At 42.4% G+C, this 57,671-nt stretch carries 56 protein-coding genes, 2 tRNA genes and 1 rRNA gene (1 of these 59 running past the window's edge); 15 read left to right on the plus strand and 44 right to left on the minus strand.

Translation table 11 applies throughout. The features are described 5' to 3' along the window. Window position 1: 1 nt before the first annotated feature. The 13 genes from OS173_RS01470 to OS173_RS01530 form a co-directional block, all read right to left on the minus strand. Window positions 2-78: transfer RNA gene (locus OS173_RS01470), tRNA-Ile, on the minus strand. A 218-nt stretch (window positions 79-296) separates the two neighbouring features. Beyond that, window positions 297-372: transfer RNA gene (locus tag OS173_RS01475), tRNA-Ala, on the minus strand. A 67-nt stretch (window positions 373-439) separates the two neighbouring features. Continuing rightward, window positions 440-1,984, minus strand: a 16S ribosomal RNA gene (locus OS173_RS01480). Window positions 1,985-2,641: 657 nt separating this feature from the next. Beyond that, window positions 2,642-3,142, minus strand: coding sequence for a c-type cytochrome (locus tag OS173_RS01485; protein WP_267182500.1), 501 nt, complete (start codon window positions 3,140-3,142; stop codon window positions 2,642-2,644). A gap of 221 nt (window positions 3,143-3,363) precedes the next feature. Beyond that, window positions 3,364-3,741, minus strand: a complete 378-nt coding sequence (gene panD / locus OS173_RS01490; protein ID WP_267182501.1) for an aspartate 1-decarboxylase — start codon at window positions 3,739-3,741, stop codon at window positions 3,364-3,366. A gap of 3 nt (window positions 3,742-3,744) precedes the next feature. Beyond that, window positions 3,745-4,521 carry a type III pantothenate kinase gene (locus OS173_RS01495; RefSeq protein ID WP_267182502.1) on the minus strand — a complete coding sequence of 259 codons (777 nt, stop codon included), beginning with the start codon at window positions 4,519-4,521 and terminating at the stop codon, window positions 3,745-3,747. Then, complete coding sequence (locus OS173_RS01500; protein ID WP_267182503.1) at window positions 4,518-5,183, minus strand: phosphopantothenoylcysteine decarboxylase domain-containing protein; 666 nt, start codon at window positions 5,181-5,183, stop codon at window positions 4,518-4,520. The genes OS173_RS01495 and OS173_RS01500 overlap by 4 nt, the downstream gene beginning before the upstream one ends. After that, window positions 5,180-5,710, minus strand: coding sequence for a flavoprotein (locus tag OS173_RS01505; protein ID WP_267182504.1), 531 nt, complete (start codon window positions 5,708-5,710; stop codon window positions 5,180-5,182). The genes OS173_RS01500 and OS173_RS01505 overlap by 4 nt, the downstream gene beginning before the upstream one ends. After that, window positions 5,707-6,471: a pantoate--beta-alanine ligase gene (gene panC / locus OS173_RS01510; RefSeq protein WP_267182505.1), complete on the minus strand. Its 765-nt coding sequence runs from the start codon at window positions 6,469-6,471 to the stop codon at window positions 5,707-5,709. The genes OS173_RS01505 and panC overlap by 4 nt, the downstream gene beginning before the upstream one ends. Beyond that, complete coding sequence (gene panB / locus OS173_RS01515) at window positions 6,468-7,256, minus strand: 3-methyl-2-oxobutanoate hydroxymethyltransferase (protein WP_267182506.1); 789 nt, start codon at window positions 7,254-7,256, stop codon at window positions 6,468-6,470. The genes panC and panB overlap by 4 nt, the downstream gene beginning before the upstream one ends. Further along, the gene (locus tag OS173_RS01520) at window positions 7,253-7,987 is read right to left on the minus strand and encodes a DUF2520 domain-containing protein (protein WP_267182507.1); all 735 of its coding nucleotides are present in this window, start codon (window positions 7,985-7,987) and stop codon (window positions 7,253-7,255) included. Before OS173_RS01520 ends, panB begins: the two co-directional genes overlap by 4 nt. A 134-nt stretch (window positions 7,988-8,121) precedes the next feature. Then, on the minus strand, window positions 8,122-8,706 hold the full coding sequence (locus OS173_RS01525) for a YhgN family NAAT transporter (RefSeq protein WP_267182508.1): 585 nt from the start codon (window positions 8,704-8,706) through the stop codon (window positions 8,122-8,124). Between the two features lie 23 nt (window positions 8,707-8,729). Continuing rightward, window positions 8,730-9,566 (minus strand): outer membrane protein assembly factor BamD, encoded by an 837-nt coding sequence (locus OS173_RS01530; RefSeq protein WP_267182509.1) that lies wholly within the window; start codon window positions 9,564-9,566, stop codon window positions 8,730-8,732. 34 nt (window positions 9,567-9,600) lie between these two features. On the opposite strand from OS173_RS01530, the gene rluD reads away from it, so the two are divergent. Both rluD and pgeF read left to right on the plus strand, forming a co-directional pair. Continuing rightward, complete coding sequence (gene rluD / locus OS173_RS01535; protein WP_267182510.1) at window positions 9,601-10,602, plus strand: 23S rRNA pseudouridine(1911/1915/1917) synthase RluD; 1,002 nt, start codon at window positions 9,601-9,603, stop codon at window positions 10,600-10,602. Between the two features lie 150 nt (window positions 10,603-10,752). Next, entirely contained in the window at window positions 10,753-11,469 is a 717-nt protein-coding gene (pgeF, locus tag OS173_RS01540) for a peptidoglycan editing factor PgeF (RefSeq protein WP_267182511.1), read from the plus strand. 13 nt (window positions 11,470-11,482) lie between these two features. Here the strand turns inward: pgeF and OS173_RS01545 are convergent, their stop codons facing one another. From OS173_RS01545 to OS173_RS01575, 7 genes are all read right to left on the minus strand, one after another. Next, window positions 11,483-12,397: a hydrogen peroxide-inducible genes activator gene (locus OS173_RS01545; protein ID WP_267182512.1), complete on the minus strand. Its 915-nt coding sequence runs from the start codon at window positions 12,395-12,397 to the stop codon at window positions 11,483-11,485. Further along, window positions 12,397-15,033 carry an aminopeptidase N gene (pepN, locus tag OS173_RS01550; RefSeq protein WP_267182513.1) on the minus strand — a complete coding sequence of 879 codons (2,637 nt, stop codon included), beginning with the start codon at window positions 15,031-15,033 and terminating at the stop codon, window positions 12,397-12,399. Before pepN ends, OS173_RS01545 begins: the two co-directional genes overlap by 1 nt. Window positions 15,034-15,102: 69 nt before the next feature. Beyond that, entirely contained in the window at window positions 15,103-15,849 is a 747-nt protein-coding gene (tatC, locus tag OS173_RS01555; protein WP_267182514.1) for a twin-arginine translocase subunit TatC, read from the minus strand. Next, window positions 15,842-16,141 (minus strand): Sec-independent protein translocase protein TatB, encoded by a 300-nt coding sequence (tatB, locus tag OS173_RS01560; RefSeq protein ID WP_267182515.1) that lies wholly within the window; start codon window positions 16,139-16,141, stop codon window positions 15,842-15,844. The genes tatC and tatB overlap by 8 nt, the downstream gene beginning before the upstream one ends. A 3-nt stretch (window positions 16,142-16,144) precedes the next feature. Further along, window positions 16,145-16,345: a Sec-independent protein translocase subunit TatA gene (locus OS173_RS01565; protein ID WP_456085694.1), complete on the minus strand. Its 201-nt coding sequence runs from the start codon at window positions 16,343-16,345 to the stop codon at window positions 16,145-16,147. Between the two features lie 125 nt (window positions 16,346-16,470). Beyond that, window positions 16,471-17,325 carry an NHL repeat-containing protein gene (locus OS173_RS01570; protein WP_267182517.1) on the minus strand — a complete coding sequence of 285 codons (855 nt, stop codon included), beginning with the start codon at window positions 17,323-17,325 and terminating at the stop codon, window positions 16,471-16,473. Window positions 17,326-17,436: 111 nt separating this feature from the next. Continuing rightward, window positions 17,437-18,072 (minus strand): TetR/AcrR family transcriptional regulator, encoded by a 636-nt coding sequence (locus OS173_RS01575; RefSeq protein ID WP_267182518.1) that lies wholly within the window; start codon window positions 18,070-18,072, stop codon window positions 17,437-17,439. A 127-nt stretch (window positions 18,073-18,199) separates the two neighbouring features. Here OS173_RS01575 and OS173_RS01580 point away from each other — a divergent pair, with 127 nt between their 5' ends. Further along, window positions 18,200-20,671 carry an acyl-CoA dehydrogenase gene (locus tag OS173_RS01580; RefSeq protein ID WP_267182519.1) on the plus strand — a complete coding sequence of 824 codons (2,472 nt, stop codon included), beginning with the start codon at window positions 18,200-18,202 and terminating at the stop codon, window positions 20,669-20,671. Window positions 20,672-20,722: 51 nt separating this feature from the next. Here the strand turns inward: OS173_RS01580 and glnE are convergent, their stop codons facing one another. Together glnE and OS173_RS01590 are read right to left on the minus strand one after the other, a co-directional pair. After that, complete coding sequence (gene glnE, locus OS173_RS01585) at window positions 20,723-23,275, minus strand: bifunctional [glutamate--ammonia ligase]-adenylyl-L-tyrosine phosphorylase/[glutamate--ammonia-ligase] adenylyltransferase (RefSeq protein WP_267182520.1); 2,553 nt, start codon at window positions 23,273-23,275, stop codon at window positions 20,723-20,725. 9 nt (window positions 23,276-23,284) lie between these two features. Then, entirely contained in the window at window positions 23,285-23,737 is a 453-nt protein-coding gene (locus tag OS173_RS01590; protein WP_267182521.1) for a DUF4124 domain-containing protein, read from the minus strand. Between the two features lie 110 nt (window positions 23,738-23,847). Here OS173_RS01590 and pssA point away from each other — a divergent pair, with 110 nt between their 5' ends. The 11 genes from pssA to OS173_RS01645 all read left to right on the plus strand — a co-directional run bounded on the left by pssA (window position 23,848) and on the right by OS173_RS01645 (window position 35,886). Further along, complete coding sequence (gene pssA, locus OS173_RS01595; protein WP_267182522.1) at window positions 23,848-24,651, plus strand: CDP-diacylglycerol--serine O-phosphatidyltransferase; 804 nt, start codon at window positions 23,848-23,850, stop codon at window positions 24,649-24,651. 3 nt (window positions 24,652-24,654) lie between these two features. Beyond that, window positions 24,655-26,361 carry a SpoIIE family protein phosphatase gene (locus OS173_RS01600; protein ID WP_267182523.1) on the plus strand — a complete coding sequence of 569 codons (1,707 nt, stop codon included), beginning with the start codon at window positions 24,655-24,657 and terminating at the stop codon, window positions 26,359-26,361. 59 nt (window positions 26,362-26,420) lie between these two features. Next, a complete protein-coding gene (locus OS173_RS01605; RefSeq protein ID WP_267182524.1) occupies window positions 26,421-28,397 on the plus strand; it encodes an alpha/beta hydrolase family protein in 1,977 nt (658 codons plus the stop codon). 76 nt (window positions 28,398-28,473) lie between these two features. Further along, complete coding sequence (metG, locus tag OS173_RS01610) at window positions 28,474-30,513, plus strand: methionine--tRNA ligase (RefSeq protein ID WP_267182525.1); 2,040 nt, start codon at window positions 28,474-28,476, stop codon at window positions 30,511-30,513. Between the two features lie 22 nt (window positions 30,514-30,535). Then, window positions 30,536-31,117 carry an electron transport complex subunit RsxA gene (rsxA, locus tag OS173_RS01615; RefSeq protein WP_267182526.1) on the plus strand — a complete coding sequence of 194 codons (582 nt, stop codon included), beginning with the start codon at window positions 30,536-30,538 and terminating at the stop codon, window positions 31,115-31,117. Further along, on the plus strand, window positions 31,114-31,695 hold the full coding sequence (rsxB, locus tag OS173_RS01620; RefSeq protein WP_267182527.1) for an electron transport complex subunit RsxB: 582 nt from the start codon (window positions 31,114-31,116) through the stop codon (window positions 31,693-31,695). The genes rsxA and rsxB overlap by 4 nt, the downstream gene beginning before the upstream one ends. Continuing rightward, window positions 31,683-33,215 carry an electron transport complex subunit RsxC gene (rsxC, locus tag OS173_RS01625; protein WP_267182528.1) on the plus strand — a complete coding sequence of 511 codons (1,533 nt, stop codon included), beginning with the start codon at window positions 31,683-31,685 and terminating at the stop codon, window positions 33,213-33,215. Before rsxB ends, rsxC begins: the two co-directional genes overlap by 13 nt. Further along, the gene (locus tag OS173_RS01630; protein WP_267182529.1) at window positions 33,212-34,267 is read left to right on the plus strand and encodes an RnfABCDGE type electron transport complex subunit D; all 1,056 of its coding nucleotides are present in this window, start codon (window positions 33,212-33,214) and stop codon (window positions 34,265-34,267) included. Before rsxC ends, OS173_RS01630 begins: the two co-directional genes overlap by 4 nt. Beyond that, entirely contained in the window at window positions 34,264-34,914 is a 651-nt protein-coding gene (rsxG, locus tag OS173_RS01635; RefSeq protein WP_267182530.1) for an electron transport complex subunit RsxG, read from the plus strand. The genes OS173_RS01630 and rsxG overlap by 4 nt, the downstream gene beginning before the upstream one ends. After that, window positions 34,907-35,584 carry an electron transport complex subunit E gene (locus OS173_RS01640; RefSeq protein WP_267182531.1) on the plus strand — a complete coding sequence of 226 codons (678 nt, stop codon included), beginning with the start codon at window positions 34,907-34,909 and terminating at the stop codon, window positions 35,582-35,584. The genes rsxG and OS173_RS01640 overlap by 8 nt, the downstream gene beginning before the upstream one ends. Further along, window positions 35,581-35,886: a GIY-YIG nuclease family protein gene (locus OS173_RS01645; protein ID WP_267182532.1), complete on the plus strand. Its 306-nt coding sequence runs from the start codon at window positions 35,581-35,583 to the stop codon at window positions 35,884-35,886. Before OS173_RS01640 ends, OS173_RS01645 begins: the two co-directional genes overlap by 4 nt. Here OS173_RS01645 and OS173_RS01650 read toward each other — a convergent pair. Genes OS173_RS01650 through OS173_RS01660 form a run of 3 tightly spaced genes read right to left on the minus strand, consistent with a single transcriptional unit; the run spans window position 35,883 to window position 38,607 of the window. Further along, window positions 35,883-36,458: a BON domain-containing protein gene (locus tag OS173_RS01650; protein ID WP_267182533.1), complete on the minus strand. Its 576-nt coding sequence runs from the start codon at window positions 36,456-36,458 to the stop codon at window positions 35,883-35,885. The genes OS173_RS01645 and OS173_RS01650 overlap by 4 nt on opposite strands. Before the next feature lie 17 nt (window positions 36,459-36,475). Beyond that, on the minus strand, window positions 36,476-36,892 hold the full coding sequence (locus OS173_RS01655) for a YraN family protein (RefSeq protein WP_267182534.1): 417 nt from the start codon (window positions 36,890-36,892) through the stop codon (window positions 36,476-36,478). Beyond that, window positions 36,850-38,607: a penicillin-binding protein activator gene (locus tag OS173_RS01660; protein ID WP_267182535.1), complete on the minus strand. Its 1,758-nt coding sequence runs from the start codon at window positions 38,605-38,607 to the stop codon at window positions 36,850-36,852. The genes OS173_RS01655 and OS173_RS01660 overlap by 43 nt, the downstream gene beginning before the upstream one ends. 40 nt (window positions 38,608-38,647) lie before the next feature. Here OS173_RS01660 and rsmI point away from each other — a divergent pair, with 40 nt between their 5' ends. Next, window positions 38,648-39,508, plus strand: a complete 861-nt coding sequence (gene rsmI, locus OS173_RS01665; protein ID WP_267182536.1) for a 16S rRNA (cytidine(1402)-2'-O)-methyltransferase — start codon at window positions 38,648-38,650, stop codon at window positions 39,506-39,508. Here the strand turns inward: rsmI and OS173_RS01670 are convergent. From OS173_RS01670 to gspG, 19 genes are all read right to left on the minus strand, one after another. After that, entirely contained in the window at window positions 39,489-40,325 is an 837-nt protein-coding gene (locus OS173_RS01670) for a glycosyltransferase (RefSeq protein WP_267182537.1), read from the minus strand. The two genes, rsmI and OS173_RS01670, sit on opposite strands and share 20 nt — an antisense overlap. After that, the gene (locus OS173_RS01675) at window positions 40,276-42,078 is read right to left on the minus strand and encodes a hypothetical protein (protein ID WP_267182538.1); all 1,803 of its coding nucleotides are present in this window, start codon (window positions 42,076-42,078) and stop codon (window positions 40,276-40,278) included. The genes OS173_RS01670 and OS173_RS01675 overlap by 50 nt, the downstream gene beginning before the upstream one ends. A 3-nt stretch (window positions 42,079-42,081) precedes the next feature. Further along, entirely contained in the window at window positions 42,082-42,957 is an 876-nt protein-coding gene (locus tag OS173_RS01680; protein WP_267182539.1) for a class I SAM-dependent methyltransferase, read from the minus strand. 18 nt (window positions 42,958-42,975) lie between these two features. Next, the gene (locus OS173_RS01685; protein ID WP_267182540.1) at window positions 42,976-43,794 is read right to left on the minus strand and encodes a glycosyltransferase family 2 protein; all 819 of its coding nucleotides are present in this window, start codon (window positions 43,792-43,794) and stop codon (window positions 42,976-42,978) included. Then, window positions 43,791-44,957: an ABC transporter ATP-binding protein gene (locus OS173_RS01690; protein ID WP_267182541.1), complete on the minus strand. Its 1,167-nt coding sequence runs from the start codon at window positions 44,955-44,957 to the stop codon at window positions 43,791-43,793. Before OS173_RS01690 ends, OS173_RS01685 begins: the two co-directional genes overlap by 4 nt. Beyond that, window positions 44,957-45,697 (minus strand): ABC transporter permease, encoded by a 741-nt coding sequence (locus OS173_RS01695; RefSeq protein ID WP_267182542.1) that lies wholly within the window; start codon window positions 45,695-45,697, stop codon window positions 44,957-44,959. Before OS173_RS01695 ends, OS173_RS01690 begins: the two co-directional genes overlap by 1 nt. 21 nt (window positions 45,698-45,718) lie before the next feature. Continuing rightward, window positions 45,719-46,657, minus strand: coding sequence for a peptidylprolyl isomerase (locus OS173_RS01700; protein ID WP_267182543.1), 939 nt, complete (start codon window positions 46,655-46,657; stop codon window positions 45,719-45,721). A gap of 11 nt (window positions 46,658-46,668) precedes the next feature. After that, window positions 46,669-48,024, minus strand: a complete 1,356-nt coding sequence (locus OS173_RS01705) for a hypothetical protein (RefSeq protein WP_267182544.1) — start codon at window positions 48,022-48,024, stop codon at window positions 46,669-46,671. A 121-nt stretch (window positions 48,025-48,145) separates the two neighbouring features. After that, on the minus strand, window positions 48,146-49,639 hold the full coding sequence (locus tag OS173_RS01710) for a hypothetical protein (RefSeq protein ID WP_267182545.1): 1,494 nt from the start codon (window positions 49,637-49,639) through the stop codon (window positions 48,146-48,148). Between the two features lie 215 nt (window positions 49,640-49,854). Beyond that, on the minus strand, window positions 49,855-50,271 hold the full coding sequence (locus tag OS173_RS01715; RefSeq protein ID WP_267182546.1) for a hypothetical protein: 417 nt from the start codon (window positions 50,269-50,271) through the stop codon (window positions 49,855-49,857). Then, window positions 50,268-52,436: a type II secretion system secretin GspD gene (gene gspD / locus OS173_RS01720; RefSeq protein ID WP_267182547.1), complete on the minus strand. Its 2,169-nt coding sequence runs from the start codon at window positions 52,434-52,436 to the stop codon at window positions 50,268-50,270. Before gspD ends, OS173_RS01715 begins: the two co-directional genes overlap by 4 nt. After that, window positions 52,433-53,152 (minus strand): hypothetical protein, encoded by a 720-nt coding sequence (locus tag OS173_RS01725; protein WP_267182548.1) that lies wholly within the window; start codon window positions 53,150-53,152, stop codon window positions 52,433-52,435. Before OS173_RS01725 ends, gspD begins: the two co-directional genes overlap by 4 nt. Beyond that, window positions 53,142-53,753: a type II secretion system protein GspM gene (gene gspM, locus OS173_RS01730; RefSeq protein ID WP_267182549.1), complete on the minus strand. Its 612-nt coding sequence runs from the start codon at window positions 53,751-53,753 to the stop codon at window positions 53,142-53,144. The genes OS173_RS01725 and gspM overlap by 11 nt, the downstream gene beginning before the upstream one ends. Then, complete coding sequence (locus OS173_RS01735; RefSeq protein WP_267182550.1) at window positions 53,743-54,888, minus strand: PilN domain-containing protein; 1,146 nt, start codon at window positions 54,886-54,888, stop codon at window positions 53,743-53,745. The genes gspM and OS173_RS01735 overlap by 11 nt, the downstream gene beginning before the upstream one ends. After that, entirely contained in the window at window positions 54,885-55,784 is a 900-nt protein-coding gene (locus OS173_RS01740; protein WP_267182551.1) for a type II secretion system minor pseudopilin, read from the minus strand. Before OS173_RS01740 ends, OS173_RS01735 begins: the two co-directional genes overlap by 4 nt. After that, a complete protein-coding gene (locus OS173_RS01745; protein ID WP_267182552.1) occupies window positions 55,784-56,476 on the minus strand; it encodes a prepilin-type N-terminal cleavage/methylation domain-containing protein in 693 nt (230 codons plus the stop codon). Before OS173_RS01745 ends, OS173_RS01740 begins: the two co-directional genes overlap by 1 nt. Then, entirely contained in the window at window positions 56,476-56,901 is a 426-nt protein-coding gene (locus tag OS173_RS01750) for a type IV pilus modification PilV family protein (RefSeq protein ID WP_267182553.1), read from the minus strand. The genes OS173_RS01745 and OS173_RS01750 overlap by 1 nt, the downstream gene beginning before the upstream one ends. Beyond that, on the minus strand, window positions 56,891-57,472 hold the full coding sequence (locus tag OS173_RS01755; protein WP_267182554.1) for a GspH/FimT family pseudopilin: 582 nt from the start codon (window positions 57,470-57,472) through the stop codon (window positions 56,891-56,893). The genes OS173_RS01750 and OS173_RS01755 overlap by 11 nt, the downstream gene beginning before the upstream one ends. 14 nt (window positions 57,473-57,486) lie before the next feature. Further along, a protein-coding gene (gene gspG, locus OS173_RS01760) for a type II secretion system major pseudopilin GspG (protein WP_267182555.1) crosses the window boundary here: on the minus strand, window positions 57,487-57,671 show its end. The gene runs 226 nt beyond the window's last position; the window shows 185 of its 411 coding nt (coding positions 227-411); its start codon lies off the right edge, out of view; the stop codon is at window positions 57,487-57,489.

Below are 57,671 nucleotides of genomic sequence, written 5' to 3' on the forward strand. Positions count from 1 at the left end.
TTGGTGGGTCTGGCTGGAGTTGAACCAGCGACCTCACCCTTATCAGGGGTGCGCTCTAACCAACTGAGCTACAGACCCATTTACTTGGTCTTTTGCCTGTTTACTGCGTTGCGCTTGTCGTTCGGTTGGTCACATACAGTCGTATGCTCCCGCCCTCTCTCCGGCGCGCGCCTTGTTAACAAACAAAATACCGGCGTAAATGCTCATCCGTTTATCGTCTTGGCTTCGCTGTCGCTTGCCTAACATTTACACGCAAATGGTAAAACACATAGCAAACGCCATCTGTTTTTTTAAACTGGTGGAGCTATGCGGGATCGAACCGCAGACCTCTTGAATGCAAATCAAGTGCTCTCCCAGCTGAGCTATAGCCCCGTCTGTTTTTACTTTATACTTTAGATAACTTGTGTGGACACCCGAGAATCAATCTCAAGGTCATCTTTTAGGAGGTGATCCAGCCACTGGTTCCCCAACGGCTACCTTGTTACGACTTCACCCCAGTCATGAACCACTCCGTGGTGACCGTCTTCCTCGAAAGGTTAGACTAGCCACTTCTGGAGCAACCCACTCCCATGGTGTGACGGGCGGTGTGTACAAGGCCCGGGAACGTATTCACCGCGACATTGCTGATTCGCGATTACTAGCGATTCCGACTTCACGCAGTCGAGTTGCAGACTGCGATCCGGACTAAGATGTACTTTCTGGGATTAGCTCCCCCTCGCGGGTTGGCAACCCTCTGTATACACCATTGTAGCACGTGTGTAGCCCATCCCGTAAGGGCCATGATGACTTGACGTCGTCCCCACCTTCCTCCGGCTTATCACCGGCAGTCTCCTTAGAGTTCTCAACTAAATGTTAGCAACTAAGGATAGGGGTTGCGCTCGTTGCGGGACTTAACCCAACATCTCACGACACGAGCTGACGACAGCCGTGCAGCACCTGTCACTCGGTTCCCGAAGGCACGGGTCCACTACGGACCTTTCCGAGGATGTCAAGGGATGGTAAGGTTCTTCGCGTTGCATCGAATTAAACCACATGCTCCACCGCTTGTGCGGGCCCCCGTCAATTCCTTTGAGTTTTACCGTTGCCGGCGTACTCCCCAGGCGGAGAACTTAACGCGTTAGCTTCGCTACCAATGCGTCTATAGCACTGACAGCCAGTCCTCATCGTTTAGGGCGTGGACTACCAGGGTATCTAATCCTGTTCGCTCCCCACGCTTTCGTACCTCAGCGTCAGTGTAGTGCCAGTAAGTCGCCTTCGCCACTGATGTTCCTCAAGACCTCTACGCATTTCACCGCTACGCCTTGAATTCCACTTACCTCTCACTCACTCTAGCCAAACAGTTTCAAATGCAGTTCCCAGGTTAAGCCCGGGGATTTCACATCTGACTTATTAAGCCGCCTACGTACCCTTTACGCCCAGTAATTCCGATTAACGCTCGCACCCTCCGTATTACCGCGGCTGCTGGCACGGAGTTAGCCGGTGCTTATTCCTATGGTACCGTCAATGCCATGCGCTATTAACACACAACACTTCTTCCCATATAAAAGTGCTTTACAACCCGAAGGCCTTCTTCACACACGCGGNATTGCTGGATCAGGCTTGCGCCCATTGTCCAATATTCCCCACTGCTGCCTCCCGTAGGAGTCTGGGCCGTGTCTCAGTCCCAATGTGGCTGATCATCCTCTCAAACCAGCTATAGATCGCAGTCTTGGTAGGCCTTTACCCCACCAACTAACTAATCTAACGCGGGCTCATCCAATAGCAAGTGCTTTCAAGAAGAGGCACCCTTTCATCCGTAGATATTATTCGGTTTTAATCCGGATTTCTCCGGGCTATCCCCAACTACTGGGTAGATTCCCACGCGTTACTCACCCGTCCGCCACTCGTCAGCAAAGAAGCAAGCTTCTCTCTGTTACCGTTCGACTTGCATGTGTTAGGCATACCGCCAGCGTTCAATCTGAGCCAGGATCAAACTCTTCAATTAATTTACAATGCTGTCATTTTAATAAATTAAAACTTCAACACCTTATTCATTGTGAGAAATCTTTGACAATNTCTCGGTTTGACCTAACTTATATAATTTTAAGAAATTACGTGATAGTTATGGTCACTTTTTGTCGTTGTACCTTTATTAACATCAACTCAAGTGCCCACACAAGTTATCTATTTGAGTTTTTAAATTACTCTTTTGAATCTCAAGTCTTAACGACTTTTAACCCAAAAATACTCCCGGCATTTCGCTCGGGAAAGGTGCGATATTATCGCTGATTTTTTTCCTTTTGCAAGCTTTTTTAGAACTATTTTTAATTCGTCCCAACTCGTTAATGAAAACACATTAACTTACTCGCTCAAGGGCTGCGTATTATCACCCAAAATTTTTGCTTTGCAAGCTTTTTTAATAACTAAATTTTATAAAAAAACAATTACCCTAAAACCATTTAAACGCCGGTTTAAAAAACCATTGTTGCAAAGCAAGATGCGCATTATAGACATTCAGCTTTGTTTGTAAAGGGCTATTTTTAAATAAATCAGCGCCACACCCATGAAGGTCTGTATACAGTGATTCTCAGTTAAATTTTAGGCAAAAAAAACCGCCGGCATATAAAATACCGGCGGTTCTAAGAAATATATTTTTCCCGACTTACTGGATGTGACTAACAATATAGTCGACCGCTGCCTGAACCTGCTCATCCGTTAAATCCGTCCGACCACCTTTGGCAGGCATTAAACCGGCACTGCCTGTGTAGCCTTCAATGGCATGTTTATAGAGAGTCTCTATGCCTTGTTCCATTCTGCTGTCCCATTGCGATTTAACAAGCGTTGGCGACCCGCCCGCTCCGGTGGTATGACAAGCCATACAAACGTTGTCATAAATAAGTTGGCCGTCAACAGAACCATCAAAAGGTGCCTCTGCACCACCAGCAACGACAGGCGCTGCAGCAACAGCATTAGGGTCGGTATTGACCGTGGCGACTGGTTGGATGTTGCTTTGCACAACACTGCGGTCAACTTGGTCACTATGATCACCAACAGAACTGTAATGAACAGATCGACCAATTAATATCAGGATAATTGCCAGTACAGTTAATACGGCAGAAAATATGGTGAAGTTTCTGAAAAACACCGAATCTCGATCACTCATGAAAATACCTGTTTGATTAGCTATTATTATTGAAGACGCATTATAGATGACTGACGCGGGTTTGCCAATTATAAATGTGTCTTCTAAGCGCATCACTCATCTGCTCGAAAGCTGATATACAAACAGGCAGGAATACCAAAAGGATCGATATATTCATGTACCTCTTTGATAATATACTTATGCTCATAACAGAATTTATAACGATTGGCTTAGTTACACCATCAAGAAATTGTATTGGCTTGCTCAGCTTCCTTGACTGTTTTAATGCGATTTTCTGTATCCACAAAAACCAACTTGGGCTGATGACTTTTGGCTTCTTCAAGACACATACTGGCATAACTGGCCAAAATAACTAAATCACCGGGCTGAGCGTGCCTGGCAGCGGCACCATTGAGGCAAATTTGCCCCTGAGAACCTTTAATAACGTAAGTTGTCAAGCGAGCACCATTGTTACAATTCAACACATCAATTTTTTGATTAATATGCAAACCGGCGGCATCAATTAATGTCGGGCAAATTGAGATGGAACCTTCATAATTAAGATTCGCTTCGGTGACAGTGGCTCGATGTATTTTGCAGTAGAGTAATTCTATATTCATAATTTAAAGTTTTTGATTCATTGTATAAGCCAGATATAAGCCTTTTAAGACCAAGTCAGGCACAATATCATGATAAATATGACCGGACTTAAAAAGTGCGGCAAAACCACCGGTACCAATGACCATCGGTGGCTGTTTTTTAAATAATTCGTGACTGAGTTTTGTAACTATATTTTTTAACGCACCTTCAGTTCCATAATACAATCCAGATTGAATGCTGTTAATGGTATTTCTGCCCAATGTTTGTGGTGGCGCTGAAATTTCGACCGTACCTAGCTTCGACGCCCCGCCGGCCAATGCCTGCATGGCCATTTTCAAACCCGGCATGATAACGCCGCCAAGATATTTTTGCTCAGCTGAAACTGCACAGAAAGTAATCGCGGTACCTAAATCAATTATTATTAAATTTTTTCCGGGGAAAAGATGGCTCGCAGCTATGGCACCGGCAATACGATCAGCGCCAACCTCTTGCGGGTTTTGATAGCCAACTTTAAGTCCGGTTTTGACCCCGGCTTGTAGCACAAAGGGCTCAATGGCAAAGTACTTTTGACAAGCGGATTTAATTGAATAGAGCACTTCAGGCACCACTGTACACAGTGAGATGGCTGTAATGGAAGCGGGGTCAAGGCCATTTTCACGTAAGACGCCGCGCAGAAATAAGCCATATTCATCTGATGAAGCGCCACTTTTTGAGGCCATTCTAAATTGTAATTTTAAAACTTGATCAGCAAAAACCCCTCCGTGCATATGGCTGTTACCAATGTCTAAACACAAAATCATACCGACATCTCCCACAATGTCATGAGCACACTGACCACAGACTGAATATCAGAACACTCAAAAGCATCACGGCCAGCAACATGTAAAGTAAACGGGTGCCGGTCATCATTGAAGGCATGTAAATCATTATGTGCCACCGCATAAATACCGGGTTGCATCAGCAATTTATTTACAGCAATTCGATGTTGTTTCGGATCTTCCGTATTGGTTAATTTAAAGCCAATCACTTTCAGCTCTTTGTTCTCAGACCAATGAAGTAAGTGATTGATTATTTTTGGTTGTTTAATCAATGTCAGCTGCAGAATTTCAGCTTTGGAATCGATTTTTAACTGCTGATTGACCGCTAACTCAACACCTTCTGCCTGTACCTTTGAGAGTTTATAGTCACTGACTGCTGCAGCATGAAATACTGCATCAAAATGGTGCTCAGAAAGCAATGACTTTAACGTATTTGACAAATCATCATAATCCACAAAATTATGCTGTTGTTGTACAGACTTTGGTCTGATTGCCGAATCCGCACCCAACCAAACCACAGTATGCCCTCTTGCGGACAAGTCATCTGCCAATATTGCACCGGTTTTTCCACTACTGATGTTCCCCAAATAACGAACGCCATCGATGAACTCTTTAGTGCCACCGGCAGTAACTAACATCTTCATAACAATGCCTCTATGCGAGCAACTAAGGTATCAACTTCAGGCAAACGGCCGACACCTGTTTCACCACAAGCCAAAATACCCGCTTCCGGCTCAATCAGATGAACGCCCCAGGTTTTTAACTTATTCACCGATTCCAGTGTCGCCGGATATTGCCACATCAGATAATTCATCGCCGGTATGACAATCATAGGTTTATCCAAACCATATGCAGCCATCCACGTTGTTGTCACCATATCATCGGCGATACCGGCAGCCATCTTATTGATAAGATTGGCCGTAGCAGGACAGACAATAACGGCGTCTGCCCAGCGACTGATACTAATATGCGCCATCATGTCCCCGTGAGCAAATGTATTAGTCAGCACCTGATGTCCACTTAAGCCTTCCAAAGTGGCACAACCTACAAAATGCTGTACTGAATCAGTGATAGCCACTTTTACCTGATGTCCGTCTTTAACCCAAGCTGAAATCAACCCTGTGGCTTTAGCGCAAGCAATTGAGCCGCTCATTAACAATAACTTATTCATATAAACTTACCTGCTACCGGAACGTTATCGATCAAACGAACATCACCCAAGTAAACAGCAGCCATTAGTCGATCATCATAGACCTCTAAATAATCAATCTGGAAGCCCAGTGATTGTAAGCGGCTTTTTTTTGACTCAAGGTCACCATCATCGATCAAGGTCTGATATAACATAGGCGCTAAATTGAGTTCCGCATCGCTGAGTCGCTGATTGCGTGAACTCAATGCCAAACCATCTTTATCACGCACTGTCGGACAAGCAATCACTTGGGTTGGCATAAAAAAATCTTTGACCATGGCTTTAATCAACTGCAATTGTTGATAGTCTTTTTCTCCAAAATAAACATATTCAGGTCGTACCAACTGTAATAACTTCATAACAACCGTCATAACACCTTCAAAATGACCAGGGCGATGCGCGCCGCAAAAACGTTTACTTAGCTCGTTTTCAGCAATCTTGAACCGATAACCGTGTGGATATAATTGCTCATAATCGGGCACATAAACTGCAGCAATGCCAGCTTCATCCAATTGTGTTAAATCGCTTTGTAAATCTTGCGGATAACTGTCCAAATCAGAAGATTGATTAAATTGCGTCGGATTAACAAAAATACTTACTAACACGGTATCAACAGCTTGTTGAGCTTTGCTGACCAGACCCATGTGTCCAGCATGTAAAGCACCCATGGTGGGTATCAAAGCCATTTCTTCTTGGTTGCGACGCCAACTGTTAAGTGCCGATATATCTTTTAAAACTCTCATAAATAACTTTCTTTGTCACTTGGGAAACGGCCCTGTTTTACATCTTCGGCATATTGATCAAAAGCCTGCTTAAACAGTTGCTCCGTATTTAAATACTGTCTGACAAACTTAGGGTTAAATGCAGAAGGAAACCCCAACATATCATGCGTCACCAAAACCTGACCATCGACATCACAACCGGCACCAATACCTATGGTGATTAAATTTGTTTCACGGGTAACTTGCGCGGCTAATGTTGCCGGCACACATTCCAACACCACTGAAAAGCAACCTAATTGCTGCAATTTTAAGGTATCGGCTAAAATCTTATCATGACTAACGGGATCCTTACCTTGTACTTTAAAACCACCAAACTGATTCACAAATTGTGGCGTTAAACCCACATGACCCATAACCGGTACACCGGATTGCACAATGCGCTCAATCAAATCCTCATGACCGTCTACAGCTTCCAATTTAACTGCATGGGCGCCGGCTTGCATCAGCATTTTTACAGCTTGAATGCCATGCTCGACTGATTGCCTGAATGTCATAAACGGCATATCGGCAATGACAAACTTATCTGGGGCGCCTTTGACAACTGCACTGACATGATGTTGCATACGCTCAATATCCATGGGAATGGTTGAAGTCTCCCCATGCATGACCATGGCGGCAGAATCACCCACTAAAATCATATCAACCTCTGATTGGTTCATGATTTTAGCGGCACTGTAATCGTAACAGGTCAACATCACCAACTTTTCTTTGTTGGCTTGCTTATCTTTTAAGTTATTTATATTCATAATGTACCCTCTTGGGTTTTTGATTGATGTTGACTGAGCCAGCTATCAAACGCATTGTATATATCAATCATGTTTGTGGATTGCAGCGCCTGCTTATGTCGCTGAATGGTCTCTGCATCACCCCGCACAAAGGGGCCTGTAGGCGCATCATTCGGTGACTCAAAGCTATTGAGCATACTTTGCTGAATGAACGGGTGTAACAGCTTATGTGGTAATCGCAGGTCTTGTTCCATAGCAGCAAATACGCTTTGCCAAATAAATTGCGGGAAATTACCTGCCATAACAGCCAACGCATGATAACCAGCTTTTTTAGATTTTGGGAGGCTGTAATGCGGATTTGTTAACTGCGGAAAAATTTGTTCAAAATCGATGCCTTCATCACACACAAACGGAATGCTTGGGTAGCATGATTTGGGGTAATATGAGTCACCAAAGGTCATTAACGGATGGCAACCTTGGCACAAATCACTGGTCAGAGAACCGGAGCAATGTACCAAAAACTTATCTTTAAGGATTGGATTGTTTTCGATAAAGATTTCAATGGCATCATCACTGATTAAAAGCAATATACAATCAACTTCATTTGCCATTTTAAGCAACTCTTGACTGTTATTATGGCGACGACTCCAGCGTACCAACTGCATGCCAGAGAAGGTAAAATAATATGTCAAATGTTTCGCCAATCGGCCATCGCCAATCAGCAAATATGTTTTGGGTACCTGTCGTTGCATTGATCAAGTCCTCAGTTTGTTTGTTAATAAAATTGTCACTGTTGCTAAACAATCAGTGCGGGCGATATTATAAAGGCAGGAACGTGAATAACCAATGAATTAGGTGAAAGTCTAAATTCGATAAAGACAAATAATCAAACAGAACTTAAGAAATCGCGGATGCCGTCTAAGAACATCTGCACTGCAATGGCAATTAACAACATACCCATAAGACGCTCAATGGCAATCATGCCATTTTTACCGAGGTATTTTTGCATGGCGGTGGCAGAAAATAAAATAACCGATGACAAGACCCAAGCCACCAGCAACGCAACTGACAAGGTACCCAATTCATTGGGGTGTTTACTGGCCATAAGAATTAATGTTGCTAATATCGACGGTCCTGCAACCAGGGGAATTGCTAATGGCACCAAAAAAGGCTCCTCTTCCTCCTCTTCATCACCATATTGCCGGGTCACGGGAAATATCATACGCAAAGCAATAATAAACAATATAATGGCACCGGCCAATGACACTGAACTTTGATCAAGGTGAAGAAACTTCAACATCTTCTCACCCAAAAACAAGAATAAAAACAGCACAATTAAGGCCATTATTAATTCCCGTGCCAGCACCCGATAACGATTTTCACATCGCTCAAGATAACTTAAAAATATGGGCACATTGCCCAACGGATCCATTATCAAGAACAATAAAATGGTGGCCGATAAGATATCCATGACTCCCCCTGCTAAAACCTATATTAAAAAGGCCAAATGTCTTGCCAGCGTAAAACATCGGTATCAGTATCAACCTCACCGGTGCTTAAATAATTATGATTTGGATAGTTAGCTGTGAGCATGGTTTTGGTTTCTTCAGCCAACTCCGGCTCGTCTAACTTTTCATAAGCCGCTGCCATCAAAGCCAACGCATCGGCCGCTGCTGGCGTGTCTTGATAAGCCTGTAATACAAACTTGGTGCGATTAATCGTCGCAATGGGCGCGCCACGACGCAGATAATAAGCAGCCACTTGGGTTTCATACGCTGCCAATTGGTTTTTTAAATAAACCATTCGCTGACGCGCATCCGATGCATAATCACTGTCTGGATAGCGTTCGACAAAATCTTTAAAAGCGGAAAATGAATTGCGAATATTTTCCTGGTTACGATCTGCAGAACTATCCGGATTGATGCGTTGCATTAACCCGCGGTCACTGTTGAAATATATCAGTCCTTTGAGGTAATAGGCATAGTCTAAGTTTTTATGGGCCGGATAATTTTTTATAAATCGATTAACCGTTGAAATGGCTTGTTCCATTTTGAACAGTTTGTATTGGGCAAAAGCCAATTCCAAATACCCCTGTTCAGTATAATGACCAAAGGGGTAATGAGATCTCAGATCTTTGTATTTATTCTCCGCAGCTGTCCATATACCGCCATCCAATGCCCGTTTTGCCTGTAGATACATTTCCAAAGCTGTCTCTTTGGTAACTTCAACCTCTCTGACTTTATCTTTTTTACTGCAGGCTTGTAAAAAACCAAAACTAATCACCAGCAGCAACAATAACTGGAATACTTTAAATTTATTGGTATATAACATAGGTTTATATCCTGAGGTCAATTAAAATAGGCGTATGAATGAAAAGACACAACACATAGAAAAAACATTTAATGCAGAATCAAATGATGCAGGTACACGCATAGACCAATATCTATCAGCGCAGTTCCCTAATTTCTCGCGTAATACGATTCAGCAGTGGATTAAACAAAACGCCGTAAAAATCGATGGCCATAATACCAAAAGTAAACACATTATAAAAGGATTTGAAACAATTACCGTTGCTGTTACCATTGAACAAGCCATCGCAGACAAGCCCCAAGACATGGCTTTGGACATTCGCTATGAAGATAGCCACTTGATGATTATTAACAAGCCAGCCGGATTGGTCGTTCATCCGGGGAGCGGTAATCCCGACGGCACCTTATTAAATGGCTTGTTGGCCATCAGTGAAGCTCAGCAAATGTTGCCACGGGCAGGCATTGTTCACCGCTTAGATAAAGATACCTCGGGATTAATGGTGGTGGCCAAAGAAGCTGAGTGTCAGTTAAAACTGATTGACTTGCTGAAAGATCACCTCATTGAGCGAACATATTTCTGCATTGCCAAAGGCGTGATAAAAAAACCAGGCACGGTTAAAACCATCATTGGCAGACATCCGACTCAACGCACGAAAATGGCGGTAACGCCCAAAGGCAAACCTGCCATCACGCACTATTGGCCAAGTGAACATTTTAATCATTTTACGGCTTTGCGTATTCAGCTGGAAACCGGACGCACCCACCAAATCCGAGTTCACATGCATCACCTGGACCATCCACTTGTCGGCGATCCGGTTTACGGTAATAAAAACCGCATCAATGCTGCGGTTTGTAATGAGCTCAAAGCCATCATCAGAGAATTTCCACGCCAAGCCTTACATGCCCAACGATTGGCATTTACACACCCTATTAATGATAAACAAATTCAAGTTTCTGCGCCAATACCTGACGATTTGTGTCAGTTATTGGATGATTTACATGATTTAGACAGTCCATCGTCAGAAAATGATGATTTTGAGGTGGAATATATGGAATAAAAGCCAAAAAAGTGAGCATTCGTTCGCTTTTACGATATCATAGATTTATTGGTTAGTTTAACTAACAGGCCGGTTGAACAAACCTTAGATATTTGTGGCTTTACTCCCTCTCCCACGATTAGCATTTACAACCGGCCTCATTTTTTTACCATGTCCAACCCTTTCAAATTACATCAAATCAACGGCACCCATGCTTATGTACTACAAACACATCGCCGCCTGATGACCGAATGTTTGCCGGATTTAGATATACACCCATTGCATGGTTCTGAGCGAAGCTTACAGCTTATTCAACAACGTTATCGTTTACCACACCAGCCTTTTTTTTTGCAACAAGTGCATGGTGCAGAGGCCATAACGCTTCATGAACCACCCTCAACACATTTTTGGACATCTGCCGATGCCTGTTATACCTTTCAAAAAAATATTGTTTGTGCAGTGATGACTGCGGATTGTTTGCCGGTCTTAATCACAGACAGTCAAACCAGCTTTGTGGCCGCAGTTCACTGTGGTTGGCGAAGTTTATATGAAGATATTTTGACCAAAATACTAAACAAGATATCTACAGATAATCCGTTAATTGTTTGGTTTGGCCCTGCGATATGCCAAAACCATTACCAAGTTGATCAAGCATTTAAAAATCATTACCTTAAAGCACACCCGACGGCTGCAAAAGCATTTACACGGGTCATTGACGGCCACTGTTATGCTGACATAGCAATCATGGCAAGGGTGCAGTTGCAGCATTTTGAAGTGGCTAATTTATACCTCAATGAGAGGTGTACATATGAAGATCCGGATTATTATTCGTGGCGAAGGAACAAAACAAAGGCGCGCCAAGCTTCTTTAATTTGGATGAGCACATGATGCCAGCTTAAACTTAGACAAGCACGTCACTTTGAGGTACTTGACAAGATTGTAAAATACCTTGACCTAACAGTTTAAATTCTTTGCTACGGGTGCTGCCTTTTCGCCAAGCTAAACCCACCTCTCGATACGCTTTTTTATCCATGGCTTTAACCACAATATCATCACCAATTAGATTTGAATGGACCGCCATTTCAGGAATAAAGCTAACACCTAAATTTTGTCGCACCATGGCGATTAATGTTAATAGGCTACTCGCGGTAAAGTGGCTAACCTTATCGACATGCTGGATATGACAAGCACTAATGGCATGGTCACGTAAACAGTGACCATCGTCCAACAACAACACCGAACCATCTTCCAACTGGTTTATATTGAATTGCTGACGTTTCGTGTGGCTACTTTGTTGACCGTAAATAAGGCGAAAAGGATCCTTAAATAAAGATAATGTCTCAACACTACGCAGCTCGTACGGAAGCGCCAATAACAACACATCTAAACGACCTTCCATTAACAAATCATAGATATCTGCCGTTTTACCTTCATGAATTTCCAATTCTAATTGTGGATAATTACTTTTCAAATGCGGCAGCAATGAAGGCATAACAAACGGACCGATGGTGGGAATCATGCCGATCGACAAACGACCTGATAAAGGCTTTAAATTACCTTGTGCCAAATCTGTGAGTTTTTGTAATTCCGCAATAACTGCTTGCGACTGACTGTGAACCTCGCGTCCCAAGTTGGTGATGGTGACTCGTTTATTGGTGCGATCCACGAGCTGGCCACCTAAGGTTCTTTCTAATTCTTTGATGGCGACACTAAAGGCAGACTGCGAAACAAAACAGCTTTCCGCAGCTTGGCCAAAATGATTATGCGCAACCAACGCATTAAAATATCGCAGTTGTTTAATCGTTGGATAATGCATTACTGTGATTGTGCATATAAAGCACGGTCAACAATCTCAAAGACATTTGGTGATAAATAATCTGCCGCATGAATCCTTTTGATTTGCGTAATCATTTGTGCTTTTGAATTGTTGTTAAATTGTTGATAATCATTGAACAAACTGACCATTCTGGCAGCCATCTGCGGATTAAGCGCATCCAAAGCCAGTACCTGATCAGCCAAAAAAGTATAGCCTGAGCCATCCGCGGCATGAAAACGTGTTAAATTACCGGCGCAAAAAGCACCTAATAATGAGCGAACTGCGTTTGGATTTTTTAAAGAAAACACCGACAATGACATCAGTTGTTTTACACGATCTAACGTATCCTCTGCCGGAATCGTCGCTTGTATGGACAACCACTTATTGATCATCAGCGGATTATGTTGCCAGTTTTGGTAGTAATCAGCCAATAAATCTTCAAAACCCTCCGCTTGCTGATGCGCCAATAAAGTTAATGCGGTGATGGCATCGGTGTAATTATCTGCTTGTTGATGTTGTTGTCGAATAAGTTGTATAAATTCTTTATGACCACTTTGCGCCAGATACCAAAGGCATCTGTTTTTAAGGCTTCTTTGTCCCACTTGCCGGGCGTTTATCTGATAGTCCTCTTCACTGTGGTTTTGATGATAAACCGATAAAATCTCAACCTGTAATTGTTGATTGATTTCCGCCACCAACTGCTCTTTGGCTTGATATAACGTTGCCACGTCAACAGCGTTCATATTGACAATCAAAGACTGCAGACTGGGTAGAGTAATGGCATTTGCAACCAGACCAAGGTCGATTTCATCGTTTAACAGTAATCCTCGAAATGATTTAAAAAATAAGGACGGTGTACGGTGGCTTCTGCCTTCAATCAGGGCCTGATACTTATCTAATATAACCTGTTGCTGAAGCTGTTGCGCAGCATCCCAACGGTTAAAAGCGTCACAATCATACTGCGCTAAAAATGCCAAACTTTCCAGAGACAATGACTGCTGTAATCGAACCGGTGCAGAAAATCCTTGCAATAAAGAAGGTACAGGTGCCTTGTCTACATTTTTAATATGTAAAGACTGACTCGCCTCTGTCAATTCGAAAACCATCTCAGTATCGGATACTGCATTCAAGGCAACTTGCTGACCGCCATCACCATATAAGGACAATTTAATCGGTATATGCATAGCTTGCCAGGCTTCTTGGCCGTGATAACTGCTGGGTTGTTTTTGTTGAAAATGTAAGCTGTACTGCCTGTTATCCTCATCATATTCAGTTTCAACATGAACCACAGGCGTACCGTTTTGGCTATACCATAAGCCAAACTGGGTTAAATCAACGTCGTTGGCATCGGCCATCGCGTGCCTGAAATCATCACAACTGACTGCCGTACCATCATGGCGTTTAAAATAGAGATCCATGCCTTTTTTAAAGCCGGACTCACCCAACAAGGTGTGATACATACGCACCACTTCAGCGCCTTTTTCATACACAGTTAAGGTATAGAAATTATTAATCTCAATATAAGCATCCGGCCGAACCGGATGAGACATCGGTGAAGCATCCTCGGCAAACTGGGCAGTACGTAAATGTCGTACGTCTTCAATTCGCTTAACAGCACGTGATTGTAAATCTGAAGTAAATTCCTGGTCTCGAAAAACAGTTAAACCTTCTTTTAAACTGAGTTGAAACCAATCACGACAAGTCACCCGATTGCCGGTCCAGTTATGAAAATACTCATGACCGATGACTGCTTCAACATTAATAAAATCCTGATCAGTGGCGGTATCCTTTTTAGCCAAAACATATTTGGAATTAAAAATATTTAAACCTTTATTTTCCATGGCCCCCATATTAAAGTCATCTGTTACGACAATGTTGTATTCATCTAAATCGTAAACCAAGTCAAACCGCTCTTCATCCCACTTCATGGCATTTTTTAACGACTGCATAGCAAAATCACAGGCATCAATATTCTGTTTTTCGGTATATATGCGCAATTGCACCAGTTTATCTTTAGCTGTGGTAAAGGCGTCTTCAATATAAGCCAAATCACCGGCCACCATAGCGAATAAATAGCTGGGTTTTGGGTGCGGATCAACCCACTTCACATAATGGCGGTTATGAGATAAATCACCGGCAGCCACCTGATTACCATTCGACAACAACACCGGATACCTTGTTTTATCAGCAACTATGGTCACCGTAAAAGGTGCTAACACATCGGGTCTATCGGGATAGTAGGTTATGCGCCGAAATCCCTGCGCTTCACATTGGGTTAAAAAGAACTCGCCGGATTGATAAAGGCCTTCCAGGGCCGTGTTTTCACCGGGATAAATTTTAACTTCGCTACGCAGTTCAAACTGCTCTGGCAAATCATACAGCATTAATCCTTCTTCAGTCAGATGTAAATCATCTGCTAAAATCTCTTTATCATCAATGGATAAACGCTGTAAAGATAAATGATGACCATGTAAAAACAAGTTGTTATCATCATTTATATTGTTTTGTTTAAACAATATCCGAGCACGCACTAAGGTATGGTCCTGTTCGACCAAAAAGGCCAAATCAACCCAACGCACCCAATAATTCGGTGGGCGGTAATCCTTACGGAAGATTTCTTTTTTTGTCTGACTCATAACGATGTTGTATAAATAATGACGACATTGTAGCGGAATTAAGGGTAAGCTTCAGTTAAATACATGTTGTTAATCTGCGGCTTCATTATCACCTTGTTGTGAACGACGCCGCAGGGTGCGCCCCATCATTAAACCAAACTCAAATAAAATCCACATAGGAATGGCCAACAACACCTGTGAACTAGGATCAGGTGGCGTTAAAAGCATGGCCACAACCAAGATACCAACAATGATATAAGGCCTTTTGGAAGCCAATTGAGAAGCCGTGGTAACACCAAGTACAATCAAAATAATGACCGCCACAGGAATCTCAAATGCCAAACCAAAGGCGAAAAACAATCGCACCACAATGTCTAAATAAGAATTAATATCCGGCATATAAACCACACCTTCAGGTGCAATCCCCGGCAGAAACACAAACAAAATGGGAAACACCACAAAGTAGGCAAAAGCACAACCCAAATAAAACAGTACGATGCCACTGAGCAGAATTGGCATCGCTATTTTTTTCTCATGCCGGTACAAACCGGGTGCCACAAAAGCCCAGACTTGATAAAAAATGACCGGCATACTGATTATAATGGCTAAAATAATAACCATTTTGAAAGGCGTTAAAAAAGGTGACAATACACCGGTGGCTATCATTTCCGTCCCGCTTGAAAGATTACTCATGACCGGTTTTGCAACCAATGTATAAATCTCACCGGCAAAAGGAAACATCACAACAATTAATACCAACACCGTTATCACTGCTTTTAACAAACGGCTGCGAAGCTCTATCAGATGGTCGATAATCGATTGCTCTGAATCAGTCATCACTGTCCTTATCTTTGTTGTCTTTGTTTTTGGGCTCGATGTCTATGGTCTTTGACATTTCAGCAGCCAACTGACGCGCCTCTTCAGCCATGGCATTTTCCTTGAGCTTGGCCTTAACCGCTTCTATTTCCAGTTCTTGTTCTACATCATGTTTGATTTGGTTAAATGTGCGTTTGATTTGACCAAGAAAACGGCCCATTTTTTGTGCAACGCCCGGTAATTTTTCAGGCCCAACCACTAACAAGGTCACTACAAACACCAGTAAAAGTTCAGTGAAACCAATATCGAACATGATTTACTTATCTTGTTTTTGCGATTCTTTAACAGAATCCTCGGTTTGCTGTGTTTTTTGGCTGGTTATTTCCTCCGGATCGTCATCTTGCATGCTTTTCTTAAAGCCTTTGATGGCTCCACCTAAATCTCCACCAATATTGCGTAGTTTTTTAGTACCGAAAATCAAGGCCACCACGACCAGAATGATAACAAGTTGTGTCACGCTTATGCCCATACATTGCTCCGAGTGATAATAAGGTTAAAGGGGTATTATAACGGCAAAGCCAATCAATGCCTAAGACAGAACGCACAGAAATTTAACAGCTTGAAGTATAAGTGAAGTTTTGGTTAATAATTGCGGCGAACCGCCAACAATCCAACTGATGACATGATTAAAATTAATATCAACACATTAAACTGGTTCAAAGTCGGAACTTGTTCAGCCATCGGGGTGCCACGGGCACAACCCTGACCATTGGCAATGGCCAATGACTCCACACCCACTAACGTGTCTGAAATATAGTCAGCTTGTCCGGTTTCAGTGTCAATTTTAAAAATACGTGAAGGGAACGGATTAAGTGGATCAGACAGGCGCAAATTAATAATCATCCATAATTGTCCCTCGGCATCAAAACTCATGCCGGAGCCATAGAGCTCAATACCACCACCTAAATTACCCAAAGAGCCAACCACAGTGGCATGAGCGGTATCTGGATTAATTTCGTATAAATTAAAATCACCGGAAGCTACGCCATAGAGACGATTGTCCCAAGAAGCTAAAGAAGTAAAGTTATGCCCGGTAGAGCCAATTAAATCGGCACGACCTGTTTCGGGATTAACCTGGTAAAGACTCTGATTATGTTTGACTGCCAAAAAAAGGCGCCCATCGCATGCAAAGGTCATGCCATAGTCGTGGTTTTCAGTGGATCTAGGAAAACCAAAATTCTGGTTAACGTTGGCCACCGGCAAGGCCCGCGCATCTGAAACCTCTATCTGCACCAAGGTCTTGGTATTATCGTCAGCACCATAAATGACATTATTAGCTGACAACGCCATGCCTTCAATGCCAATATAAGGGTCAGGTATACGTCCAAAACTCTTAAAATCGCCGCTCTCTAAGTCGATTTCAACAAGGTGATCAGGATAGTCAAAATTATCATCAGCCACCGCATACGCCTTAACTGCCATTACCTGAGTAGGCATGACCATAAAGACAAGGAATATAAGGACGGCTCGGCACATTTTATGATTATTATTTTTAAAATATCGTATGGAATCTGATATTAGCAAAAATAAAGTAGTGAAACAACTTATTTATTCTGATTCAACGGTATTTAAATTAATCGATATTGATTCAGGCGGATGTATGAGCTGTCCCGCCACATGTTGCACATACTGGTCAATATTATCATCATGTTTAAATTGGCCGTGAAGCGTCTTGGTCATGTGCAAATACCCCACATAAACAGAGTAAGCCAATAATGATTGCTGTTTTGCTTGGGTTTCAGTGTAGCCGATGTCTTGATAACATTGTTGCAAATGATTGAGTCGCTCAATGGTGACCTCTTTCAACACTTTAGAAACATAGCTGTGCTGCCTATCTGCTAACAATGTGGCGTAAATTAAATGACTTTGAAATGGTTCGGATGAGAGTAAAAACCAGGTTTTTAATCGCTCATAAGGATCACTCACAGACAAAACGCGTTTACTGATTACTTTATTATCTTCCTTACGCCAGCGCTTTAGCGCGGCTACAATTAAATCCTTTCGGTTGGTAAAATGCCAATAAAAACTGCCTTTTGTGACACCCAAAACTTTGGCAATCGTTTCCACAGCAACCGCACTGACACCTTGATTGGCAATCACTTCTAACGTCGCCAATTCCCAATCTTTTGGATTGAGTGACTTTTTCTTTGTGTTGTCGTTGACGGACTTACTTTGCTTCATCATGGCTTTATCATAACCACAAATTATAAACGGTCAATGAGAAATTCACATTTTCCATACGGTTGCGTATTGACATTCACTTTCACTGTCGCCATACTGTACCGTATGTTAAACTTTTTTAGGCGCGATCATGAGTTTTTTAGCTTTATTGGGTATGTATATTCTGGTCATTCTAGCCAGTGCTTACCTACGAACATCCGTTAAAACATGGACACTGGCCACAGCGGTGGTGTTGGGACTTTGTATTTTTCTGACCGATACTTCTTTTTGGGCAGCATTATTTATTGTCATCTTGTTCGCCGTTCCGGCTTTGTTTTTAAATATTAAGTCGATTAGGCAACAATATTTCACCCAGCATTTCTTAAAATTCTTCCGCAAAGCCTTACCACAACTATCTGAAACTGAGCGCGTGGCATTAGAAGCCGGCACCGTTCATTGGGATGCTGAATTATTTAGTGGCAAACCTAATTTCAAACGCTTACACGCCATGAAAAAACCGGAACTAACCACCGAGGAAAAAGCTTTTTTGGACGGTCCGGTACAAACTTTATGCGAAATGCTGGACGAACATGAATACAATCATGTGAAAGGCGATATGCCCAAAAAGGTATGGGATTTTATGGCCAAGGAAAAGTTTTTCGCGATGATTGTGCCTAAAGAATATAACGGCTTAGGTTTTTCTGCCCTGGCACACTCTTATGTACTCCAAAAAGTGGCTTCCCGGAGTGCCGTGGCTGCCGCTACGGTGGCAGTACCTAATTCGCTTGGGCCCGCAGAGCTGTTGTTACACTATGGCACTGAAGAACAGAAAAACCACTATTTACCGCGTTTATCAGCCGGTAAAGAAATTCCTTGTTTTGGTTTAACCGCACCCAGTGCCGGTTCAGATGCCACTTCAATTCCTGATATTGGCGTGGTCTGCAAAAAAACCATTGATGGTAAAGAAGTCTTGGGCATTAGTCTCACCTTTGACAAGCGCTATATTACATTGGCGCCTGTTGCCACTGTGGTCGGCTTAGCTTTCCAAATGACCGACCCCGATAAAATTTTAGGTGACAAAGCGCATTTGGGCATTACCTTGGCCCTCGTTCCAAGCGACACACCTGGTATGGAAATCGGACGTCGTCATTTACCTTTGGATGTTCTTTTTATGAACGGACCTGTACGTGGCAAAGATGTGTTTGTACCCATGGACACCATCATTGGCGGCGAGAAAATGATTGGACACGGCTGGCGTATGTTGTCAGAGGTGTTGGCCATAGGACGTGCCATATCCTTGCCTTCAAGCTCCACGGGTGGTGCCAAAATGGTGGCTTATTCCACCGGTGCCTATGCCCGTATTCGTAAACAGTTTAACTTGCCCATCGGTCGTTTTGAAGGTATCGAGGAAGCCTTATGTCGTATTGCCGGCAAAACCTATTCCTGTGCCGCTGTTTCTACCATGACTGCGGCTGCCGTGGATCGCGGTGAGAGACCTTCCGTGCCGTCAGCCATTGCTAAAATGCACGCCACTGATATGGCCCGTTCTATTATCTCCGATTCCATGGATATTCATGGCGGTAAAGGCATTATCATGGGGCCCAATAATTACCTGGGTCGAGCTTGGATGGGCGCACCGATTTGGATTACCGTTGAAGGTGCTAATATTTTAACCCGAAGTTTAATTATCTTTGGTCAAGGTGCCATTCGCTGCCATCCCTATGTTTTAAAAGAGATGGAAGCTGCCAATTTGGCAGACCAAGAAGAATCCCTGAAAACATTTGACCATTTGTTATTTAAACACATGGGCTATACATTCCAGAATGCCGTTCGTTCATTTTTCCAAGGCCTTGGCACGTGGCGACTTGAGCCCAGTCCCGGGGACAAGTTTACCAAACAGTTTTATTCTAAAATCACCCGCTACAGCGCTTCCTTTGGCTTTGCCTCAGATGTCGCGATGTTGAGCCTGGGTGGTTCATTGAAAAAACGTGAATCCACTTCCGCACGATTAGGTGACGTTTTGAGCCATTTATACATGGCTTCAGCTGTATTAAAGCGTTACTTGGACCAGGGTCAACACAGTGCTGATCAACCCGTGGTGGCATGGGCCATGCACCATCATTTCTATGAAATTGAACAAGCGTTGAAAATGCTGAGCTATAACTTCCCGAATAAGGCCATTGGTTTCATGCTGCGACGGGTGATTTTCCCCTTAGGCACACACGAATTGCCACCTGGCGACCGGCTTGGTCATAAAGTGGCAACTTTGTTGCTGTCACCCAATGAAACCCGCGATCGTTTATGCGACGGCATAGACACCCAGGTATCCAAAAACCACTTAGTCGCTAAAATGAATCAGGTTCTGGCTAAAGTGATTGACACTGAGCCTTTAGAGCGCCGAATTTTGAAAGCCCAAAAAAGTGGCGAGATTAATGCCATTGATCCGGTTGAACAGCTGAATCAAGCCTTAGAGCGCGATATTATAAATAAAAGTGAGTTCGACATCCTCTCTGAAGTCAGAAAGCTGGTGTCTGAGGTTATCGCGGTTGATGATTTCCCTCATGATGCCTTTGACAGAACTGAAGCCTATCAGCCAAAAGATGATGTAAAAATAGCCTTATAATAGTGATTTAATTTTGAACCCCTAAAGCCCGACTTGCTCGGGCTTTTTTTATTAGTTAACCGGGATTGGTGGTTTTGGTAAGGATTGATCAGATTCCAATAAGCCTAAAGATGTTAACTCGTTAAACATTTCAGATAAATACTGTTGCTCTGACAACCGTGGGTATTGATGACTGTGTATCAACACCGCAGCCATCACCTCAAATTCCAGCTGGTGACTGCTGTCAGTTTTAACCAATTTAGCCCGCATGTCAGCCAAAGCGTCAGTCACATCTTCAGGCTTTCTTGGTTGGCTTAAGATGGCTTGTCTTAATTGTTTAAAATAGCGATGCTGTGCTTGTGTCCCATAAACCAATTTTGACTTTATCAAAGCCGCATGTTCCCACACCCAGGCGCGATTTTGCTGATAATTTGCAAATTCAACTAGTGACGTCACCAAACTGCCTGAATTACCATTCGGTCGCAGTTGCAAATCAATGTCATACAAATGTCCATGATATAGCCTGGCAGTGAGATGGTGGGTAATTCTTTTCACCCAACGCTGCATAAAGTGGCGTTGATCATTGCTTAACTCCTCACAGTCCAGGACGAACACCAAGTCCATATCGGATGATAATTTCATTTGTCCCGAAGCCAAAGAACCATAAGCAATGACCATCAGCTGTTGACAAGTTATGATCGATTCCGGTGTCGGTTTTAATTTATGGCAAGTTTCCTTATGACTGTATTCAATCACCTGAGTTAAAATAAACTCAGCCAGTTGCGACAAGCGATGGCACGTCTGACGGTTATCTTTTTCTTCATTTAACCAGTCACATATGATTAAAAACTGAATACTGAGTTTAAAATACCGAAGTGCTTCCATCCACTGCTCCACATCGTCCCCTCGAATACGTGACTGCTGCCAGTAATCCTGTAACCACGACTCATCCAGATTTTCAGGTAAATCATGTGGTTCAAACAACAGCTCTAACAACACGGGAAACTGCGCCACCGTATTTGCCACATAATCATGTTGTTGCAATAATCGCAACAAAGCCACCAATACCGGTTGCTCTTTAACTAACATGGACAGATAACTGGGACGCTTTAAGATGGCCTTTATCACCTGAAGCAGTCGTTGCCATGTAATCTCGGGGGTTTGCTGGTCATCATGAAAGCCTTTAGGATCAGCTGCGGCATGCACGCGTTTTTCATTATGGGCATTCTCTGGAGACGACTGACGTCCTATTAATAGGGTTTGTTGGAGTAAATTATGAACTTTTTCACTGGTTGATTTGGGTAATCGCTGTAATGGTAATTCAGCCATTTTGGCATTGATAAGGCGTTGTTCATCAACGGTTAAAACCACTTCAACAGTCGCCATATCAGCAAATAAGTGTCGAAATATGCTGTCAATTTGCTGCCTGTATGTTGTTAGCTGGCGACAATAATCAGACCAATTTGACTGACCAAAAAATGCTGCAATATGATCCTGTAATGCTTTTGACATGGTAAATTCATGATTAGGCAAATCATCCACAGCCTGTATAATATTCTCACTTTTACGCAGCCACAACCAGCCATGACTTAAAATGTCCTTATCATGAGTCGATAGTTTTCGTGCCTCATACAGCTGCTGGATTTGTTGATAAATTGACACCCCTTGCAGCGTCTCATCACGACCACCAAAGGTCATTTGTAGAGATTGCACCACAAACTCCACCGACCGAATACCACCTAAACCATACTTTAAATCATCGGCTTCGTAATCAGTCAATAACGTCATGTCCGATTTAATTTTAGCCAAGGACTCAAAAACCGAATAATCTAAATGTCGGCGGTAGATAAATGGTTTAATGGTTGCCATAATACGCTCACCGGCTGTTTGATCTCCGGCCACCTGACGGGCACGCATCCAAGCAAAGCGCTCCCATTCACGCCCTTCGCTCAACAAATATTGGTGTAATGCATCTACAGAGCATGACAACGGGCCCACTGAACCAAAAGGTCGCAAGCGCATATCCACTTGATATACGCGACCAACATCTGTGTACTGATCGAGTAATTGAATTATGTGCTGTCCAATGCGATTAAAATAACGGCCGGCATCCAAACTCTTGTCACCATCTGAGGAACCACCTTGTTCGTAGATAAACACCAAATCAATGTCCGAGGAATAATTGAGTTCGCCGGAGCCCAGTTTACCCAAGGCAAAGATTTGTAATTGTTGTAATTGACCCGCTTCATCTCGCAATAAACCATAACGAGCAGACACATTTTCTACAGCGGCCTCATAGGCCTGTTGAATTAAAAAGTCAGCCAAATGGCTGACCGCATGTAACGCTGTCAAATGATTAACCACCGGCTGCAAGAAATCCTGAGAAGCGATATATGCCAAACGGGTTTGACGAAAACGACGCATAAAAGCCGCTAAGCTCAGGTGATGGTTTTGTTGACGACTTGTTTGCCAGTCTTGGGCTAATTGATAATCATCCAGTGTCGGATAGCGTTGCTGAATGTTGGATACGACTGGCCAATGCTGTTGTATGAAAGGAAAAGCCACCAACCAAGACGGTTCAACTGTCTCTGCTGAAGTATCCTCTGTTAACCTTGGTGGCGACACTTCAACGAGCTATTGACAATATTCTTTGATGGTTTGCTCAGCTTGTTGCAAGGCGTTGACCCGTTCTTCGTCAGACATACGAACCTGTTCACCGGTTTCCGGATCAATACGTGCTACTCGCACACTGGCGTTCAATGCGTCACGATTGGCTTTGGCTTGCTGGCACAGTTTTTGTTGATTGATTTTATCAGCCGCAGCCAGGGTTTTTTCTGCTTCTGCTCGCTGCTGTGAGGTTTCACTGTCAGCGTCTTGAACAGGGTCAGTTTTAGCGACAGGCTCAGATTTTTCAGGCGTTGGAGCCGGTTTGGCGGCTTTGATTTTTAAGGTATCGGCTTGTTGATTGGCCGGTTTTTTTTCTGAATAATGGATATTTCCGTCTTTGTCCACCCATTTATAGACCTTGGTGGCTGTCACAGCAGTCACACTAAATGCACAAAGCAAAAAAATGATACTTAATTTCATAACGTTCTCCACGTATAATAGTAACCAATAATAAAAATAATCATGGTAAATAGCAAGCACGACCATTTTATTTTCTGTACAATTAATTATCCGTTAATTAACAACTAAATATGACCAAGTTAGATACAGCCAAGAAAAAAGGTATTTATTTATTACCGAACTTATTTACCACCGGTGCACTTTTTTCCGGTTATTACGCCATTATTTCCGCCATTGCAGAGAAATATGAAATGGCTTGTTTAAGTATTTTTATCGCGGCTTTATTAGACGCCTTAGATGGTCGTGTGGCACGTTTAACCAATACCCAATCTGAATTTGGCGAGCAATATGACTCTTTATCTGATTTGGTGTCATTTGGTATCGCTCCATCGATACTCATGTTTAACTGGTCATTGATATACTTAGGTGAAATTCATCCCGTCCTCGGCAAAATTGGTTGGCTCGCGGCTTTTATTTACGCCGTCAGCGCAGCTTTACGGTTGGCACGATTTAACACCCAAATAGGTACTGTCGACAAGGCCTACTTTCAAGGACTGCCATCACCGGCAGCCGCGGCAGTTTTGGCATCTTTTGTCTGGGTTTGTTTGGATTTGGATCTGATTGGAAAAGATTTACGCTTTGTTGCTTTACCACTCACCATTATTGTGGGTTTATTGTTGGTATCAAGACTGCGTTATTATTCTTTTAAAACCATCAACTTTAAAGAAAACGTGTCTTTTATTTGGGTGCTGATGCTGGTACTTGTGTTTGTGTTATTGACCATTAAGATGCAATGGGTTTTATTCATCACTTTCACCGCTTACGCCATCTCCGGCATTGTGATGACGGTCCATAATGTTCGTAAAAAGCGACAATCAAAACGTGGCAAAAAATCCAAGGACAAAGATGACCAAGATATCACAACCTCTGATTAATGCATGTCTGAAAAACAAAATTTCTTTGCCACTGAAACCGACCAACAGTCAGCCGGCACCTTAGAGCAACTGTCTTTATTGGCTGATTTAAGCCAAAACTTCGTCAACACCATGAATATTGATGAAGTTTTGCACCGTGCAGTCAAACAAATACGTATTTATATGGATGCTGAAGCCGCCAGTATCTTTTTAGTGGATAAAAGCAAACAAAACCTCATATGCCGAGCCAGCTCCGGCCCTGTTGATATCACCAATATGTCCATCAAAATTGATAGTGGCATTATTGGACGCACTTATACCGAAGGCCGATGCCAGATTATTGAAGATGCAAAAAAAGACAGGGATTTTGTCTGTCATGTTGATACCTTGACCGGTTTTCAAACACGCTCAGTTTTATGCTCACCGCTTATCAATAATGGCCAAACCATTGGCGTTATTCAATTATTAAATCATCAGGAAAATGCTTTATTCGATACCCGCGATGTGGATATTTTGCGACTTTTGGCGACACCGCTTGCTTTGGCCATTGCCAATGCGCGTTATACACTCGAGTTTGTCGAACAAAAAAGACTCAAAAAAGAACTCACTTTGGCCAGACGATTACAGCGATCCTTATTACCCGGCCGCCAAGATCCCCCTTTCCCGGTGGTTGGCAGCAATTTATCAGCCAATGAGGTATCCGGTGATTTTTATGACTTTTTCACTTTAAATGACGGTACCGTTGGGTTTTTTATTGGTGATGTTTCCGGTAAAGGCGTTGATGCGGCCATGCTCATGGTACGTGCCAGTAGTTTATTGCGCTGGATTGGTAAAGACCAACTACCGCCGGGGCAATGGTTGGCCAAGGCCAACAAAGAACTGTGCGAAAAAGCTTCTCGCGGCTTGTTTGTCTGTGCTGCAGTGGGTTATTACCACCCTAGAACTGATACCGTAACCTGGTCAAATGCCGGTTTACCGCCGGTAATTTATATGTCACCGAATTGTGACATTGAAACTTGGCGAGCGGATGCGCCACCTTTAGGTATTAAAGCCAGCTCATTGTCTTTTGAGCAACAATCAAAAGTCCTTAACAATGGTGGTTTATATTTACTGACCGACGGACTCACAGATGCCCGTGACGAACATGATCAACGCATGGAGTTAGAGGGCGTCATCAAACACATTAAAGACATTGAGTCAGAAGCACCGGAAGTGAGAATTGGTAAGCTAATCACCGCCACTCGACGTAACCGCCTTAATGATGACGCCACCATTATACTCATTGAAAAACGGGATCATTTAACTGAACATATTTTATTGAACATTCAATTTCTGGCCGATCCCTGTGAATTAAAAATGGTGAGAGATCAGGTGAGTGAGGTTGTTAACGATGTGGGCTTTAATCCATCACAACAACAAAAAATCATATTGGCTCTGGATGAAGCCATCACCAACATTATCCGTCATGCCTATAAAAATACCGAAGACGGTGAAGTGGAATTAGCCATTTTACGCCAAGCCAATACATTAAGTTTTTATTTGCGGGATTTTGCACCGGAAGTCTACGACAGCAGCATTAAGCCCCGAGATTTAACTCAATTAAAACCGGGGCAAATGGGCATTAACTTTATCGATACTGTGATGGATTCTTGGGAATTTGCCACGCCAAAAGACGGATACGGTAATCTTTTAATTATGAAAAAAGAAATTGTCAAAGCCACAAGCGATTGATTAAGATGTCACCACTTGCTTAACAGCACATTCTTTAACCTATAAATCACACAATCATTATGTCTAATAAAATCATTTTAATGGCTTTGTTGTTGTTTTCATTAAACAGCCAAGCTGAACTTGTTCCGGTGGAGAATTTTGCCGCAAAATCTGACTTCATAAGCATGAAAATCTCACCTGATGGTAAACACATGGCGTTTACCTACGAACAGGATTCATCCATTAATTTGGGTGTTATGGACATGAAAACCAAAGAAGGTATTTATTCTTTTGAGATGGGCGATAACCGTGAAGTCGCTTTTTTCTATTGGGGCAACAATAAACGGCTCATTATTCAAAGCCAGCGAATAACCGGCTGGTTAGATGGTGCCCCCAAATACCCAGAACTGTTTAGCGCCGATTATAATGGCAAAAATAGACAGATGCTGTGGGATTTTCAACGCTCATTTGTAAGCGCTGTATCATTACTAGAAAATGATAAAGATCACGTTCTTGTTTCTAAACATCATTATTCTGATAATTTCAGTGCCAAACTTCAACGACTTAATATTAATAATGGCAAAATGTTATTTGTTGCAGACTCACCTAAAATCACAGGTGGTTTGGATTCCCGCATCTTATATATTGCCGTAGATAGTGATGAGAATCCGCGATTTGCTCTCGAATACGATCCTGTTGTAGCTGAAAACTTTGAAGATGATATGACTTATTTACATATCAAAAACAAAAATGGAAATTGGCAAATCTTAGAACTGGATGTCCAGCATGACAAACAACCAACCATTAACGGTCTGGGTTTTAACAAAGATAATTCAAAGTTTTATTTTACCTCTAATCATGACTTAGATCACAACGGCAACACCGGTTTGTTTGTTTTAGACTACAAAGACAATAGCATTTCTAAACTATTCCGTCATGAAGACGTTAATATTGGCAGTGCTCTATTCGGTCGAGATAATCAAGTGATTGGTGTCAGTTATGAAGCCGGATATCCAGGGTATTATTATATTGATGATAAGGGCAATACGGAAGATATTACACTTCATAAACAATTACGCGCGACATTCAAAGGTCAAGAAATTGTCATAAGTAGTTATACCAAAAACCGTAAAATGGCTACCCTTATGGCTTACAGCGATAAAAACCCAGGAACCCATTATCTCTATGATTTAAAAAACCAAAAAATTGAATTCTTATCCAACAGCAAAACTGGGATAGACTCAAAACAAATGGCGGCTGTTGAGCCCTTCACTTTACAAGCTCGAGACGGTTTAAAAATGTATGGTCAAATGACTTTACCACCGGGCAAAGAATTAAAAGATCTGCCATTGGTTATCTTTCCACATGGCGGACCTTATGGAGCAATAGATCGTTGGGGCTGGAATGCCCGCGCACAACTACTGGCATCACGCGGTTATCTGGTTATCCAGTTAAACTATCGTGGTTCAGGTGGTTATGGTGAAGACTTCCAGGAAGCCGGTTACGGTGAATGGGGCACCACCATGCAGGACGATTTAACCGATGCCACTTTATGGGCAGTCAATAAAGGCTATGCTGATAAAGACCGCTTGTGTATTCATGGCGTTAGTTATGGCGGCTATGCGGCTTTAAATGCGGTTGTGCGTGAACCAGATTTATATAAGTGTTCAATCCCGGATGCCGGTTTATATGAAATCGAATTGCAATGGGATAAAGCCGACTCTTTTAAAGGTCGCCCCAAAGCCAAAGAAAATTATAAGAAACAGAGCTTTGGAAGTACAGATAAAGCCGTTTTAGATGCCCGTTCTCCGGCTTTACATGTCGATAAAATTAAAGCTGCTTTGTTACTGGTACATGGTACAGAAGATGTCCGGGTGCCCATTGATAATGCTTATTTTCTTGAAAAACAATTACAAAAAGCCGGCAAATCTTATGAGAAAATCTATCGCGAAGACGGTCACGGTTTTCAAAAAGTACCTTATCGCGTTGAATTGTACAATAAAATGCTGGCTTTCTTAGATGAACACATTGGTGATAAAGCCCAGGTATCTGAATAAGCAAGCCAACCTTACGTATAGAAGTTTGCGGGCGCTCATGAGATAATAGACCGGTTTTTTTAACCGTTATTATCTGATGACACAAGCGTCCGCACAACCACGCCATATTTTAATCACTTCCGCCCTGCCGTATGCCAGCGGTTCCTTACATTTAGGCCATTTGGTCGAGCATACCCAATCGGATATCTGGGCGCGTCTCATGCGCAGCTTAGGCCATGATGTTAAATACCTGTGTGCCGATGATGCCCATGGCACCCCCATTATGCTAATGGCAGAAAAACAAGGTGTCAGCCCCGAACAGCTGGTGGACTCTATGCGGGAAGAACATTGGCGGGATTTACAGGCTTTTGGCATTTCCTATGATCATTACCATTCCACCCATTCAGATGAAAATCTTGAATTAGTTACCGATATATACAATAAGCTCAAAGCCGCCGGTCATATCGAAGAAAAGATTATAGAACAATACTATGACCCGGAAAAAAATATGTTCTTACCGGATCGTTTTTTGCGCGGCACTTGTCCTAAATGTGGTGCTGATGACCAATACGGTGACAACTGTGAGGTCTGTGGTGCGTCGTATGATCCGGCAGATCTGAAAAACCCAACATCAGCGGTCAGTGGCGCCACGCCAATTCTAAAAGAATCCAAACATTTATTTGTTAATCTGCAAAACTTCGAAAGTATGCTGAAACAATGGATATCCTCAGGCTCTCTACAAGACGAAGTGCGCAATAAACTCAAAGAATGGTTTGAGGCCGGTTTACAATCCTGGGACATTTCCCGTGATGCGCCTTATTTTGGTTTTCAAATTCCCGGTGAAACCGATAAATACTTTTATGTGTGGATGGATGCACCGGTGGGTTATCTGGCTTGCTTGAAATATGTTTGTGAGCAAAATGGCGAAGACTTCAGCCCCTGGATTGATCCTGACAGCGACCATGAAATGGTGCATTTTATTGGTAAGGATATTCTCTATTTTCATGCCTTGTTTTGGCCGGCCATGTTATATGGTGCCGGTATGAAGTTACCCAATGCCGTCTATGCCCATGGGTTTTTAACCGTGAACGGCACCAAAATGAGTAAATCCCGCGGCACCTTTATCAAAGCCTCCACTTATCTTCAGCACTTAAACCCGGATTATTTACGTTATTATTTTGCCGCCAAATTATCCGACAGTCTGGTGGATATTGACCTGAACATGGACGATTTCAGACAACGTGTGAACAGTGACCTGGTCGGCAAGGTAATAAATATCGCGTCCAGAACAGCCGGTTTTATTAAAAAGAAATTTAATTTAACGCTGGCAGACAGCATGGATCAAGCGGATTTATATGCCCACTTTTTATCACACCACACGCAAATCGCTCAATTATTTGAAGCCCGAAAATATAATGCCGCCATTCGATTAATTATGCAACTAGCCGATCAGGCCAATCAATACATTGCCGAAAAAGAGCCCTGGGCAGCCATTAAAGATGACAGTCGGCTGGATGAAGTCCATCAAGTATGTACCACCGGCTTGAACTTATTTCGGGCTTTAATGACCTGGTTGGCACCGGTGATTCCCGATACCGCCAAAAAAGCCGCTGATTTTCTGAATACCGATTTAAAACATTGGCATGCTGCTGAAAGCCCTTTGTTAAATCACAGCATTAAAGCCTTTAAACCCTTGTTACAACGGATTGAAGCTGATACCTTGGAAACCATTATGGAACAGAGCAAAGAAGATTTAAAAGCCGCACAACAAACACCGGTAAAAGGTCCCCTCGCTGATGACCCCATCAGTGATGAAATTAGCTTTGAGGATTTTGCTAAACTTGATTTTCGCGTTGCCACCATTGTCGCCGCCAACGATGTCCCCAAAGCCGATAAATTACTGCAACTGACCTTAGACATCGGCGGTGTTGAAAAAAATGTTTTCGCCGGCATTAAAGCCGCTTATAAGCCGGAAGACCTTGTCGGACGTAAAACTGTTATGGTGGCCAATTTAGCGCCACGAAAAATGCGTTTTGGCTTGTCAGAAGGTATGGTTTTGGCTGCCGGTCCCGGTGGTGAGGATATTTTCTTATTAACGCCGGATGATGGAGCAAAACCCGGCATGCGGGTGAAATAACGCAAACTTAAGTGAAAGGTAGATGACCGGTTTATTTGTAATTTTTATCAGCGCCGCTTTCGTGAACAACTTTGTGTTGGTTCGCTTTCTCGGACTGTGCCCGTTTATGGGGGTGTCCACACAGTATAAATCGGCGCTTGGTATGAGTTATGCCACCGCCTTTGTACTGACCTTATCGTCGATTGTCAGTTATTTGGTCAATGAATATTTACTGGTGCCGCTTGAGATCGAATACCTCAAAACCTTGAGTTTTATTCTGGTGATTGCCGTCACCGTACAAATGACCGAGATGATATTGCACAAATCCTCGCCAATGCTTTATCAGGTACTGGGTTTATTTTTACCTCTAATTACCACTAATTGTGCGGTTTTGGGTGTGGCTTTGCTGAATGTGCAACAACAAAACAGTTTATTAGAATCAGCCTTTTTTGGTTTTGGCGCAGCGGTTGGTTTCGGCTTGGTTCTGGTCCTTTTTTCAGCCATTCGTGAGCGCTTAGAAATGGCCAATATTCCGCAATCCTTTCAAGGCATTCCCATTGCCCTGATTACCGCCGGCATTATGGCGCTGGCCTTTATGGGTTTTAGCGGTATGGTGAGCACATGATAAATTATGTGTTGGCATTAGCGGGCATGTTGCTGTTAGCCACTTTGTTCGGTGTTTTGATTGTCTGGGTGGCCCGCAAGTTTAAAGTGGAAGGCAATCCGGTGGTGGAACAAATCAACCAGGTGCTGCCGCAAACCCAATGTGGTCAATGCGGCTACCCCGGCTGTAAACCCTATGCCGAAGCCATCGCCAAAGGCGAAGCGCCGATTAACCAATGTCCACCGGGTGGTCAGGAAGGCATTCGCAAATTGGCCGCATTGCTGGATGTGGAAGAACTTGAACTTAATCCTGAAAACGGTGAAGAGGAATCTGTCGATACCATTGTTGAGATTGTGGAAGCCGACTGCATCGGCTGCACCAAATGTATTCAGGTGTGTCCGGTGGATGCCATTGTCGGTGCCGCCAAGCATATGCACACCATTATCGGTGATGAATGTACCGGTTGCGACTTATGTATTCCGGCCTGCCCGGTGGATTGCATTATTCAAATTCCGGCACCGCTACCCAGCCGCATTCATCGTCAGGAAAAACCGCGATTGATGAAAACCATCGAAGAGGCTCAACAATGGCCGAGTTAAAAGACCGACTATCGACCTTTCACGGCGGCCTGGTCCTCAAACACCATAAGGAATTATCCGCAGGCAGTGAAGTCACCGAAGTTGACCGGCCCAGGTCTCTAACCATTTCATTACGTGTTAATCGCGGTCATGTTTCCGAGCCGGTGGTTGCTGTGGGTGATCGGGTCAATAAATATCAGATCATTGCCCAGCCCATTCATCCATTTGGCGTGGTGGTGCATGCGCCCTATTCCGGCACCATCCGCGCCATTGAAGAACGACCCACCGCAGCACCTGATGCAGAATCCGCACCCTGCATTATTTTGGATACTGATGACCGTGATGATGCCACCGACTATATGCCTCCGTTGACAGAATTCAACCGCCAAACCCTGATAAACCGTATGCGTGAAGCCGGTATTTTGGGCATGGGTGGAGCCGGTTTTCCCACCCATGCCAAATATGATCATCATACACAAGACATGGAAACCTTACTCATTATTAATGGTGCCGAGTGCGAACCTTATATCACCTGTGATGAGCGGTTAATGCTGGATCAACCCGAAGCGTTGATTAAAGGCACTGATTTACTCATGCAAGCAGCAACAGCCAGCCGAGCGGTGATTGCCATTGAAGATAATTTAGGCGGTGTTAAGTCATTATTAGATAAAACCATCAAACAGCTGGGATTAGAAACCATCGATGTTGTTAAAGTACCAACCATTTATCCAACCGGTGGTGAAAAGCAATTGATTAAGGTGCTCACAGGTCTCGAAGTACCCAGTGGTCAAACACCCTTATCCTTGGGTATCATCATGCAGAATGTCGCCACCACCAAAGCCGTTTATGATGCTGTTGAACATAACCGACCATTAACCCAGAGATTGGTCACGGTAACCGGCGATCAGGTTGGTCGACCGGGTAATTATTTAACAGCGATTGGAACCCCTTTCTATCATTTATTGGCGTTGGCTGACTGCCCCATGTCTGAAATAGACAAACTGGTGGTGGGAGGTCCAATGATGGGTTATCCCATGCCATCCGCAGATATTGCTGTCGATAAAACCACCAATTGTCTGTTGTTACTAACAGCAGACAGCAGTAAACCGGATTTGACTACCTTGCCTTGTATTCGCTGTGGTGATTGTGTCAAAGCCTGTCCTCAGGATTTATTACCACAACAGCTGTTTTGGTATATTCAAGGCGATGATTTGGAGAAAGCCCGTGACCACCATGTGTTTGACTGTATTGAATGCGGCGCCTGTTCTTGGGTTTGTCCAAGCCATATTGATTTGGTCAGTTATTATCGGTACGCAAAATCTGAATTAACCTATCAGGATTATAAAAAAGCCAAAGCACAATTGGCCAAACAACGTCATGAAAACCGTGAGCAACGCTTAGAGGACATTAAAGCAGAACGTCAAGCCAAACGACGAGCTAAAACAGACAAACTCAAGAACAAAAGTCAGGCTAAGCAAGAGATTTCCGCGGTATTGGATCGTCTTAAAAACAAACCCAAAGATGATGGGGAATCTTCATGACAGGTCAGTTAAACACCTCAGGCTCACCCCATATACCAGCGCGTTTTAGCGTCACAAAAGTCATGGGATGGGTGCTGATAGCCCTTATTCCTGCTATTTTTGCGCTTTTATTTTATTTTGGTATCGGTTTAATCGTGCAAATTACATTAGCCACCCTTGCCGGCTATTTATTTGAATGGTGGTCTTTAACGTGGCGACATCAGCCATTGAAACCATTTTTGACCGATTTAACGGTGCCGGTCACTGCGGTGTTATTTGCCTTATGCTTATCACCGATTGCGCCTTGGTATGTGGCGGTGGTCGGTATGTTTTTTGCCATTGTGGTGGCTAAACATTTATACGGTGGATTAGGTAATAATATATTTAATCCCGCCATGGTGGCTTTTGCCACCATCTTGGTGGCTTTCCCACAATCCATGTCTTTATGGCTACCACCGACCGGCTTGACTCAATTTGGTGAGCTACAAACCATTGATTGGAAACATACGCTGTCCATCATTTTTGTGGGCATACAAAACTCAGATTTAGCGGTGGACGCCGTCACTGCTGCCACCCCTTTGACCGCCTTAAAAACCGGACTACAACAGGGCTTTTCACAAAGCGAAATTGTGCAGGGAATGGTATTCGGCGATTTCGGCGGTTTGGGTTGGGAGTGGATCGCCAATTGGTTATTTTTGGGCGGTTTGGTATTACTGTATAAACGCATCATCACCTGGCATGTGCCGGCAGCAGTGTTGATGACCACGGTTGCGATTTCCACACCCTTTTATTTATTCAACGCTGACATTTATATGTCACCGCAACAACATATTTTTTCCGGCGGCATTATGCTCGCGGCATTTTTTATTGCCACCGACCCCACTTCGGGGTGTTCCTCTCATCGCGGCAAACTCATATTTGGTGCCGGCGTGGCCATTTTAACGGTGTTGATTCGTAATTTTGGTGCTTATCCCGATGGTGTCGCTTTTGCGGTGTTATTGATGAATCTATCAGCACCTTTGATTGATCGCTTGACCATCCCAAAACCCTACGGCAAAAAAGGTCACCCATGAACCAAAAAGCCAAAAATAACAATCATCGACAATGGACCTTACCGGTTATTTTAGCGGTCATTACTCTGGTGACCAGCGCGGTACTTATGCTGACCCATGAATTAACCAAAGACACCATTGAACGACAACGTTTAGAGGCACGTCTTAAGTCTTTACAAAAGCTGTTACCGGAAAGCTTGGTTGATAATGATGTGATTGCCGATGCTGTAACAATTTTTGAACCGGAATTATTAGGTCACCGCGGTCCCAAACAATTATACATGGCTCAAAAAAATGGCCACATCACTGCAGTCGCCATTCCGGTGGTGGCTCGCAATGGTTATTCAGGTGATATTGAACTCATGGTGGGTGTTACCGTTGCCGGTGAGATAACCGATGTTGCCATCATCAACCACAAAGAAACACCCGGATTGGGCGATTTAATCGATCGCAATAAAAGTGATTGGTTACAACAGTTTCCCGGTCGCTCATTGACCAATCCGGAAACCAAAAATTGGAAAGTGCGTAAAGACGGTGGCCAATTCGACCAAATTACCGCCGCCACCATCACCCCACGAGCGGTGGTCGGTGCCATCAAAAAAGCCTTACAATACCAGCAATCGTTATCACTTGATGACTTTAACAAGGAGGCCGGAACTAATGAGTGAGTTTATGAAAACCCGACTCTGGGACAATAATGCCGCTTTGGTACAAATGCTCGGCTTATGCCCGTTATTGGCGGTGTCCAACACCGTTATTAATGCTTTAGGAATGGGTATTGCCACAGTCACAGTGGTGGTGGTGACCAACTTCTTGGTGTCATTAATTCGCCCGATTACCCGCCAAGAAATTCGCATTCCTCTATTTGTTTTACTGATTGCCAGCGTGGTCACAGTGATTGAGATGGTGATGAATGCGTATTTTCATCAACTGTATTTAATCCTGGGTATTTTTATCCCCTTAATTGTTACCAATTGCCTGATCATGGGTCGTGCTGAAGCTTATGCTTCAAAAAACCCGTTGTGGTCAGCCGTTAAAGATGGTTTTTTTGTGGGCTTGGGTTTTGCTTTGGTGATGGTTGCTATTGGCACCATGCGCGAACTCCTGGGACAAGGAACCTTATTCAGCCAAGCACATTTGCTATTTGGCGAATGGGGTCATCACATGACTTTAACCGTTATCCCTGAATACAGTGGATTTCTGGTGGCGGTGTTACCACCCGGGGCATTCTTTGCTCTCGCCATTTTAGTGGCTTTGAAAAATAAACGTGATGCACAACAAAAAGAAAAGCTGAAACGAGCACAAACACATTCCGAAACAGCCACTGAATCGTCGTGACCAATCCGCTTTATTGTTTATACCTGCTCAATTGTGATAATGACATACTCTATACTGGGATTGCCATCAATCCCGTGCAACGCCTAAAACATCACCAATCAAAAAAACCACCGGGTGCTAAATTCACCCGGCGATTTAAGGATCTGAAATTGGTCTATCAAGTAACTGTTGGTAACCGCTCACAAGCACAGAATTTAGAGTACCACGTCAAGCAATTATGTAAACAAGACAAAATCACCGTCATAGAACAGCAATTATCCTTGACGGAGTTACAAGATTTTATCTCACTTAAAACTGTTTAAACATCCTTATATTCAAACACTTTAACGACTCGATGCACACCTCTCAAGTGACGCACCCGTTCTACCACAGCATCAGCTTCAGCTCGGGTCACTTTACCCATCAAAAACACTTCACCATTGGCCACAGTTATTTTTACCCGTGTCGGGTCAAAGTCGGGGATATCAATTTTCAACAACGATCCTTTGGCTTTTGAAGCGATGTATTTATCCTTGGTACGGCGACCCATTTTGGAGACTTCTTCAACAGTCTTTAATTGATTAACGACTTTCATGACACCATCTTTAACAGCAGCCGCATCTTCTGCGCGTATCCGGTCTTGAGAATTTTCCACTTCACCGGCCAATAACACCACACCATTATAGGTATCTACTTTAATACGGGTATCTTCCTCAACTTGTTTACGGATTTCGTTTTTAACACTGGCGGTAATAATTTTATCGTCCAGAACCTGACCACTGGAACGGCGATCATGGGCGACATTAACGCCTGTGACAATGGCACTACCAATCAAAACGGCACCACAACCATTGAGTAACAGACCGCACATGAATATTAGAATTATTTTTTTCATCGTAAGTTCACCTTAGTTTAAAATTGTGTTTGTTGAAAAGCATCCTTAATCCAGTGTATCTGAGGCGGGGTTAAATGGCCGTTAATGGCCACCACATCAAAACGACAAAAACACCGGTTGGTTAGATTGTTTTTTTGTAAATACGCTGCAGCGGCTTTACAAATTCGCTGTTGCTTGGTGTTGGTGACAGAAGCTTCTGCACCACCCCATTGTTGGTGCTTTCGATATCGCACTTCTACAAACACCAACGTCTCACTATCTTCCATAATGAGATCCACTTCACCTGCCTTGGTTCGAAAGTTGCCGGTCACTAATTTAAGCCCTTGTTGCTGTAAATAAGTACAGGCTAATCGTTCCCAACGATTAATACCTGTGGCACCATCACCTTTAATCAATCGATGGCAATAACGCCACCATTGTCGAATATGGCCCACTGTAAACCCCTCTGAATCGTTTTATCGACACCCATACTCAATAAGCCGCTCAGGCCCTGGAGTCGACCACCCGCCACGCGTGACATCCACTGTAATCTATCCACCAACAACAAAGCATCATAGCCTAAAGCAAACAGGTCTCTGTTATCAGTAATCATCCGTAAATCAAAATTAAGTGTTTCACGTAACTGCTCTGGAGGCAGTTGAATTGGACTGATGCTAAAAACCACACCCGACAAGTCTTTATTCAGTGCCTGATCTTCACGACCCGAATAAATATGTGATGTTGCATAAACGGGAATATGACCGGCATGGTTAAATAACAGCTGAGGCACCATCATACGTGCAAAATCAGGATTAGAGGGCATGAAAATACCATCTATGGTATGACTGACAACCGCTTCACTTTGTAAATTTAATTTTAAATAACTCTGTAAATTTTTGGCCCTTAATTGGCTTTCCACTAAACCCAACTGTTGACGCAATACCGCAGAATAATCGCGTTCAGCTTGATTAAAATATTGGTTATTAATTATCTGCCCACCTAAGGCCACAAAAGCGTTGGCAAACGCTTGACTCATGCGCTGCCCCCAATCACCACTGGGCGCAAAGATAAGCACCCTGCGTAAACCATCCTGGAACATACGTTCCGCCACTTGTGCGGCTTCTGATTCCGGTGATAAGGTAAATTGAAAGAAATCTTGCTCACTTTGATTCAACAACATCACCGGCACAGTTGGTGGTGAAAATTGTGCCAGTTGTTCGATAGAAGGTTTGTCTAAAGGCCCTATCACCATATCAACATTGGCGGCTTGTGCTGAAAACCATGCACCGGCGATATTTTCTCCGGCACTGCCGGTATCAAAGAACAGTAATTCATGCCTTTGTTCAAAATCATCAGCTGCCGCTGTCAGCATGCCACGTTGTACAGCCAAACCGGCGCCGGCAAATCGACCTGACAACGGTAATAACACCGCAATCTTTTGTAACTGTTGCTGTCCTTGGTAACCATAAAAATATCGTGTTGCCGGGTGAGTTGGCCAATCACGAAGAAATTGATCAGTGGAATCGCCATCTGCACCAAAATTAACATATGCCGCCTCTAACCAGCCTTCAATTAAAGGCTCTTCACTAAAATCGCCAATGCGCATAATTAAAGCAGATTCTTTCATTGATGCCAAATCAGACACAATGTCGTCATAAAGAAGCCATTGCTGTTCCGTCGGTAAGGTATCAACCAATCGAATGCGGTCAATAAGTGCTGCCAAGTCATCACCTGCGGCATGAAAACATGTGGAACGAATTCGATACAGCCGTTGAAGCCAAACGCTGTTTAAAGAATCGATGTCAGCTTCAGTTAACGCTGTCAGGTTTTTCTGACAGTTGTCACTTATATGAGCCACTTCAGCCATAACAATATTAATTTTATCACTACTGAGCTTAGTTTGCTGACGCAAAGACCAAATCACTGGCAGCTCACCCAGCTGGTAATAGGTATCAAGCAAAGCTTCGTAAACAGCCAAGTTATCGGGGTTTTCTTGCCACAATGAACGCAGTAATTCTGCGGCTTCGAAATAATGGCCTTCCTGATAGATAGATAAAGCTTTATCAATGCGCTGCTGCTCGTCACCAGTGTGTCGACTCGGCCCTGAGGCACAAGCAGACAACAACACAACCAAGAGTATGAATAGAGTTTTAGAATAATGAAATTTCATAAATAGGATTTTACCGCATTATTGATTAAAATGGGTTGATATGACTGACACAAACTTAAAAGATTCAGGTATCTTATATGTCGTGGCCACACCCATTGGCCATTTGGATGACATCAGCTATCGCGCCGTGGAAGTACTTAAAAACTGTGATTTGATTTTATGTGAAGACACACGTCATTCTAAAAGATTACTACAAAATTACAACATCACGACAGCAACCAGATCATTACATGCGCATAATGAACATCATATCAGCGCCTCGATTTTAGCGCAAATAAAACAAGGTAGCCACATGGCGCTGATTAGCGATGCCGGCACACCTTTAATCAGTGATCCGGGATTTCCACTAATTGAACAGGCACACCAACAAGGCATTAAAGTCATGCCAATTCCAGGTGCCAGTGCCGTTATTGCGTTATTATCAGTGGCCGGGTTACCGGTACAACCCTTCACATTTCATGGATTTATACCCCCAAAAAAGAATCAACGATTGGCATTTTATCAGTCATTATTGCCATTAAACCAAACCCATGTTTTCTACGAGTCCTCGCATCGCATCGCCAAATCCCTCGTCGATTTAAGCACCATATTAGACAGTGAAGCGCGGGTTTGTGTTGGACGTGAATTAACCAAGCGGTTTGAACATATTTATTCAGGCAACGCAGAAGAAGTGAGTCAGCAAATTCAAGAAAGTACCAACCATCAAAAAGGTGAATTTGTCATCGCTGTCAGTGGCCGGATAAGTTCAGCAACATTAACGTTGAATGATGATACGCAAAAATTAGCGCTACTGTTAAAACCTTTAATGGCGCCGAAACAAGCGGCATCTGTGGTCGCTGAACACCATGGTGCCAACAAAAAGCAGGTTTATGAGTTTATTATCAACTCGTCAAACGATTAACGAACCATTGTTCCCAGCGTGGACGGTGTTTTAGAAAATACCGTTTTAATCCGTGTTTTTTCCAGCGCTTGACACGTTTATTATCTTGTGTCGATGCGCCTTGTAAATGTGTGGCTTGATAATCGGCGAGATAGAAAATTTCATGTCTGGACTTTAAACACCTTGCGAATAAATCCAAATCCTCAAAGTGCAAAGGAAACGCTTCATCAAAACCATTTAACTGTTCGAACAAGTCTCGGCGAATAACAAATAAAGCGCCATTTATGGCTTCAACAGACCCTGATTGAAGGCTTTTTTGTTCACTTTTGTTAATTCCCGGCAGACCCAAATGGTATAAACCGGTGATGTGATTAAATACCCGCCAAAATGTCGGTAAGCGTCGACAGCTGGCGGCTTGCAATCCACCATTTTCATTCAGTACCCGACAGCCGACAATACCAACTTGAGGATTTTCATGGAGAAATTCAACCAGTTTGCAAACAGTGTCCGATTGCACAAAACAATCAGGATTAATAAAAGCAATATATGGCTGCCGGCCGACGGCTGCACCTTGGTTAGCGGCCTTGGCATAACCAATATTATCTGTATTTAATTGAATTTGCTGTGGCAATAACACGGCTTGTAATTGTGGCACTGTGCCATCTTTGGATGCATTATCCACCACTGTCAGATGTGACAATCGGTTTGCATGCACCCAAGGTTCTAAATAACGCTGAATGGTGGCAACATTCTCAAAACTAACGGTGACCACATCATAGTTTGGCATGTTATTGCGCTCGACAAAAGTCCCATAACTTGGGCCAGACATCCATGGCATCAACAATATCCATTAAGTCAGAACGCAATAACTCCACACAAGCGGCTTCATCGAGGTCATCGGGCCAACCGCTCAGTAGTGGCGGTTCGTTTGATTTTATGGCACTGCCATTGGCTTCAATCAACTCTTTAACGTCTGCCTGCCAGTAAATGGGTGGATTGTCCACCTCAGCCATAATATTTTGTAACTGATGAATTAATTGAGAACGGGTTCGACTCAAATATTCTCGAAGACGATTGATCAGCATCTGGTCTGGATTGTGAATGAGGTCAGCAATGGCAGCACGTGCATTGGCAAATCGCTGTTGTGCATTTTGTCCGTAAAAATGATGTGCCACTGAGGTTAAATAATCAGCCACAAAAGTGTTCAATCCCGGTCGCCTGGCTATGTGATTTAACTGGCTACGTTCCCTGTCCTCTGTTTGAATATGGCCCATCATCATTGGGAATTGTATAGATACATTATCGGGATAACAAACTTCGGTGATACTGACAAAAAAGTAATCCTCGTTAGTTCCAAAAGGCATGGCAAACGGTGTGAATTCACCATTATCAATGGTCGATGGCGCAAAATTGGCTTTACGCAATACCTGATAATTATCGCTGTAATGTAACAATTGAGACGCCTCAATATTATCAAGATAGGTTTCACGGTCTTGCCAAAAAGCTTCACGTTGTTCCTTATTCAGCAAATACAACCAATAATTACCGGCTGCACGGGGACTCCCCCAGGTGCCATTGCCGGTGGCTTTTATCGGAGAATTATTGGTTATTCGATTTAAATCCATCAATCGTAAACCATATAGTGAAGTGGTGGAAAGCTCGGGATGTGCAGTCAGCCATTGACCGAATGACTGGCCACAAGCACCCACCATATCTTGTAATAAATCATGCGGATATTCCTGGCTTTTTTCTTTAATGTCTCGAACTGTTAAGCCAAACTGAACTGACAGCGGTAATTCATCGGATAGGTTGATTAATTTAGGGTTCGATTGTTGCGTGCATCTTGCTTGTATCAGATAATCGTCATCGAAGAAACTAAAACGTTTTCCGGCCAGCGCCAATAACGCCAAATTCCAAACCCGTCCACCGGTAAAGCCTGTATGTGGCTTTAATAACCACTCAATCTTTTGGCTATCTTCGGGCCATTCCTTTTGCAACATAGCAATAAATTGTTGTTGCCATGATACGCCATGATACGTTACTTGTAGGGCTGATTTCTGACAATTTTTTTCATTTTCGATGCGATTCTTTTCGTTACGGGAATCATCAAAGACCAACACCGGATGTTGACTGTTATGTTGCTTTTGGTAATTGTTTAAGCTATCCAATAAACGTGATAAATGTTCTGGCCGGTCACAGGTACGCACCACCATACCGGCATAAGGCGCTTGATGCTGTTGGCTGTCTGCTTTAGATAAATCATTTAACCAGTCATCAGCACTTATGATTAATTTTTTATTAATTAAAAACTGTAATACTTTTTCGATGGCTTGTCGCTGGTTTTTTAACTCAGGTATGGCGGCTGCAATCTGTTGAACATGTTCATGTAATGGCCTGAATTGCTGTGTTAAGCCCATGGCCTGTAACACCTGCAGTGTCATGACATGGTTGTGACCGGTTTCATAGTCCATAAAAACCAACTCATCTTTGTCTAATTGTTGTGCAATACCGTCAACTGAAGCATACAGCGTATTGTCTTGGGGTGCTTGTGGCGTTAATTGTTGTTCACCAAAATTAAATTCAAATTCCATCGTTTATCCTCTATCAAACCAACGAATCATGCGCCCAATAATTGGGTGATTCATCCATTTTTGTTGCTTCTCCACCAATGCCTGATGGTCTTTTTCTGCTTTAATGTGGGCACGAATAACGGCATGATAATGCCCATAAACCGTTTCCGCCTGTTCAGTGAACAAGTAACTGTCATAAATATTAGCGAGTGTTTGTTCATTATTACTGGCCACCACCACATAATACATGGGCGAATATGACATGCCCTGTTCACGCACTTTTTCATTGTCTTCAAGGTGGTGCCATTTAACTGTATTTAACCCCGAATCCAATTGCCAAATGGTTGATGTAAACATGAGCTTTTGCCCAAGCCAGACTTGTTGAGAAAATTCACTGTCCAACAAATCCTTAAACTCATGACGGTAAAGCTCTTTGACATGGTATTCATTATTAAAACCGGTTTTATCAGAATATTCAGTTTTATCCGGTGTCGATATCACTAAAACACCGTCTTCTTTAAGCAACCTTTTGTATTCTGATAACAACTTTGAGTGTTCAGCCAGGTGTTCTAATGTTTCAAAAGAAACCACCACATCAAAACTGTTATCTGGAATGGGAATCTCTAAAACATCAGCACATACAAATTTTAGATTATCGGATTGGTAGCGCTGTTGTGCGTGCTTGACACTCGCAGCATCGATATCCACACCCACAACCTTGTCAGCAAATGAGGCGATTAGCGCACTGCCATAACCTTCGCCGCAAGCAGCGTCCAGTACTTTTTTACCGGCCACCAAATCACTGACCATTAGATATCGGTGGTAATGTTCATACCAAATTTCGCGTTCACATTCTGGTACAAATCGTTCACCGGTAAACTCTAACTTCTGTTGAGACATGTAAAAAGTTTCTCAGATTTAAAAAGCGTCTATTTTATCAGTGATTGACTTTCTTATCGGTGATAACGGGTCTTTTTTAATAAACACATCAATTTGTTGACCATAATCAGGATGTAATGCCAATAACCGATTCATGGTTTCCTGATTGGGTTTTAAACCTTTTTCCACAAATGACTGGTTACCGATATGGGCGACATAAGCATTATCAACCAATACGTTTTTGAAACCCTGTTCTGCTGCTCGCAGTGAAAAGTCATTTTCTTCACCGTAACCATACCCAAAAACAGTTTCATTAAATAATCCAAGCTGTTGTTTAGCTTGTGCAGTGATTAGCATGCAAAACCCAACCGCTGTTGGTATTTCCGGATAACGGGGCTGATGATGTTGATACAATAATTCAGCTAAGGCATCAATATTCTCCGGTATCGGGTTATTTCGTAAAGTTACCGGGAGCGAACAAATTTCCGCATTATTAGACCACGGTGTGGCTGTGGCAAGATTCGGAACAGCCCGGACACAATCTTGTAGACGTTTTAGCCATCCTTGACTAACAAGGGTGTCTGCATTAAGCAAAAGCGTATCTCCGTCACTATTTGCCAAACCACGATTAGCGGTTTTGACAAAACCCAGATTTTTATGGTTTTTTAAAAACGTCCAGTGCGCACATTTTTCTTTATAACTGCCTAACAAAACTTGTATGCGATCATCATCAGAGCCATCATCTATCAGAACCACAGAATCTTCTCGATTGTGACGGTATAAAGAGGCTAAACAGTCTTTGGTGGCATGATAGGCATTATAAATCGGTACCACCACCTGAATCGGTGCTAACGTCATGACAGCCATTCAATGGGCAAACGGACCACACCCATTTCTCGGGTTTCTCCTTTTACAGTGAGTGGCTTTTCAACGGTATCTATAAGCTGTAATTGATCCGGCGTCATGGTATGAAATTTTACATGGTATCGACCCGGCAATAAGGGTGAATCGGCCAAACGTAAGGTAAACTCAAAAACACCTTCACCTATTTTGGTTGGCTGATGGTTGCCTTGTTCTGAATAAACGCCGTACACTGGCTGATTATCAAAACTAACAATTCCAAACAATAAGCCCGGCGCTTCTCCGGTGGGAGAAAATAATTTTACTTTGAAATAAACAGTATCACCATGCGTTAATTCATCAATCACTTTATGTTGTGAGCTTAAGATATCTGCTTGCATTACATGAAAACCAGATTGATCGACCTCTTCGGCTTTTATTCCCGGCAGTTCATTAACGGAATCAAAATGATAAGCCTGTGAGACATCATAAGCAGAACCTTGCATGCGAATTCGTCCGTTATCTAACCAAATGGCATGTTTGGCTAATTTTTGTACGTGGTACATACTGTGAGATACCAACAACAAGGTACCACCATCACTTAGATAGTGATTAAGCCAAGCTAAACATTTACGCTGAAAAAACTCATCACCAACTGCCAACGCCTCATCAGTTATTAATAATTGGGGTTTGGTTTCAGTAATCACAGCAAAGCCAAGGCGAACCACCATACCGGATGAATAATTTTTGACCGGCTCATAAATATAATCACCAATATCAGCAAATTCAATCATGCGTTGAATTTTTTGTTTAGCCTCTTGACCTCGAATACCGGCCAGAGCGGCTGACATTTTTAAATTATCAATGCCCGTATATTCAGGATCAAATCCAGAACCCAATTCCAGAAGTGCACCGATACTGCCATTAACAATTATCTCACCGGAAGTCGGCTGAATAACGCCTGACAAAGCTTTTAACAAGGTACTTTTGCCGGCACCATTGCGGCCAATAATCGCCAAAGACTCACCTTTTTTAACCGTAATACTTATGTTATCAAGCACATGAACACCGGATTTTATGGGCTTATTGGTGAGAATATTCCACATGCTTTTAACCCGTTGCTTGTTAGTGGTGACAGCCGGATAAAATTTATTAAGATTTTTAATTTCAACTAAAGGCATTACACAAAGTCATCAAAACGTGGCGCTAACTTCTGAAAAAAAGCATGGGTTATCAATAAAAAAACAAAAATACCAGCGGCCACAGTCATCAATGAATGAAGATTCGGCGTGCTGAAATTAAAAGTTACTGAATGTATAAAATTAATAATGGGTAATAAAGGATTATAGGCTAAAATCTTTTGCCCAGCTTCAGGAACTAAACTCCAAGCATAAATGATGGGTGTGGTAAAAAACCAGAGGGGCATAAATGCCGTAACGATCTGTTTTAAATCCCGATAAAAAACCTGTAATGATGAGAACAGAAAAGCTAAAGCAATCGCAAATAGATATAAAATAGCATAAGGTAGTATCAGCAGAAACAAGGACCAATGGGGCGTTAATCGCTCAAAAACCATAAGCAATACTATTATGGTTAAATAGCCAATACCATGTAAGATAAAATGGCTTGAAATCCCTGCCAATAGAACCTGTCTGAGATCAAACTTAACCTTTCCCAATAAATCCTTGCGGTTAAGCACTGTCATTAAGCTACCAAGTACAGCTTCTGAAAAAGCCATCCAAGGCCATAAACCCACCGCTAAATAAGTAATGAAAAGTTCTTCAGGCAACTCACCCACTCGCGCTTTAAATATAAAGCCGAATACCAAGTAATAGACGAATAGTGTAGCCACAGGTTGTACAACAACCCATAATAACGCTGAAGAACTCCCCAGATAACGATCAGTTATCTCTTTACGCAAAAAATAACTGAACATAACTTGTTAATTAATAAAAACTGTATACCTATCAAGAAAATCTTGAACAATATCATCATTTATTATCAATTTATTTACAGATTGTTCATCTATTATCTTTTGTTGGTTATTCTTGAATAATTGCTCTTGTATATTAGAAATTATTTCTGGTTTGACTTCGTTAAATTCAACAAACTTAGGTTCTTGAATTTCATTAACTCTTACAATAAAGTACTTATTATCATGATAGAAAACTTGACGAATCGTACCTAAAGAACTTTCAAAAACTACATTACTAAATGGAAACTTAAAACCTTCTTTTGAATACCACCCAAGATTTCCGTTATTATGTTTTACTGTATTATCTTCAGAATAGTCGAGTGCAAATTGCGAAAATAACTTTTCGGTATCATTTTTGGCAATAATTGACAATAATTCAATAACCTCTGACTTCCCATAATTATCGTTCAACATAATTAGTGAGAGATTTCTTTTTTCGGGAATTATATATTTTTTAGACTTGTTAACCTTATATTTATCAAACGCTAATTGCTCTAATTTTGAAGCGTTTAATTGTTTCATGAACCATTTCTTGTAATTAGTGTAAAGATTTTTATTGTATAAGTACATTTCATATTGTTTTTTAAATAAATCTCTATCAATCTTTAACTTATTTATAAAATCTTCATCTATATGCACTTCACTTTGATTATTATAAGGGTAAAACTTATCAATCGACTCATTTATATTGTTTTTATAAATATAATCAAGATGTATTTTAAAGTTTAAAATATCATATACATCACGTTCAATTGATTTATGATTTGAAGCAAAATCTCCTCTATATTCTTCGGGAATATTATGAACATATACATCAATGTCAGATACCTTGACTTTTACGCCACCTTGTTGCAACAGCACTTCCTGCTGTTGCAACATTAATACAAATAATAAAATATAATACATTGCACTATTAGTTAATAGTCATTTGATTGACTAGGTCCAAAAAACAAACCACACTCTGTACCACTATCGCAAAGATTACTAGCATCAAAAGGCTCGTTGTTATTATTATAAGAAGGTGCGTAAACAAGGTTTAAATAATAATTTTTACCTTTTTCTACTAAACAACCAGATAAACCATTTAAATATGTGCTATTGGGGTTAGTTGTAACATATATTTGATTCAGAAACGGACCCACACAAGCTGCTGTAGCGGGATTAAAGTCACCCTCACATTGGCTTATTGAATAAGTAGCAGCATTTGGTCTAGCAGTACCAGGAGATGGTTCTTGTACTATTTTATTATAAAAATTACCTGTTTTATTAGGTATATCGATACCATCCATAACCACATATTTTCTTGCTGGATTAATTTTAATGATAATTTTCCTTCCGTTAGCAATCGGGTCACTATAGTTAGCACCAATGCCATAAGTCGGACTTGAAGGAGTAATTGATATACCTCCTTGATAGGGGTTTGTCCAATTATAATTTACAGGACTCAAAATTGAAGGTGGTTTTATTGCATTTTCGCATCCAACTACCGGAGGATTATTTGTTTGGCCGATTGTAACAACTAAATTTTCTGTATCTTGTGTTGAACCATTACTACATCTTAATTGATATGTAGTTTGACTAGATATATTAACTAATAATGAGTCATTGTTATTTAATGAATTAATGTTTAACTTAGTAAGACCATCATAAACATCACATGAAGGATTTGGAGTACCCTCAGCGATCCACTGCAACTCATAATTTCCAGTTTCAGGAACTTCTGATCCTGAAATATTTTTTAAACCAAAAGATTTTATCACTACGGTTGATGTTGAAGGAGGTGCTGATCCATCTTTTGCTTGTGAAATCACTATAGGTTCTGAACTTGTTGTGCCATGTGAATTAGAACAATTTAAAAATAACTCAGTGTTGTCCTGAGTAATAGTTACATTTTCTTCGTGCAACATTTCCAGATTAAATTCATGAGAGGGTGAGAAATTATTCCAATTAGATCCTCCATTTACAGCTGAAGTACATGAATCGGCATTATAAACGACCCATTTAACTTTAACAGAAGCAGGCAATGAAGAAATGCTATATTTATCTGGATAGAAGGCTACAAGAGGTTTTTTATCTGCTCGCAATAAATTCGCAGGAAATAATGTTTCTACTTTAATATTACCTGTACTTACATCTATTTTAGCGTTATTAATTATTTCAATTTTTTGATTATTGTTCGTTAATTCAAGGTCTTTAGAAAAGCCTGAAAAACTTAACATGACTAATATGGCATATATAATTAAATTTACTTTTACAATTTTAACATTGAACATTTTACTATCTCATATTTCACAGATGTCTATTATACCCAAATAGTTGTTAACTTTTAATTATTTTCAAAATAAAAAGGCGAGTAAAAATACTCGCCTTAGTTCGGTAAAAATAAATGTGCTATTACTGACCTGAATTAATTCTACCTTTATGGTTAAACAATCCACCATATTTAGCAAGTAAACCTGGTTGTGCGTTTTTATTAGTCTTACTGTCGACTAAAAATCCAGCTACAGGCAAACCTTGATAAGTAACATTGTCTAATGAAGTCATTTGATTACTATTAAACTCCAAGCGAGCCCAGCCAGACTGAGTTGCGCCAGGTTTACTAACACCAAATAGCGTTGTTACTTTGTGACTTGGTGAACCCAAGATGTTTGAGGAACCAACAGATCCGCCAGATTTGACAAACTCAACAGTATTAGTTTCATAACAAAACTCTGGGTTTTCACTATCAGGTGGAGGAGGAGAAATACCACCTGTAGACGTGTCATACATCTCTTCTCGATCATAAACTCTAAACTCGAATTCATCACAAGATGAAAATACCCACCACTCTTCGCCAAACGGCTCAACTGGTGCACTTAATCCATTAACATGGTGGAACTTAGTTGGAAAGTTAACCACCCACTGTGACTTACCTTCTACCTCATCCTCAAAACTGTACTCATTATAAACACGATCACGCATAAAAACTGCAGAAACAGCTTGATAACCAAAATCCCAAATTGCTGGAGTGGCTACACCGTCAGAGAAAACAACACTTCGAGTATCTCCGGAGTTTAAACTTGGCGCCAAACTTCCTGGGTTTGTATGCTCAAAGCCACCCATTGGCCAGAAATCATCTAATGCAGTGGCGTCATAACTCACATTAAAGCCATTGGCCACGTCAATCAATGACGCCCCACCAAACAAGCCACCTGTAGCAGCTTCAATTTCGTAATTTGGATTATTATCCCATTGTGGCAATCCTGCTAAACTACTTGGCCAATCACCACCATCCCACGAAATATCTAAACCCCCACAAAATGCAGGAACTCCATTTTCATGCGTTAATAATGCCGCATGAACACCTGTTACAACGCCCATTTCAATTACTTCAAAATGACCTTCTGTCGATCGCTCTAAATCTGTATTTGAGTACAATACTCCACTTACACGAGCCCAATCTTTGTCTATTTCATAAGGCAAAAACTCTTGACCTTTCTGGTTTAAAGGAGCATCAGCCGGTGCGTTGTACATTTTTTTAAGTCGAGGAGCACATGATGTGTCATTCGTTAAATGTACAGCTGATTTTTCACCTGCATGATCACCGATTGTTGATTCTGTTGCGGTTAAAGCACCAGTCCACACATCGAATGGTGATAAGTAAACGTTAAAGTCAAGAACCTCACGAGAGTTTTCACCTTCTAAAAACCTTACTTTGACAGCTTTTGCTTGATCAGTTGTGTTTACAACTGAATACGTTGTATCCAAACCATTTACAGTATAATAAGGATACACTAATACCTGACCGGTACCCTCTGGGTTAACATGCACAGCGTTACCAACAGAAGCAACACCTGCAACGCCTGCTAAACCAGCGATTACGGCAGTTGTTAGTTTATTTTTTTTCATTTCTAACTCCAAAATTATTATAAAAATCAGGGCTATTTAAATACCCCGCTCAATTGAACGAAGCTATACTAGATAGCAGCTTGCATATTAATACATCTTTTGACATGAAACAAGTTATTTTTAAATAAAATCAACTCTATCTTTCTAAATATCACTGTGTACTTTTGACAAGCTTTCATAATATAACATGTATTTAAGTATTTTAACATTAACAATTATATCTTTTTCTGATCATCTGGCATAAAAAACCATTTGTCTTCTGATTTTAACCAATTTTCTTTAACCATTTTTATCGATTCAATTTTTCCCATGCTACTTTTAGGAAAGCTATATTCATAGGTCAACTCCAATAATACCTCACAGGCATCGTCAGAACATTCTTTTTTATTAAACTTAATCGATTTCCACTCCAGATTAATTCTTAATGAGCTCATTCTTAAACTATATGAATTCAATGTTTCAAGTTGTGCATAAGAAGGCGCTAAGTATTCATAAGCTTTTTCAAAATCACCATCGATAAGCGCTTGCCAGCGGTCAACGGCTTTTTGATCGATATCATCGGTGGTTTCTTCGCGGTTGCAAGCTGACAGAACTAATCCTGTTAGCACCATCATTATTAAGGTTTTTTTCATGGTTGATCTCCTTGGGTTTTTGGTTCATTTATATCGTTATTGGTTTGGTTTTTTTCATCAGTACGTGCTGCTCCTGATTTGATGGGCTGTAAACCTCTGAATTTCTTGGCGTATTCTTCGGTGACTTGACGGGCTTGTTCAGGGTTTGCAATAACCGTTGGGGTGATTAACAACATCAATTCTGTTCGGATGTTACTATTACTTTTTGATCCGAACAAATTACCGATGATAGGAATCCGACTCAATCCCGGCACACCGGATCGACCGTAAGTTTCGTCATCTTTAATAAGACCACCCATAACAATGGTGTTTCCGCTTTGTACGGCTATCTCGGTGTTTAATGCTCGGGTTGATATCGGTGGCTGACCACCTTCACTATCCGGAATCCCCGGAGAACTGACATCTTGACTGACTTCCATATAAACCAAACCACCTGGATTAACACGCGGCGTGATGTCCACCTGGACACCGGTTTGTATATAGCGGGTGTTGGTGATGGTGCCGGTGGTGTTGCCGGTATTATTTAAACTACCCACATTGGTAATGGGAATTTGATCACCGACATTAATGGTGGCATTTTTATTATTAAGCACCATTAAAGATGGTGTGGACAACAAAGCCACCCGTCCTTCACTCTCTAACATTTTGAGTTTGGCTTCAGCATTTGTCCCTAAAAACCGATAACTGGCACCACCAGAGCCTAAGCTGCCACTAACAGTACCAAAGTCATACGGCCAGGATTTGTTTTCTGCGCCAACACCCGGTGTGCCACCAGCCGCGTCACCAAATAACAACTCCATACCATGCGAAATTTGATCGTTTAATTGAACCTCGATGATTTTCAATTCCACCAATACTTGCAGTGGTTCGATATCAAGTCGCTTAATGGCTGACATGATTTTCTCATAATCGTTAACACCGGCTTTGATTAGCAACTGATTGGAATCTTCAATGGCAGAAATATGAATGTCGTCGTTGTTATTAGAAGAACTGCGACGAACACTGGTGGCTGTATTACCGGCACCGGACGAAGACACTTCTCTGCCTTCCTGGCCCGGCGTGACTGATCCGCCGGAAGCTTTTCGTGAGGTACTGCGGCCACCGCCACCACCAAACACATCATTCAAATAGCCGGCTAAATCATCGGCTTTAATATTTTTAACGCTGTAAACATAAAGATTAGAGGCGCCATCGGCATCGGCACGATCCAAACGCTTCACCCATTTTTCAGCTTTTTGTAAATAATCTTCTTGTGGTGTGATGACCATCACCGCATTCAATCGCTCCAATGGCAAGAATCGAAACATACCAGCCAATGGCGAGTCGGCACCTTCACCAAACAAAGCCTCTAATTCAACGATAATATCTGCGGATTCCACCCGTTCTAAATAAAAAATCCCGGTGGACATACCGGCCAGCCAATCCACGTCAAATATTTTAATGGTTTGTAAATAATTACGCAGCTCCGCATAGTTACCGGCCAGAAACAACATATTGCGCGCATTATCAGCTTTTACAATAGCCCCTTCCTGGGCGTAGGGCTCTAATATTTTTTCCATTTCAGCCGGTGAGATATAATCCAGCGGTACCGCCATCACTTGATATCCTTGGGTACTGATGGCCTGTTCCAACTGCGGGGTGAGCAAACCTTTTATGGCTTGTTTTTGCGGTAATACATGATAGCGGTCTTCATTTCGCACCAATGCCGCATTATTCCAGCTCAGCATCATTTCTAAAATGGGTAAAATCTGCTGCCGCGTGACCGGGCGGGCGGTGGCAAAGGTTACTTTACCGTTAACGCCGGGTGCTATAACATAATTTTCTTTGAGTATTTCGCCCAAAATAAAATGCACCACAGCCTGCAAGGATTCACCTTCAAAGTTAAAGGTTATTTCACCTTTTTGACTGACAGACGGACCTTGTGATTTAGTGGCATCATAATTAATAAACTCGCCACTACCCGGAAATATTTCATTGCCGGTCTTATCAGGACCTTCTTCGTTACGGTCTTTAAACACCTCTCCGGAGTAGGCAGTGGAATCGATGCCTTCAAGATAATTAGATTGTTCTATTTCACCACTCAGGTCTTTGGGCTGGGTGGCACAACCTCCTAAGTAGATCAGGGCAATAATCAGGGATAGCTTAGTTATTTTAATTAATCTCATTGTTCTTTTCCTTGGGCTGCTTTGGCTCTCATTTCAGCACGTCGTTCTGCAATTTTTTGACGAATTTCTTCGGCCTTTTTTTGTCGTAATTGTTCCGGTGTTAAATTCTCTTCTTGTTTTAGTTCTACTGCTTGTGCTGCAGCTTGCTGTCTTCTGTCTTGAGCACGGTTATTACTGCCGGCATTGTTTAAGGCACCACTAAAGACCTCTAGTTCCAATTCGATAGGTTCTTGGCCATCAGCCACAAAAGTAACTTTTCTTTTATCAATGGTATCAACAACCCACATGCCTTGTTCGCCATCAAGCGGCATGCCTTCTTTTAAGGTCAATCGCTCTTTACTCACCTGATCTTGAATCATGACATAACGGCTGTTATTGGTGATAATAATACTGGTAATCTGAGCTTTTAACGGCTTAACTTCCACCACATCAAAAACCTCTTCGGAGTTTACTTCCTCAACGACCGGCGGTACAAAAGGCTGACGGTCTTCTCGGAACAAAGGTGTTTGGATAACTCGATCTATCACATCTGATTTTATTTCAGGTGGCGATAAATCATCTTTAGCCGCAACCAATTGTTCAAGTTGACCTTCTTCAAAAGCCATCGGTTCAAGGGTCTTGATGCCGCGCCCCCAACCCACAAATTGCAAAGCGGCCAAAATCAGCAACATGCCAATAACAGCAATTAAGACATTAACCAAAACGTTAGTCTTCATCGCGTGTCTCCACTGCTTTTTTCATATAGGCATACAATATAAAACGAATTTCTAAACTTTCTTCTGCTGCCTGTTCTTGACCTCTGCGATAACGTTGAACATTTCGCGATTCAATGCGCAAATCATCTAAAAACAACGTGGGCTTATGTTCTTCAATAGTCTTCAACACATTCATAAAGACATCAAATTGGCAGCGCATTCTAACCCGAAGAATGATTTTTTCAAATTGTTGCGGCTCCCGATCCTGAGTGGGTGACTGACTAATCAACTCACAGGCACCTTTGTCAGGTGACTGCTCAGTCACAATGTTTTTTAAAATCGCTGTAATTTCAGCATTACCCAGATTATTGGAATCGGCTTTTAGAAACTCATCATTATCACCAACGGTTTGTTTGACCTGTTGAATTTTTTCTCGCAGCAAAGGTGTTTTAGCGCTTTCATTGATGTATTTTTGACGCGTCTCATTGAGGTTTTCGATTTCTTCGCTCAACGTGGCATGCTCCACAAAAAACCAGTGGAAGAACAAGAAATATACAATCACAGCTATTAACAATAAAGTGGTGATGGCCAACCAACGACCGGCATTCTGATCAAGTGTCATTTTCAGCCTCCGCTTCTGTTTCCGTCTGCAGTTCCGCCTTAATTGTAAATTGTTCTTTACCGCTTCTTGGATCTGGTCTGACATTCCCGACTATCTTGGGTTCGTACCATGTTTCTGACTCATTAAGTATTGGCACCAACGCATTGGCGTTATCAGACTGCCCGACCACTTCCATGCGCTCATTGTCAATAATAACCCGGCTCAAATACGTATTTTGAGGAATTTTCTCGTTGAGTTCATGAATCATCAGTACTCTGCTGGGTATTTTTTGCTTCAGGTTGCCCAAAAAATTGGCCGCAGCAATGGTTTGGTTTAATTGGTTTTCCAATAGTTTGGCTCGTCGTGCGTCTTTTCTCAGCAGTTCGACTTGTTCATTGAGAACATTTATTTTGGCTTTTTTATTTTCTAATGAGTTATACATCACCAATGACAACAACAAAAAACAAGCGGCAACAAGACCGCCATACAACTTCCATTTAGACCAGTCCTTCTTTTTGCGTAATTCAGTCGGTAATAAATTAACACCCAGCGGTTCCGGTGCTTCGTCACTGGCCATATTAATGTCGATACCGGATAACCTAACACCTTTACTGTTGATGGCTTCAAGTACATTATCAAGAATGTCTTTTTTTATCACTGCCAGCAGAATCAATACTTTTTCGCTGCCGTCATCTACGGGGCCTTGACGCCAAGCAAACACCGCTTCATCGGCGCGAAAAGGCACATATTTGTCTAGCTCAAATGCCAATACAGAATCAATTTCCCCGATGGCGGCTTGTGGTAGCGTCACATTACGCACAATGGCATGTTTGCCGGCGAGTAAATAGGTGGTACTGATATCCACATCACTGTCAGCAATATAATGATTAAGCTGGTGCCACCAATCGTCATTTTGTAGATGACTGTCTTTGGGAAGCGGCTTAAATTCATGATTTTGGTGGCGCCATAACAGCGGCACTTCCTGATCGCCTTGATTAATATAAACAGACTGCGCCTCGGGAAAGATATTTTTGCGGTAATCTTCAGGCACCAATTGTTTTAATTCAGTCGTCCACCACTGTACAAACGCACGGATACTGGAATCACGATACCATTGATTGATTGGGTTAATTAAATTTTCCAGTAAAGCTGTCATTTGTTTTTATTATCTCTCCAACGTATGATTTGAAACGGTCGACCTCTGACGTTTCCCCCTAAACGGATGGTGGCATCCAATTCGGCCCATTGCTCATTGGGCAATGTGGCTTTCGCGATTATGCTAAAGGTGGTACTACCGCTGCGCAAACTGCCACTTTGGCCTTCCAACAATATTGGCAATTCTGCACCCATATCAAAAATCTCATGGCGCTGATTAACATAATCTTCTGCCATTTGTGCATTAATACCATCCAAAGCCATTAAGGCTTCTTTCGGTGCAAAAGCTAAATTCAAATTGCCACGGCCGGAATACACAGTTATGGCGGGCTCAATTTTGCGATACAGCGCATAATCAATACCCATAACCTGTAAAAGTTCAGGGACTGTATCAAACGGCGCATCTTTAGCGCCATGGGCATAACCGGCTGCGAAATAATCCGCATCTTCAGCGCCGGCTAAACGAACCTCTTCATCAGGGTCTCGCCAATCTTGGATCTTATCGCTGAGCGCTAAAGCCTCATCAAACTCGACCCCCACTGAGGCAAATAAACCCACCAAAAGTTCCTCATTGGCCAAATTGAGGTCGATTTTACCAGACTCGTCGGTAATTTGAACGCTGATTTTTGCTTCATTCATGGTGAACTCATAAGGCCGCCCGTCTGCAATCCAGCGCGTTTCCGGATCAGGGTTACGCAACTCAAACACCGCTCTGTTTAACCCGGCTTCAGCTAAAAACTCCGCTTGAACCTGGTTAAACAGGATGCGTGACTGAACACTTTCGGTACGCGCAGAAAGCGCAAAGCTTCCGGCTATGACAGTCATTAATAAGGCCACCCACAAAACCAAAACCAAGGCGATACCTTGTTGTTTTTTATATCCGCTCACAGACGACATTATCCGTCTCCATTCATACGGCGTTCTTGTAGCATCTGCATCATTGATGGTCGTCTGGCACCGAATCGACCGCCATCCATGCGTAAAGCAATTTGCAATATCGGCCAGGCTTGTTTGGCATGGCTGTTCATGGTCAAATCCAACCTAACCATAAGTGGTAAATTGACACCTTGTTCGATCTCAGAAAGCCATTCAGTGGGTTCTCCCTCCTCGTCCAACTCAATAAATTCAAAAAAACCTTTTTCGATGTTCTCCAACAGCACCATCGGTTCGGCGTCTTCAAACGGTGAAGATTCATCTTCATCATCATAATTGGACACCAAGCCATGGCGATATTCCAAAACCATGCCATCGCGGGCGTTGACTAACTGTAATTCCTGGATATGAGGTCCGCCACTTCCTAAATAGCCGGGCATTTGTGACACATAAACAATGCGTCTTGGTTCGCCTATAAACTGAATCATTTCCCCATCATCGCTGACGGCAACAGCAATTTTCATGGCGCGACTTACTTGATGGCGAATGATGTTTTGAATCACCCTAATTTCATTAATGGCGGTGATTTTGACTTCACCTTTGGCCACCATTCTGCGACCGGAATCAATGCCGGAGAATATCATGGCCATAATCATGGCCAATAACGTAAACACGACAATGACCTCAATCAGCGTAAAACCTTTTTGCTTATTCATCAGGGTCGCTCAGCAAAATCTGCGGCTACAGCACGCAAACTATTAAATTCCGCAACACGCTCTTGATAACCACCGTAATCCCAGCGAATGGTTAAGGTAATGTGAAAAAGCTCAATTGGTGCAAAATCCATCACTGTGTCGCCTTCGTAGCTGATTTCATACGGTACCATGCGAATGTCCCAACGGTGACCATTTTCGAAATCACCAGACACAGAACCCTCTTCAATGGGGATGGTGGTGCCGATTTCAGCCAGTTTACTGTTGGCTTCCAGAGCAATTTCTGTGCGCTCAGAAGACTTGATGGTATTGGCGCTTGAATTGGATAAAATTTCTAACACCACCATAAAAGTCATTGCCAAAATGGTAAAGGCTGCAATTATTTCAATCAGCGTAAAGCCTTGTTGTTGTGCGCGTCTATGCATCATCAATTTCAGTGTCTCTGAACAATCTGATTTCGCCGGTTAACCACGCCACATTAATACGCCAAAAACGATCTTCATAAATCAAGGTAATTCGACCGCCTGTGGAACTACCGTCGGAAAAAAAGCGAAATCCGGCTTTTTTGTCTGAGGGAACTTCAGAAGCAGCGGCATAAACTTTTATCTCCATGCCTTCCGGTAATGCCACCGGTTTTTCTTTGCCGGGATATTGATAGGTTTTGTTTTCAACATCTATCACCAATTGCTGCTCATTGTGTTTAACCACGGCTTGAGAACGGGTTTGTCGAAGCGCGGCCACCATATCCTTAGAGGCGCCTCGAATCTTTGCCGCCTGCAGGGAGCCTGACATATTATAGGCAACCACACCGGCCATAACTGCCAGCATCACCATCACCACCAATATTTCTATCAGGGTAAAGCCATGCACAGAACCGAACGCAACATGCGAACGACACCTGTATTGAGACGGCTCTATACAATATTCAGCCTCTGTGGCATGACATACTTTAAACACAGTAATCAATAATCCGGGCTGCATATCTTGATTATGTGGCATGCAAAAGTGAGTGTTTACTGCCAATTGCCGATGTCTTTCGCCAGTTTGTCACCACCAGGGCTTTTATCACTGCCATAAGAATAAATATCAAAACTTTGGCCGTGCTGACTGCGCGCCGAAAACTGGTATGACTCACCCCATGGGTCGGTCAACTCTTTATCTTTAACATACGGCCCCATCCACATGGCATCGCCGCTGT

This window comes from Marinicella gelatinilytica (assembly GCF_026410405.1).
GTDB lineage: Bacteria > Pseudomonadota > Gammaproteobacteria > Xanthomonadales > Marinicellaceae > Marinicella > Marinicella gelatinilytica.

Bases quoted from the DNA above. Each gene is read 5' to 3' on its own strand.
- panB (WP_267182506.1), bottom strand. From the start codon at position 7,256: ATGAATATAAATAACTTAAAAGATAAGCAAGCCAACAAAGAAAAGTTG.
- rsxA (WP_267182526.1), top strand. From the start codon at position 30,536: ATGACCGGTTTATTTGTAATTTTTATCAGCGCCGCTTTCGTGAACAAC.
- rsxG (WP_267182530.1), top strand. From the start codon at position 34,264: ATGAACCAAAAAGCCAAAAATAACAATCATCGACAATGGACCTTACCG.
- OS173_RS01575 (WP_267182518.1), bottom strand. From the start codon at position 18,072: ATGATGAAGCAAAGTAAGTCCGTCAACGACAACACAAAGAAAAAGTCA.
- OS173_RS01750 (WP_267182553.1), bottom strand. From the start codon at position 56,901: ATGATGCATAGACGCGCACAACAACAAGGCTTTACGCTGATTGAAATA.
- OS173_RS01495 (WP_267182502.1), bottom strand. From the start codon at position 4,521: ATGATTTTGTGTTTAGACATTGGTAACAGCCATATGCACGGAGGGGTT.
- tatB (WP_267182515.1), bottom strand. From the start codon at position 16,141: ATGTTCGATATTGGTTTCACTGAACTTTTACTGGTGTTTGTAGTGACC.
- OS173_RS01530 (WP_267182509.1), bottom strand. From the start codon at position 9,566: ATGTTATATACCAATAAATTTAAAGTATTCCAGTTATTGTTGCTGCTG.
- rsmI (WP_267182536.1), top strand. From the start codon at position 38,648: ATGACTGACACAAACTTAAAAGATTCAGGTATCTTATATGTCGTGGCC.
- OS173_RS01500 (WP_267182503.1), bottom strand. From the start codon at position 5,183: ATGAAGATGTTAGTTACTGCCGGTGGCACTAAAGAGTTCATCGATGGC.
- tatC (WP_267182514.1), bottom strand. From the start codon at position 15,849: ATGACTGATTCAGAGCAATCGATTATCGACCATCTGATAGAGCTTCGC.
- OS173_RS01675 (WP_267182538.1), bottom strand. From the start codon at position 42,078: ATGGAATTTGAATTTAATTTTGGTGAACAACAATTAACGCCACAAGCA.
- OS173_RS01685 (WP_267182540.1), bottom strand. From the start codon at position 43,794: ATGACGTTAGCACCGATTCAGGTGGTGGTACCGATTTATAATGCCTAT.
- OS173_RS01545 (WP_267182512.1), bottom strand. From the start codon at position 12,397: ATGCATTATCCAACGATTAAACAACTGCGATATTTTAATGCGTTGGTT.
- OS173_RS01680 (WP_267182539.1), bottom strand. From the start codon at position 42,957: ATGTCTCAACAGAAGTTAGAGTTTACCGGTGAACGATTTGTACCAGAA.
- OS173_RS01670 (WP_267182537.1), bottom strand. From the start codon at position 40,325: ATGCCATGGATGTCTGGCCCAAGTTATGGGACTTTTGTCGAGCGCAAT.
- pssA (WP_267182522.1), top strand. From the start codon at position 23,848: ATGACCAAGTTAGATACAGCCAAGAAAAAAGGTATTTATTTATTACCG.
- OS173_RS01590 (WP_267182521.1), bottom strand. From the start codon at position 23,737: ATGAAATTAAGTATCATTTTTTTGCTTTGTGCATTTAGTGTGACTGCT.
- OS173_RS01715 (WP_267182546.1), bottom strand. From the start codon at position 50,271: ATGAAAAAAACCTTAATAATGATGGTGCTAACAGGATTAGTTCTGTCA.
- panC (WP_267182505.1), bottom strand. From the start codon at position 6,471: ATGAGAGTTTTAAAAGATATATCGGCACTTAACAGTTGGCGTCGCAAC.
- gspD (WP_267182547.1), bottom strand. From the start codon at position 52,436: ATGAGATTAATTAAAATAACTAAGCTATCCCTGATTATTGCCCTGATC.
- OS173_RS01660 (WP_267182535.1), bottom strand. From the start codon at position 38,607: ATGAAATTTCATTATTCTAAAACTCTATTCATACTCTTGGTTGTGTTG.
- OS173_RS01570 (WP_267182517.1), bottom strand. From the start codon at position 17,325: ATGCCTACTCAGGTAATGGCAGTTAAGGCGTATGCGGTGGCTGATGAT.
- OS173_RS01710 (WP_267182545.1), bottom strand. From the start codon at position 49,639: ATGAAAAAAAATAAACTAACAACTGCCGTAATCGCTGGTTTAGCAGGC.
- OS173_RS01630 (WP_267182529.1), top strand. From the start codon at position 33,212: ATGACAGGTCAGTTAAACACCTCAGGCTCACCCCATATACCAGCGCGT.
- rluD (WP_267182510.1), top strand. From the start codon at position 9,601: ATGAATGAAAAGACACAACACATAGAAAAAACATTTAATGCAGAATCA.
- OS173_RS01705 (WP_267182544.1), bottom strand. From the start codon at position 48,024: ATGTTCAATGTTAAAATTGTAAAAGTAAATTTAATTATATATGCCATA.
- OS173_RS01600 (WP_267182523.1), top strand. From the start codon at position 24,655: ATGTCTGAAAAACAAAATTTCTTTGCCACTGAAACCGACCAACAGTCA.
- OS173_RS01735 (WP_267182550.1), bottom strand. From the start codon at position 54,888: ATGACAGCTTTACTGGAAAATTTAATTAACCCAATCAATCAATGGTAT.
- OS173_RS01700 (WP_267182543.1), bottom strand. From the start codon at position 46,657: ATGTATTATATTTTATTATTTGTATTAATGTTGCAACAGCAGGAAGTG.
- OS173_RS01755 (WP_267182554.1), bottom strand. From the start codon at position 57,472: ATGCCACATAATCAAGATATGCAGCCCGGATTATTGATTACTGTGTTT.
- OS173_RS01525 (WP_267182508.1), bottom strand. From the start codon at position 8,706: ATGGATATCTTATCGGCCACCATTTTATTGTTCTTGATAATGGATCCG.
- metG (WP_267182525.1), top strand. From the start codon at position 28,474: ATGACACAAGCGTCCGCACAACCACGCCATATTTTAATCACTTCCGCC.
- OS173_RS01580 (WP_267182519.1), top strand. From the start codon at position 18,200: ATGAGTTTTTTAGCTTTATTGGGTATGTATATTCTGGTCATTCTAGCC.
- OS173_RS01690 (WP_267182541.1), bottom strand. From the start codon at position 44,957: ATGCCTTTAGTTGAAATTAAAAATCTTAATAAATTTTATCCGGCTGTC.
- OS173_RS01520 (WP_267182507.1), bottom strand. From the start codon at position 7,987: ATGCAACGACAGGTACCCAAAACATATTTGCTGATTGGCGATGGCCGA.
- OS173_RS01605 (WP_267182524.1), top strand. From the start codon at position 26,421: ATGTCTAATAAAATCATTTTAATGGCTTTGTTGTTGTTTTCATTAAAC.
- pepN (WP_267182513.1), bottom strand. From the start codon at position 15,033: ATGAGTCAGACAAAAAAAGAAATCTTCCGTAAGGATTACCGCCCACCG.
- OS173_RS01485 (WP_267182500.1), bottom strand. From the start codon at position 3,142: ATGAGTGATCGAGATTCGGTGTTTTTCAGAAACTTCACCATATTTTCT.
- gspM (WP_267182549.1), bottom strand. From the start codon at position 53,753: ATGACACTTGATCAGAATGCCGGTCGTTGGTTGGCCATCACCACTTTA.
- pgeF (WP_267182511.1), top strand. From the start codon at position 10,753: ATGTCCAACCCTTTCAAATTACATCAAATCAACGGCACCCATGCTTAT.
- OS173_RS01650 (WP_267182533.1), bottom strand. From the start codon at position 36,458: ATGAAAAAAATAATTCTAATATTCATGTGCGGTCTGTTACTCAATGGT.
- OS173_RS01640 (WP_267182531.1), top strand. From the start codon at position 34,907: ATGAGTGAGTTTATGAAAACCCGACTCTGGGACAATAATGCCGCTTTG.
- OS173_RS01725 (WP_267182548.1), bottom strand. From the start codon at position 53,152: ATGAAGACTAACGTTTTGGTTAATGTCTTAATTGCTGTTATTGGCATG.
- OS173_RS01505 (WP_267182504.1), bottom strand. From the start codon at position 5,710: ATGAATAAGTTATTGTTAATGAGCGGCTCAATTGCTTGCGCTAAAGCC.
- rsxC (WP_267182528.1), top strand. From the start codon at position 31,683: ATGGCCGAGTTAAAAGACCGACTATCGACCTTTCACGGCGGCCTGGTC.
- panD (WP_267182501.1), bottom strand. From the start codon at position 3,741: ATGAATATAGAATTACTCTACTGCAAAATACATCGAGCCACTGTCACC.
- OS173_RS01740 (WP_267182551.1), bottom strand. From the start codon at position 55,784: ATGTCGTCTGTGAGCGGATATAAAAAACAACAAGGTATCGCCTTGGTT.
- rsxB (WP_267182527.1), top strand. From the start codon at position 31,114: ATGATAAATTATGTGTTGGCATTAGCGGGCATGTTGCTGTTAGCCACT.
- OS173_RS01745 (WP_267182552.1), bottom strand. From the start codon at position 56,476: ATGAATAAGCAAAAAGGTTTTACGCTGATTGAGGTCATTGTCGTGTTT.